This is a genomic window from Azospirillum sp. BE72, assembly GCF_031455875.1.
Classification (GTDB): domain Bacteria; phylum Pseudomonadota; class Alphaproteobacteria; order Azospirillales; family Azospirillaceae; genus Azospirillum.
This window is the reverse complement of record NZ_JAVDTO010000021.1, coordinates 1-57,671: the sequence shown is the minus strand read 5'-3', so window position 1 is coordinate 57,671 and position 57,671 is coordinate 1. Positions and strand designations below refer to the sequence as shown.

Annotated in this window: 37 protein-coding genes (1 of these 37 running past the window's edge); 15 read left to right on the top strand and 22 right to left on the bottom strand. The window is 66.6% G+C overall.

From position 1 onward, the window contains the following. The 11 genes from J2Y49_RS29200 to rfbH all read right to left on the bottom strand — a co-directional run. Positions 1 to 136 carry the 5' end (the start) of a class I SAM-dependent methyltransferase gene (locus J2Y49_RS29200; protein ID WP_310119038.1) on the bottom strand. The gene continues 704 nt to the left of window position 1, outside the view, so the window shows 136 of its 840 coding nt (coding positions 1-136); it begins with the start codon at positions 134 to 136; the stop codon falls past the left edge of the window. Positions 137 to 288: 152 nt separating this feature from the next. Continuing rightward, complete coding sequence (locus J2Y49_RS29195) at positions 289 to 1,263, bottom strand: NAD(P)-dependent oxidoreductase (RefSeq protein ID WP_310119037.1); 975 nt, start codon at positions 1,261 to 1,263, stop codon at positions 289 to 291. A 14-nt stretch (positions 1,264 to 1,277) separates the two neighbouring features. Then, positions 1,278 to 2,768, bottom strand: a complete 1,491-nt coding sequence (locus tag J2Y49_RS29190; protein WP_310119035.1) for a glycosyltransferase family 61 protein — start codon at positions 2,766 to 2,768, stop codon at positions 1,278 to 1,280. A gap of 320 nt (positions 2,769 to 3,088) precedes the next feature. Then, entirely contained in the window at positions 3,089 to 4,183 is a 1,095-nt protein-coding gene (gene rfbG / locus J2Y49_RS29185) for a CDP-glucose 4,6-dehydratase (protein ID WP_310119034.1), read from the bottom strand. Next, the gene (gene rfbF / locus J2Y49_RS29180) at positions 4,183 to 4,956 is read right to left on the bottom strand and encodes a glucose-1-phosphate cytidylyltransferase (protein WP_310119033.1); all 774 of its coding nucleotides are present in this window, start codon (positions 4,954 to 4,956) and stop codon (positions 4,183 to 4,185) included. The genes rfbG and rfbF overlap by 1 nt, the downstream gene beginning before the upstream one ends. A 149-nt stretch (positions 4,957 to 5,105) precedes the next feature. After that, complete coding sequence (locus tag J2Y49_RS29175; RefSeq protein ID WP_310119032.1) at positions 5,106 to 6,305, bottom strand: hypothetical protein; 1,200 nt, start codon at positions 6,303 to 6,305, stop codon at positions 5,106 to 5,108. A gap of 50 nt (positions 6,306 to 6,355) precedes the next feature. Beyond that, on the bottom strand, positions 6,356 to 8,656 hold the full coding sequence (locus J2Y49_RS29170; protein WP_310119031.1) for a glycosyltransferase family 2 protein: 2,301 nt from the start codon (positions 8,654 to 8,656) through the stop codon (positions 6,356 to 6,358). Between the two features lie 19 nt (positions 8,657 to 8,675). Beyond that, complete coding sequence (locus J2Y49_RS29165; protein WP_310119029.1) at positions 8,676 to 9,224, bottom strand: hypothetical protein; 549 nt, start codon at positions 9,222 to 9,224, stop codon at positions 8,676 to 8,678. Then, positions 9,221 to 10,225, bottom strand: a complete 1,005-nt coding sequence (locus tag J2Y49_RS29160) for an NAD-dependent epimerase/dehydratase family protein (protein ID WP_310119027.1) — start codon at positions 10,223 to 10,225, stop codon at positions 9,221 to 9,223. Before J2Y49_RS29160 ends, J2Y49_RS29165 begins: the two co-directional genes overlap by 4 nt. Then, entirely contained in the window at positions 10,222 to 12,807 is a 2,586-nt protein-coding gene (locus J2Y49_RS29155; protein WP_310119025.1) for a glycosyltransferase, read from the bottom strand. Before J2Y49_RS29155 ends, J2Y49_RS29160 begins: the two co-directional genes overlap by 4 nt. A gap of 16 nt (positions 12,808 to 12,823) precedes the next feature. Further along, positions 12,824 to 14,155 (bottom strand): lipopolysaccharide biosynthesis protein RfbH, encoded by a 1,332-nt coding sequence (gene rfbH, locus J2Y49_RS29150; protein WP_310119024.1) that lies wholly within the window; start codon positions 14,153 to 14,155, stop codon positions 12,824 to 12,826. An 859-nt stretch (positions 14,156 to 15,014) separates the two neighbouring features. On the opposite strand from rfbH, the gene J2Y49_RS29145 reads away from it, so the two are divergent. The 7 genes from J2Y49_RS29145 to J2Y49_RS29115 all read left to right on the top strand — a co-directional run bounded on the left by J2Y49_RS29145 (position 15,015) and on the right by J2Y49_RS29115 (position 21,359). Beyond that, a complete protein-coding gene (locus J2Y49_RS29145) occupies positions 15,015 to 15,815 on the top strand; it encodes an aldolase/citrate lyase family protein (RefSeq protein WP_310119023.1) in 801 nt (266 codons plus the stop codon). 39 nt (positions 15,816 to 15,854) lie between these two features. After that, positions 15,855 to 16,583, top strand: a complete 729-nt coding sequence (locus tag J2Y49_RS29140; protein WP_310119022.1) for an SDR family oxidoreductase — start codon at positions 15,855 to 15,857, stop codon at positions 16,581 to 16,583. Further along, positions 16,567 to 17,679, top strand: a complete 1,113-nt coding sequence (locus tag J2Y49_RS29135) for a 3-dehydroquinate synthase family protein (RefSeq protein WP_310119020.1) — start codon at positions 16,567 to 16,569, stop codon at positions 17,677 to 17,679. Before J2Y49_RS29140 ends, J2Y49_RS29135 begins: the two co-directional genes overlap by 17 nt. Further along, positions 17,676 to 19,484, top strand: a complete 1,809-nt coding sequence (locus J2Y49_RS29130) for a thiamine pyrophosphate-binding protein (protein WP_310119019.1) — start codon at positions 17,676 to 17,678, stop codon at positions 19,482 to 19,484. The genes J2Y49_RS29135 and J2Y49_RS29130 overlap by 4 nt, the downstream gene beginning before the upstream one ends. 321 nt (positions 19,485 to 19,805) lie before the next feature. Next, entirely contained in the window at positions 19,806 to 20,144 is a 339-nt protein-coding gene (locus J2Y49_RS29125) for a hypothetical protein (protein WP_310119018.1), read from the top strand. A gap of 4 nt (positions 20,145 to 20,148) precedes the next feature. Continuing rightward, complete coding sequence (locus tag J2Y49_RS29120) at positions 20,149 to 20,277, top strand: hypothetical protein (RefSeq protein WP_310119017.1); 129 nt, start codon at positions 20,149 to 20,151, stop codon at positions 20,275 to 20,277. Positions 20,278 to 20,282: 5 nt separating this feature from the next. After that, positions 20,283 to 21,359, top strand: coding sequence for a hypothetical protein (locus J2Y49_RS29115; RefSeq protein WP_310119016.1), 1,077 nt, complete (start codon positions 20,283 to 20,285; stop codon positions 21,357 to 21,359). A 25-nt stretch (positions 21,360 to 21,384) separates the two neighbouring features. Here J2Y49_RS29115 and J2Y49_RS29110 read toward each other — a convergent pair whose 3' ends face one another. The 3 genes from J2Y49_RS29110 to J2Y49_RS29100 all read right to left on the bottom strand — a co-directional run bounded on the left by J2Y49_RS29110 (position 21,385) and on the right by J2Y49_RS29100 (position 27,955). After that, positions 21,385 to 25,497, bottom strand: a complete 4,113-nt coding sequence (locus J2Y49_RS29110) for a glycosyltransferase (protein ID WP_310119015.1) — start codon at positions 25,495 to 25,497, stop codon at positions 21,385 to 21,387. Between the two features lie 164 nt (positions 25,498 to 25,661). Beyond that, the gene (locus J2Y49_RS29105; protein WP_310119014.1) at positions 25,662 to 27,359 is read right to left on the bottom strand and encodes a tetratricopeptide repeat protein; all 1,698 of its coding nucleotides are present in this window, start codon (positions 27,357 to 27,359) and stop codon (positions 25,662 to 25,664) included. A gap of 8 nt (positions 27,360 to 27,367) precedes the next feature. After that, a complete protein-coding gene (locus J2Y49_RS29100) occupies positions 27,368 to 27,955 on the bottom strand; it encodes an SIS domain-containing protein (protein ID WP_310119013.1) in 588 nt (195 codons plus the stop codon). A gap of 215 nt (positions 27,956 to 28,170) precedes the next feature. On the opposite strand from J2Y49_RS29100, the gene J2Y49_RS29095 reads away from it, so the two are divergent. Beyond that, positions 28,171 to 28,725: a hypothetical protein gene (locus J2Y49_RS29095; protein ID WP_310119012.1), complete on the top strand. Its 555-nt coding sequence runs from the start codon at positions 28,171 to 28,173 to the stop codon at positions 28,723 to 28,725. A 6-nt stretch (positions 28,726 to 28,731) separates the two neighbouring features. Here the strand turns inward: J2Y49_RS29095 and J2Y49_RS29090 are convergent, their stop codons facing one another. Then, the gene (locus J2Y49_RS29090) at positions 28,732 to 30,048 is read right to left on the bottom strand and encodes a tetratricopeptide repeat protein (RefSeq protein ID WP_310119011.1); all 1,317 of its coding nucleotides are present in this window, start codon (positions 30,046 to 30,048) and stop codon (positions 28,732 to 28,734) included. A gap of 217 nt (positions 30,049 to 30,265) precedes the next feature. Between J2Y49_RS29090 and J2Y49_RS29085 the strand changes: the two genes are divergently transcribed. From J2Y49_RS29085 to J2Y49_RS29065, 5 genes are all read left to right on the top strand, one after another. Then, positions 30,266 to 31,867 (top strand): tetratricopeptide repeat protein, encoded by a 1,602-nt coding sequence (locus tag J2Y49_RS29085; protein ID WP_310119010.1) that lies wholly within the window; start codon positions 30,266 to 30,268, stop codon positions 31,865 to 31,867. After that, positions 31,864 to 34,893, top strand: coding sequence for a glycosyltransferase (locus J2Y49_RS29080; protein WP_310119009.1), 3,030 nt, complete (start codon positions 31,864 to 31,866; stop codon positions 34,891 to 34,893). The genes J2Y49_RS29085 and J2Y49_RS29080 overlap by 4 nt, the downstream gene beginning before the upstream one ends. Next, the gene (locus tag J2Y49_RS29075) at positions 34,890 to 35,621 is read left to right on the top strand and encodes a hypothetical protein (protein ID WP_310119008.1); all 732 of its coding nucleotides are present in this window, start codon (positions 34,890 to 34,892) and stop codon (positions 35,619 to 35,621) included. The genes J2Y49_RS29080 and J2Y49_RS29075 overlap by 4 nt, the downstream gene beginning before the upstream one ends. A 146-nt stretch (positions 35,622 to 35,767) precedes the next feature. Next, positions 35,768 to 38,881: a M10 family metallopeptidase C-terminal domain-containing protein gene (locus tag J2Y49_RS29070; protein WP_310119007.1), complete on the top strand. Its 3,114-nt coding sequence runs from the start codon at positions 35,768 to 35,770 to the stop codon at positions 38,879 to 38,881. 197 nt (positions 38,882 to 39,078) lie between these two features. Next, complete coding sequence (locus J2Y49_RS29065; protein ID WP_310119006.1) at positions 39,079 to 39,966, top strand: sulfotransferase family 2 domain-containing protein; 888 nt, start codon at positions 39,079 to 39,081, stop codon at positions 39,964 to 39,966. Between the two features lie 274 nt (positions 39,967 to 40,240). On the opposite strand, the gene J2Y49_RS29060 is transcribed toward J2Y49_RS29065, so the two are convergent. The 3 genes from J2Y49_RS29060 to J2Y49_RS29050 form a co-directional block, all read right to left on the bottom strand. Then, positions 40,241 to 42,937: a glycosyltransferase family 2 protein gene (locus tag J2Y49_RS29060; RefSeq protein WP_310119005.1), complete on the bottom strand. Its 2,697-nt coding sequence runs from the start codon at positions 42,935 to 42,937 to the stop codon at positions 40,241 to 40,243. A gap of 20 nt (positions 42,938 to 42,957) precedes the next feature. Next, a complete protein-coding gene (locus J2Y49_RS29055; protein WP_310119004.1) occupies positions 42,958 to 44,325 on the bottom strand; it encodes a glycosyltransferase family 2 protein in 1,368 nt (455 codons plus the stop codon). Positions 44,326 to 44,698: 373 nt separating this feature from the next. After that, positions 44,699 to 46,942, bottom strand: coding sequence for a biotin/lipoyl-binding protein (locus tag J2Y49_RS29050; RefSeq protein WP_310119003.1), 2,244 nt, complete (start codon positions 46,940 to 46,942; stop codon positions 44,699 to 44,701). A 140-nt stretch (positions 46,943 to 47,082) separates the two neighbouring features. Here J2Y49_RS29050 and J2Y49_RS29045 point away from each other — a divergent pair, with 140 nt between their 5' ends. Together J2Y49_RS29045 and J2Y49_RS29040 are read left to right on the top strand one after the other, a co-directional pair. Continuing rightward, positions 47,083 to 47,310, top strand: coding sequence for an antitoxin MazE family protein (locus J2Y49_RS29045; RefSeq protein WP_310119002.1), 228 nt, complete (start codon positions 47,083 to 47,085; stop codon positions 47,308 to 47,310). Continuing rightward, positions 47,307 to 47,681, top strand: a complete 375-nt coding sequence (locus tag J2Y49_RS29040) for a type II toxin-antitoxin system PemK/MazF family toxin (RefSeq protein ID WP_310119001.1) — start codon at positions 47,307 to 47,309, stop codon at positions 47,679 to 47,681. The genes J2Y49_RS29045 and J2Y49_RS29040 overlap by 4 nt, the downstream gene beginning before the upstream one ends. Positions 47,682 to 47,718: 37 nt before the next feature. Here J2Y49_RS29040 and J2Y49_RS29035 read toward each other — a convergent pair whose 3' ends face one another. From J2Y49_RS29035 to J2Y49_RS29020, 4 genes are all read right to left on the bottom strand, one after another. After that, positions 47,719 to 49,185 (bottom strand): HlyD family efflux transporter periplasmic adaptor subunit, encoded by a 1,467-nt coding sequence (locus tag J2Y49_RS29035; protein WP_310119000.1) that lies wholly within the window; start codon positions 49,183 to 49,185, stop codon positions 47,719 to 47,721. Continuing rightward, a complete protein-coding gene (locus tag J2Y49_RS29030) occupies positions 49,182 to 50,045 on the bottom strand; it encodes an efflux RND transporter periplasmic adaptor subunit (protein WP_310118999.1) in 864 nt (287 codons plus the stop codon). Before J2Y49_RS29030 ends, J2Y49_RS29035 begins: the two co-directional genes overlap by 4 nt. Beyond that, positions 50,042 to 52,267, bottom strand: a complete 2,226-nt coding sequence (locus J2Y49_RS29025; RefSeq protein WP_310118997.1) for a TolC family protein — start codon at positions 52,265 to 52,267, stop codon at positions 50,042 to 50,044. The genes J2Y49_RS29030 and J2Y49_RS29025 overlap by 4 nt, the downstream gene beginning before the upstream one ends. Positions 52,268 to 52,352: 85 nt before the next feature. Then, positions 52,353 to 57,671, bottom strand: a 5,319-nt coding sequence (locus J2Y49_RS29020; RefSeq protein ID WP_310118995.1) for an Ig-like domain-containing protein, incomplete at its 5' end; no start/stop codon positions are given.

The window sequence follows — 57,671 nt, the reverse complement described above, 5'->3', positions numbered from 1 at the left end:
CCTCGTAGATGCCCTTCAGTTCGGCATAGCGCCCCCACTCGTAACCGAAGCGGTCAGCCGACCCGGTGTGGACGGCATCGTCCCCGGATGCCGTAACGGCAGGCGGGCGGGCGTCGGGAGACGGCGTTACGCTCATGGCAGACGTCCGGATGTAAGTGGGCGGGTCACTGGCCGGCCTTGGTATGGGCGGGGAATGGCCTTGTCAAGGCAAGCCGCTTTGCCAAGGCGTGGCAAGAGTGGGAACCGTGGCCCTCCGACGGCGCCGGTCACGGACCGGAGACGTCGGCCTCAGACGTTCCGGATGGACTCGATGGTCTTCTGGAGACCGACGTCCAGCTTGGTTCGCGGGCTCCATTCGAACAACCGTTCCATGGTCCGGATGTCTGCGACCATGCGAGGAGGATCGCCCAGCCGGGCCGGCATCTCGCCCCAGATGAAGAGATCGGACCGGACGTCCATGATGGCGCAGATCCGTTCGACGATGTAGCGCAGGCGGATCGGATAGCCCGACCCCAGATTGACCACCTCCGGCCAGTCGGTGTTCGAGTTGATGATCCGTGCGAAACCATCCACGACATCGTCGATATAGGTGTAGTCCCGGATCTTGCTGCCGTTGGAGCAGTTCATCGGCTTGCGGCTGAGGCAGGCGCGGATCACCGCGGGGATGAACTTGTTCTCGGCCTCCAGCGGACCGTAGATCCCGAAGGGACGCACGATCAGCAGACGCAGCCCGAGTTCCCGCGCCTTGACCCTCAGCAGAAGCGACGCCGACGCCTTCATCGTCCCGTAGAAGGATTCGGGGTTGATCGGCAGATATTCGTCGATGGGGGCGTTGGAGGCGGCGTATTCGTAGGCGCTTCCGATATGCACCACGTCGGCGTTCACGCCGGAGGCGCAGTCGACGATGTCGAGCGCGATCCGGATGTTGGTTTGAAAGCCGAGCTCAAGGTTGCGATGGGTCGGATCCAGGCCATAGCCGACGGCGTTGATGATGACCCGGGGCTTGATCTCGGCAAAGGTCGCCTTGAGATGGTCGGCGGAGTAATCGGTGCGGATGACGGTCCCCCGGAACGGGTTCCCGATGGCCGGCGTCAGCAGCCGCTCCAGGGCGCCGTTCGGACGCACGAGGGCGATGACTTGGTGCCCCATGGCGGCGAGGCCGCGGGCCAGATGGGAACCGACGAAGCCGTTGGCTCCGGCGATCACCACCGGCCTTGCGTTCTGTGGCAACGGCTGGTTGCCCGTCGAGCTTGTGTGGTCCATACGCTCCTGCCCGGTCACAGAATCTTGCTGAGCAATTCGTCGAGAATATCGGGGGGGAGATCCGTCGTCCTTTCCTGAAAGCCCCGGTCTTTCAGTTCGGGAGATACCGCCGTGATGATGTAGCAGTATCTGAGGTCGCTTGCGTTCGCGAGATAGTATTCCCAGAACGGATCATGGTGCATCTCGTCGAACACTTCGATGGTGACGCTGTCCTTCGGGCAGAATGAAATGTTGCACATGTTGCTGCCGTAGATGCCGAAGACGGCGTCCGCCATGGCATAGGTGGCCACCTGTTCCACAAAGGAGACGGTTCCACCGATCAGCGAGGAGAAGCCGTGCTTGTGCAGCACCGCTTCGATTTTGGCATCTTCCGTGAAGCTGCGGAGCTGACCGCGCCGCGACGCGTAGATGCGCCCCGGCTTCGGCGGCTCCTTGAGCATCCGCAGGGCGTTCTTCCCCATGACCTGGAACGGCTTGCCCATGCCGGACCAGTGATGGCTGTGTGACCGGTGGAAAGAGGGGACGATCAGCTTCTTGCAGTGGACGATGCCCTTGGGGATCGGCAGAACCGGGTTGTCGACCCCCAGCAGCTGCAGCGAGATGAGCCGGAAATCTTCGTTGGCGACGCCGCCGTTGATGCCGAGAGCCAGCTGGTCGGCGATCTCGGGTGCCGCCTCGCGGATCCAGTCCAGGAAGACCCAGTTGGTCACCGACTGGCCCAGCCAGTGGCCATAGCCCAGCTTCAGGGTGCTGAACAGGAAGACCGGCATCTCGAGCGTCGTGGTCGGACGATGGCTGGTGACCGACACCATCTGCTCGAGCGCGGTGATCTTGGAGCCGAGCAGGTGGTAGTCCGTGTCCCACAGCGGTTCCAGCCCTGGGAACTGGGTCGTCTCGTGCAGCACATGGCCGTCCCGCGTCACCACGATCATGCCGTCCACGATCCAGCAATCATTGAGCACGGTGAAGAATGCCGGAGTGGGCGGATAGCCGGTCGTCGAAGCCCGGCTGAGGCAGAGTTCGAACTTCGCGGCGTCGGGACTGGTGCCGAAATTGAGGCTTTCGGGAAGTGGCGGACGCGCCACGGACGGCTTGCCGTCGTGAAGGACGACCGAGAAATCCTGGGTGCCCCGATAGGCATCCGGGAACCCCTCGGGCGTCGTGACCGAGGCGGGCAGGGGACCGGCGTGGATGGGAAGCGGCGATTCCGTCATCGGGACGCCGGCCTGCGTCCCGCGGACCAGCCAGATCGGACTGTCGGAGAAGCCGAGCTGGGCGACCCTTCCCTTGAGGACGCCCGTGTGCAGGGTGGAGATGTCGAAGATCGACAGGATCGTCTGGCTTCTATCGATGAAAAGCAGATCGGTGCCGATCAGCTTCCACGATGCTTCCGCACCATGGAGGCTGCGTACCGAGAACACATCCGTCAGACCGACTTTGCGAACGGGTGTGTGGAGGCTTCCGACACAAACTGTCCAATCGCCGACTAAAGTGCTTGCTTCCATAAGAGACCACCTCGTATCCCAGCAGAAATCGTCTCGAATGGTGCTAATTCATAAGCGGAACAATCGCAAGGGCACAATCCTTCAGCCAGCGACCCGTAACGAAATTCATAATCACCGGCGTTCCAGCACATGAGATTTTGGTGTTCCGTGTTTGATCCAAACAGGCGTGCTGGTGAATTATTTGACAGCTTTACATGGCGGCGGATGAGCAGAGAGTTGGTGGAAGGAGAGGGGAGGCATCGGGGCGCCCTTTTCGCCCTCCGCCTCCCTGTATGCCCCTCCCACGGGTTCCCGTCCGGGATTCGCCGTCGGTGCGCTTTCTACCGGTCGCCTGCCTCGTAGCGGGCGATCTGGTCGAGCGTGATCTCGGCGGCACCTTCGCCGGCCTGCCTGCGCTGGAACCATTCGACCGTCCAGTCCAGGCAGCCGCTCAGATCCAGGCGCGGCTCCCATCCCAAGCGCATGCGCGACTTGGAGGAGTCCACCCGCAGGTAGCTGGCCTCGTGCGGGTGGTCGCCGCCGTCCAGCACCCAGGATGCGCCGTCACCCCAGCGTTCGACCACCCGCGACACCACCCAGGATACCGGGCGGGCGTCGCTGTCGGCCGGGCCAAAGTTCCAGCCCTCGGCGTGGGCCGCCGGGTCGGTGTCCAGCCGTTCCGCCAGCCGCAGATAGCCGCTCAGCGGTTCCAGCACATGCTGCCAGGGCCGGATGGCATGCGGGTTGCGCACGGCGACCGGACGGCCGTCCGACAGCGCACGCACGCAGTCGGGGATCAGCCGGTCGCCGGCCCAGTCGCCGCCGCCGATGACGTTGCCCGCGCGCACCGAAGCGAGCGCAGCCGTGCCCGGCCGGCTGAAATAGGATCGGCGCCAGGCCGATGCCACCAGTTCGGTGCAGCCCTTGCTGGCGCTGTACGGATCATGGCCGCCCATCGGCTCCGTCTCGCGATAGGGCCAGGGCCATTCCCGGTTCTCGTAGCATTTGTCGCTGGTCACGACGACGATGGACCGCAGGTTCGCGCTGCGCCGTGCCGCCTCCAGCACATGGATCGTCCCCATGACGTTGGTGGCGAACGTCCCCACCGGCTCGTCGTAGGACAGGCGCACCAGCGGCTGCGCGGCCATGTGGATGAGGATTTCCGGATCGGCCGCGCGGATGGCGGCGGACACGGTCTCGGGGTCGCGGATGTCGCCGATGCGCGAGACCATCCGCCGGTCCAGGCCGGCAAGCGCGAACAGGCTCGGCTCGGTCGGCGGATCGAGCGCGAGGCCCGACACCCGGGCACCCATCCGCAGCAGCCACAAGGACAGCCAGGCGCCCTTGAAGCCGGTGTGGCCGGTGACGAGCACGCGCTTTCCGGACCAGAAGGCCGGGTCGGGCATTCCGGTGCCGGACGTGACGATGTCGGTCATCACCACCTCTTCCACGGGGCTTCGCCGGTCGCCCACAGCTTTTCCAGATGCGTGCGGTCGCGGATGGTGTCCATCGGGTGCCAGAAGCCGTCGTGATGGAAGGCGGTGAGCTGCTGGTCGGCAGCCAGGTTGGTCAGCGGCTCGTTCTCCAGCGGGAGGTGGTCGGCCTCGATATAGTCGATGGCGCCCGGCTCCATGACGAAGAAGCCGCCATTGATCCAGCCGCCATCGCCCAGCGGCTTCTCGCGGAAGTTGGACACCCGGCTGTTCTCGATCTCCAGCGCACCGAAGCGGCCGGGCGGACGTACGGCGGTGACGGTGGCGAGCCGGCGGTTGGTGATGTGGTGCTCGATCAGGCGGCCGACATCCACATCGGCGACGCCGTCGCCATACGTCAGGCAGAACGGCTCGTTGCCGATATAGTCGCGCACCCGGCGCACCCGGCCGCCGGTCATCGTCTCCAGGCCGGTATCGACCAGGGTGACCTTCCAGCTCTCAGCGCGGCCGCGATGAACCTCCATGCTGTTGTCGGCAAGGTCGAAGGTAACATCAGCCATGTGAAGGTAGTAATTGGCGAAATATTCCTTGATGGCGTAGCCTTTGTATCCAAGGCAGATGATAAACTCGTTGATGCCGAAGCTGGAATATATCTTCATGATGTGCCACAGGATCGGACGGCCACCGATCTCCACCAGCGGCTTCGGCCGAAATTCCGTTTCTTCGGCAAGGCGGGTGCCCATGCCACCCGCGAGAATCACTGCTTTTCTGACCATAGCCCCCTCACCACATTCAATACTGCAACGTCGCCGCCAGCCCGGCGCGGCTTCCCTCGGCGCTCCCGGTCGGGAACCGCCGCCTCAAAATCCGGGTTGCGGAAACCCGCCCCGTGCCTTCTTCCCCAATCCTCTTCAGTGCTGCGGCCTCAGCCTGCCTCGCTCAGCATGCTGGAAAGATTGCCGCATTCGCCGAGAAGCCAGTCCCGCATCAGCGTTTCCAGGCCGGCCCGTTCCTCTGCCTTCAGCGCGCCCAAGGGCAGCAGGGGGTTTGGCCGCTCGATGTTGGAACGCGCCCGGTAGGCCATCGAGAAGTAGTCGGTGTAGTCTTCGATCAGCGGCAGCAGTCGCTCGAACTTCGCCAGCAGACCGAGATAGAGCGGCGGCAGGTCGGCATAGACGTCGGCCAAGGCCTTCAGGGCCGCAGCGTTCACGGCCTGCGTCGCGTCGCGGCTCTCGATCCAGTTCCGCAGCTGCTCGGCGAGCTTGTGCAGGATGTGGTCGGTCTGCTTGTAGCTGGTCTCCGGGAACTGTTCGGTCAGGCCGTTCAGATAGTCCTGCGGGACGGCGCCGCGGCGGATCAGCTCGCCGACCAGCAGAGGAATGCCGACCGCCCAATAGAACAGCTTGGGCTTGTCCAGTCGCTTCGCGATCAACTGCGGGCTGAGAACGCTGCTGTGGCGCATCGGGTTGTCGATCACCGAAACGGCGTTCCCGGCACGCAGCATCGCCGGCCGCGAACCCAGGGCCTCGACCAGGACCGCGGCGCGGAAATACACCTCCGACAGGCTGTAATAGCTCTGCCAGTCGACGCTCCGCACCGGCTCGGTCTTGAAGATCAGCGTGCTGATCTGGTGCACGAGGCCGGTGAAGCCCAAGCGGTGCACCAGTACGGCGCCGTTCGTCTCCATCTTCTCGGGAAGGGTGCCTGCGAAGCGCGACACCAGCGTCCGCCCTGTTTCGGTGACGATCGGGCAGTTGATGGCGATCAGGTCGTGCGTGTCGGCAAGCAGATGGCGGAGCACCGCCCCCAGGGCGAGCGGATCGATGACGTCGACCGGATGCAGCCCCATCGTGTAGAGGCCGCCGCAGGCCGGCAGCGCGGCGAACAGCATCTCGTCCAGGGTGAGATACGGGTTGTCGAGCCTGTGGATCCGAAGGCGCGGCAGCGTGTCCCCGAATGCCGCGATGGTCGTTTCGGGACTGTCGGATCCGGCCGGGACGATGACGACCAGTTCGATGACGTCGCCGTACAACTCGACCGTCTTCCTGATCTCCTGAAGGCGGCTGCGCAACATGGAGCCGACGTCCAGCGCGGGAATTTGAATGGACAGGAGAGGGGGCGTCATCGGTGTGGCCTGTCTGCTCGTGCGGCTTGATGGATCGCGACGTTGCACGCTCATGAAAGGTCCTGCCTGGCCGACGGCCTGCCTTCGGTCCGGCCGCAGACCAGCCAGTGATGGAAGCCGCTGCGGTAATGTCCGGCTGCGACCGCTTCGGCGACGTCCCCGTTGCGTGCCAGATAGCCCTGCTCGTTGAACAGCGGGCCGGGCGACAGCCCGCGCCGCTGGCCCACTGCCAGGTAATGGCGGAAGGGGTCGACGGGGGCGGCACCGTCGGCCAGGAGGCCGGCGTGTCTGGCGGCGTTCAAGTAGAAGACCGGGTCGAAGCTGTCGGCGGGCTGGCGCCCTTCGCGCCAGCCGGACTGCAGATAATGGTCGAACCCGCTGCGCAGCTCGCCGGAGGCAACCTGGGTGGCGACATCCGGGTGGCGGGCGCGGTACCAGGCCTCGTCGAAGAAGCAGGATGGCGGGAAGCCACAGCGCCGGCCGACATGGAGCCAGAAGACGAAGGACGATGCCCAGCCGCCGGCGGCGACCAGCTGGGACACCGCCGGGTAGAGGTGGCGGTACGAGGCCTCGTCGAAGAAGGGCGAGGGGTTGCAGCCCTTCATTACCCCTTCCTGCAGAAAGTGCGATAGCCCGTCCTTCCAGCGCTTTGCGGCGATACCGGCGCGGATGTCCGGGTAATGCTCCAGGTACCAGGCCTCGTCGAAATAGGAAGCGGCTTCGGCCGTCAGGGCGGCGGCGTCCACCGGCTTGCTGCGTTCCCGCTTCAGCGTCTCCGCGTCGATCGCGGCCAGCCGGTTCCGTTCGATGCTGCTGCCGATGCGGGCGCGCAGGGACTCCCGGTCGCCGGCGATGTAGAACAGCGGCGGGCATTCGATCGCCGGCAACGCCCTGGCGTCCAGCCCGTCCAGTCCCGCCTGCACGGCGACCCAGTCCGATGTCCGCTTCACCAGCCGGTATCCGTCATGCTCATCGCCGGCACCGGCGCCGGCCTGCTGCGGAAGGCGCAACTGAAGCTCGGCCAGGGACTTGGCGACTAGCAGATACGGAGCCGCTTCCCTAAGATCGACCGCGGTCAGGTTGATGCCGTCGAGCATGCGGTGGACGGCGACATGGCGGTTGACGACCCGATACAGCGTGTATTCGTCCTGCGTCCCCAGGCGCCGCACCACCTTGCGGGCGTCCAGCCACTGGCGGACCTCGGCGACGATCCGCTCGATCCCGGCCCGGATCTGGGCTCTGGCCCGTGCGGAGAGTTCGGGCGGCATCATGTCGAGAACGGCGCCGACCGTCGCCGCCCCGCCCGCCCCGCCCGCCTTGGCCGTCGACGGGGCGGCGGCGCTCCACAGCTGGACCGCGGCGCGGAGCTTGTACAGCGAGTCCAGCATCGGCTGCTCGCCGGTGCCGTACACGGCCATGTAGGCGGCGATGTCGTCGGTCGTCACCGCCTCGTAATCCCGGCCGCTCTCGATCCAGACCAGGATCTGGTCGGTCAGCTGCCACAGCACATACTCATTCAGCAGGAAACAGCCTTCGAGGTCGCGCTCCACCACGCCATGCAGGAAGTCGGGGGGCAGGGCTCCGCGTTCCTGGGCATGTCGGAGCAGCCGGACCAGGCCGACCGACCAGGGGAAGCGCAACGGTTTCTTCAGCAGGGCCGAGCGGGTCTTCCACGCGTCCTCCTCGGTGCCGGCGATGCGGTAGCGCAGCAGCGGCTTCGACAGGAACAGGCAGGACCGGTCCTTGAAGGCCTCGCAATACATGACGACGTGCGAGTAGATCGGCGACCGCTCCATGTAGGCGCGCCAGTCGACCGCCTCCAGGCAAGAGCGCCGGAACACCACCGCCGAAAAGCAGCAGGACAGGTTGATCATGCCCAGCTGCGAGATCAGATCGCGGATCGACAATTCCAGTTCCGGCCGGCTCATCGGGACGATGGATTCGGCCAGCGTCTCGCCGCTGGTGGACACCAGCCGCGGGTTCATCAGGATGAAGTCGTGGCGCTTGCGGTCCAGGACCTTCAGGATCTCGGCAACTGCGGTAATCTCCGGGATGTCGTCGTCCGAGAAGGTCCAGACGAACTCGCCCCGGCACTGCGGCAGTGCCGTGAAGATGTTCTCCTCACCCGAGGCGTAATGCTCGGGCTGGCGATAATAGCGGACGAAGTCGTGCCGGTCGACGAACCCGGCGACGATCTCCTGGGTACCGTCGGTGGATCGGTTGTCCGACACCAGGATCTCGACATCGTCCGCCTGGGCGTAGGCAACGCTCTCGATCAATCGATTGAGAACGAAGTTTACGAAGTACGCGCGTTGGAAGGTCGGTACCAGGATCGTCAGACGGGGAGCCATGATGGCTTGTTCCGGAAATTCAGGGGATGAAACGGAAAACCGGTCCGGGCGGAAGCTCGGAACCCGACAACCAAGGGTCATAGACTGTGTGTGCCGGATACAGCCGGTCCGGCACCCCCCGATGCCAGGCGAGGGCGCCGGGACGGGGAGGCGACTGATCAAGAAGAGCGGCGTTCCGGATCGGGCCGGTCAGCCGGCATAGGAAGAGAAGCGAAAAGAAATGGCCGCGGGCGGTGCGGAATTCCGTCATCGCCAGGGGGGGGCCGTCCGCCTCCACCGTCGCGGTCAGTTCAGCCTCGGCACAGGCGGCGATGCGCCGGGCCACCGGTTCGTTGACGCGGATGATGCTGCCGGGGATGTGCCATCCGCGGCCCCAGTCGTCCTCGCGCCAACTGAGCAGACTGCGGCCTTCACCGTCGCGAACGAGCAGATCGACGTTGACCATCGGCGTGATTTTCAGGGCGAAATCGAACACCGGTTCCGGCAGTCCCCGTTGCGGATCGGGGATGGCCTTCAGCACCTCGTTCAAAGGACCGGTCAGACGACCGGCGGTGCGGTCGTCGATCATGCTGCACGCCTTTCGTCGGGCGGCAGCGCCGCGACATAGGCGGCGGTGTCCAGGATCTGCGCATCCAGCGGACGCAGCGCGATCCCGTGCCGGTCGGCCAGCCGCCGCCATGGGGCCGGATCGCCCAGATAGCGGTCTTCCCGCCCAGGATCGTGGGGCGGTCGTTCGATCGGGATGTCCGCCCGGCCAAGCAGGGCGGCACAGCGCCGCGCCAACTCCCCGACCTCGACCGGTTCCAGCCCGGCCACGTCGAACAGGCTGGCCCCGGCACCCGGCTCCAGGGCCTCGGTGATCATCAGGTTCAGGGCGTCGCCGACATGGGTGTAGGCGCGGACGACGTGGTGGGGGGCCCGCAGGACCACCGGCCGGCCGTCGATCAGCGCAGCCAGGATCGACCCCAGCGCATAAAGGGACAGCTTGTTCATGAAGGGGCCGGACAGGTTGAACACCCGCCCGATCGCCACCCGGAATCCCCGGCGCGCCGCCAGGGCGGCGAAGCGCTCTTCATCCTTCAGCTTCAGCGCGCCGTAGGGGTTGGCGCCAGCCGCGTTCCCCATGGCTCCGTACACGGCGCCGGAGGAAGGCAGGACCAGACCGGCCGGATGCACCGTCTCCAGCCAGCCTGCGACCGCATCGGTGATGGCGGTATTGCCGCGCTCATAAGCGTCCGGCGACAGGCCGTCGACCTTGTCCTTGGTCAGAAAGGCGAGGTGGAACACCAGCGGCGCCTCCACCCGCAGGCCGCCGAGTTCGGACAGCGGGCGCACCGCGACGGACCGGCCGCCCGGGAGCGGCATCGTCCGCGCCGCCGACCCGAACACATGCACCCGCGACAGCAGATCGCCGCTCTCCGCGCTGCCGCCGATCATGTGCAGGACGGCCTGCCCCATCCATCCGCCGCCGCCGATGACGACGACCGGCCGCTCCTGTCCGGCAAGCGCGCCGGCGACCGACGGGTGCAGGGCGGGGATCGGGAAGGGGGAGGGGGTGGGAATGCTCATGTCCTGCCCGCTCCTGCTCCATGGGGACCAGGATCGGAACGGTTGCCCGACGGGTTCGTCGCGGCACGCCGGCGAAGCCGGGCCAGACGCGGCACCCGGCCACCGCGGCGGCCTTCCTGCCGGCCGAACTGCAGCCAATGCTGCAAGGCGCCGACGACGACGCCCCGGGCGATGGCCTCGGCCACATCTGGGTTCGTGGCGAGATAGAGGCCGTCGTCGAAATCGGGACCGACGCCATAGCCGGCGGCCCGGCCATGGCGCAGGAAATGCTCCAGCGGACTCTGCCCAAGCGCGACCGCCGCCGCCGCGTCCGGATAGGTTTCGACATACCAGCCGGGGTCGAACAGGTCGAAGGGCCGCCAGCCCCGCGCCGCACCGACCGTCCGGTAATGGTCGAGGGGGGAGGCAGCCTGCCCCGAAGACAGGGCGGTCATCACCTCCGGATGGGCGGCGCAATAGCCGTCGGCGTCGAACCACAGGATCGGGCTCAGTCCCAGCGCGCGCCCCAGACCCAGCCAGTGGTGCAGGCCGCTGTCCCAGGCCCCTTCGGCGATGCCGCGGGCCACCAGTGGATGCGCGGTGCGGTACCAGCTTTCGTCGAACCAGATGCCGGGGCTGAGACCAGAGGCGCTGCCCTCGACGCAGAAATGGGTCAGGGCGTCGCATCCCAGCTGCCGCATCCGCGGTTCGACGCCGGGGTTGGCGGCGCAATACCACTCGGCGTCGAAGACCCCCAGCAGTTCCTCCGGCCGGTAGGCGGCGGCGATGCGCGCGCGCGCGTCCTCCATGCTGGTGAAGGCGGGGTCGGCGGCCCGCCGCGCCGCCAGCACGGCGGCGCGCAGCCGCGTCCGGTCGCCGACGATGCTCAGCGAACCGTCATTTCCATCGCCGGCCGTACCGCGATCCACCGGAACGGCCACATGCCGGCCGCGCCAGAGCGACAGGCGGTAGCCGAGGAAGAGTTCCGCGTCCGGCGCATCGGCCGGTGCGGGCTGTTCCCCGATCTGCCTGTACAGGGCGGCTTCACCGTCGGCCACCAGGATGGCGGAACCGCAGCCGGCCGGATCGATGCAGTCCAAATCGTCGATGTCGGACGCCGTCAGGACATGGTCGCCCCGAATCCCCACCACCACGCCACCCAGCGGCAGGATCTCGTAGCCATCGCGGGTCGACCGGCCGTCGGCCTGCAACGCCGGATCGATGCGGGCCTCGATGCCTGCCGCCAGCCCTTCGGTGCGACGGCGTAGCGCCGCCGCAAGAGCGTCGGCGGCCATCGCGGCCACCGCCGGCGGCACCGTTGCCAGAAGTCCGGCAAGGGTCGAAGCTGTTTCGGCCTTGCCCGGCGCGGCGTTCCGCCCGTTGCCGCCCAGGATGTCGAGAAGACTGACTGCCGCCCGATAGTCCACAGTCCGGGTCAGCGACCGCGGGTCCTGCGCGGCCACTGCCGCAGCGATGCGGTCCCGCGCCCAGCCGGCCAGTGGTGCTTCGAACGCCGCCCGTTCGTCCGCCGTCAGCAACTCCAGCGCATGGGCGGCCGGGAGGCCGGGATGGACCGGCGACGGCAGGAGCGACGCGACGACCGAAGCGGTTTCGCACAGCCGCCGCCCGGTTTCCCGCTCCACCCCGATCCCCGAGGCCAGCACGGTGCCGAGCAGGTCGACATCCTCCGCGCTCAATGACTGGGAGGGCTGCCGGCCGTCCAGCCACAGGCACAGCTGCTCGCATGCCTTGATCAGGATGTAGGGCAGCAGGCGCACGCGCCTGTCGGCTTCCGGCTCGACCACCCGGCCGGGGAAGTCGGGCGGCACGATGCCGCGCACGGTCAGGGCGTGAAGATGGCGCAGCAGGCCGCCCACCCACGGGTGGAGCAGCGGCACCTCGGCCACCGCGGCGAAGCGCCGGAACTCCTCCATCCCGGTGCCGCCCTGGCGCGCCGACACCAGCGGTTCGTCCACCATCACGCAACGCCGGTCCCGGAAGGCGTCCAGGAACAGCGCGACGTGGGCGTAGATCGGCGAGCGTTTCAGGTGTCCGGCCCAATCGGCGGCGTCCAGCGGGGCGCGCGCCATCACCATGGCGGTGAAGCAGGCGGCAAGCCCCTTGAAGCCGATGGCGGCGACCAGCCTGTCGAAGGGCCAGTCCAGGACCGGCTGACGCATCTTCACCGCGCGGTCGCGGATCGGCGCGCCGTCCGCCGCGATCAGGCGCGGATTGAGGACGAGAACATCCGGCCGGTGTGCGGCGAGAAGATCGAGGACGCGCGCGATAGCCCCGTCCTCCGGCTCGTCGTCGTCGCCGAACGGCCAGACATGCTCCCCCCGGCAATAGGGCAGGGCGAAGGCCAGGTTCTCCTCCGCCGATGGGACGTGCCTGGGAGGAGAAACCACGCGCAGGAATGGGAAAGACCGCCCCGCCGCCGCCAGGACCATGGGGGTGTGGTCGGCGGAGTGGTTGTCGCTGACCAGCAGCTCGACCGTTCCGGCGGGAAGCCGGGCGATCTGCGTCCCCAACCGGGCCAGCAGACCGCGCAGGAACTCCGCGCGCCCATAGGTCGGAACGAGTATGGTCAGACGGGGCGGCATGATGGCGGTCGGCGCCTCAGCGGCTGACGAAGGCGGTGATGACGTCCAGCATGTAGGCGATGTGCGCCTCGCCCAGGCCAGGGAACAGGCCGATCCAGAAGGTGCCGTTCATCACCCGGTCGCTGTTCTCGGTAGACCCGAAGACCCGATAGTTGCGGCCCTTCATATAGGGCTGGCACAGCAGGTTGCCGCCGAACAGCAGGCGGGTGGCGATGCGGTTGCTCTCCAGATGGCGGACCAGTTCGTCGCGGGTGAAGGATGCGCCCTCGGCCACCGTGATGGGGAAGCCGAACCAGGACGGATCGGAATTGGGCGTCGCCTCAGGCAGGATCAGGCGGTCGGCCAGGGGAGCCAGACCTTCCTTCAGAAGCGCGAAGTTGCGCCTGCGGGCGGCGATGAAGTCTTCCAGCCGGTCCATCTGGGCCAGCCCGACGGCGGCCTGCATGTCCGTGATCTTCAGATTGTAGCCGAGATGGCTGTACGTATACTTGTGATCGTAGCCGCAGGGCAACGTCCCCAACTGGCGGTCGAACCGCTTGCCGCAGGTGTTGTCCTTGCCGGGCGGGCACCAGCAGTCGCGGCCCCAGTCGCGGAAGGATTCCAGCGCGCGCTTGATGGAGCTGCCCTGGGTGAAGACGGCGCCACCCTCGCCCATGGTGATGTGGTGGGCCGGATAGAAGCTGAGGGTGCCGACGTCGCCGAAGGTGCCGACGAGCTTGCCGTCGTAGCGTGCCCCCAGCGCGTCGCAGCAATCCTCCACCACAAGCAGGTTGTGGCGGCGGGCGACGTCCATGATGGTGCCGAGATCGAACGGATTGCCCAGCGTATGGGCGACGACGATGGCGCGGGTGCGCTCGCTCAGCGCCGCTTCGATCTGGTCGGCGCGGATGTTGTAGGTCGGGATGTCGACGTCCAGGAACACCGGCACCAGCCCGTTCTGGATCAGCGGGTTGACGGTGGTGGGGAAGCCGGTGGCGCAGGTGATGACCTCATCCCCCGGTTTCAGCGCGCGGTCGCGCAGCAGCGGCGAGGTCAGGGCGGTGACCGCCAGCAGGTTGGCCGACGATCCGGAATTGCAGGTCAGGGCATGGCGGACGCCGAGGAAGCGGGACAGCCGCTCCTCGAACTGGTCGTTGAAGCGGCCGGTGGTCAGCCAGAAATCCAGCGAGCTGTCGACGAGAAGCTGCATCTCGTGCGCGCCATAGACCTTGCCGGACACCGGTACCGGCGAGCTGCCCGGAACGAAACTTTTCGGTGCATGCGCAAGCTCCGCGTATCGCGCGACCAGATCAAGGATCTGTTGACGCAGCGTTTCTGCTTCGGAGCGCTCAAGATCGGCACTACCCATTTCCGGCATCCTCTTCCAGGCCTTTAGTAACTGCCATGCAAGATAAAACTTAAGATTGCATAAGCGACGATTATCTATTGATTATTGCTTGAAGAGCGGGAGGCTTTTGCTGGGAACAGCGGAACTGTGGTGTCCCTCGTGTTCTGCGCTTAAGTCTCCCCCTTTGAAAAATACAAGGGCAACATCATGAAGAGCAGGGAGGGTCACTTGGCCAACTCACTCGCCGTGCGTCCATATTATATGCCATATGGAACCGCTTGCTAGCATGTGCCTTATCAAACCGTCTAGTACAAAATTCTGAGTTGCGTGTATGGAAAATATTGCCAAGGCAATAAGAGATAGCGCAAAGATAATGCAATCTAAGCTGGCCAATAAGAGGGGTAAAACGTTGCCCAAGGGGGCAGAGGGCTGAAGAAACTCGTAAAGTCATGGCCTCTGCAGGCAGCCTGTCCGACTGCCGCTCTTGCCGCCAAAGCCGGAGCAGATAACCAAAGAAATTACGCGGACACATGTGGTCATTTTGACGCAGAGAAAGACCTTCATCGAATACATCAAAGTTCGCGCACCTTACAGTTCGAAGTCGATAAAGAGTTGAGTTACAAATTTTATATTTTATTGTCGCTTGACTGAAAAAAAGTCGCCCTATAACCTCCGGCGATAAGCGTTTGCGATATTCCACCTTGCGGAAAGGCGCGCGTCAGGGCACGCAAAGCGTTTTGCAGTCGTCGAATTTGGCGATAAGTAAACGGGCGCGCCCTGGAATGATGTCTTAGGCAAATAAAAATCTAATTTATTTGCTTGACGACATGAATATGTATGTTTTTTTCTCGGGTAGTTTGCGTTTCTTCTGGAGATGGTGATGAATAAGCGTGAACGTGAGATGCTTGATATCCTCAAGCGTGGCCGTGACAATTTTGGATATTGCGGTGTCAAGGCTGAGTTCGAGGCGGAAGGCACACGCACGGATGAACTGCTTCGCCTTGTGGAGATCACCCGCAAGGCTGGGTTGAAGCTCGCCCTGAAAATCGGAGGTTGCGAAGCTATCCGCGATCTTCTCGAAGCCCGTCAGTTCGGCGTCGAGTACATCATTGCGCCGATGGTGGAGTCCGCCTACGCCCTGAGCAAGTTCATCGATGCGAAGAACCTCGTCTTCCGCAGCGATGAGCAGGAAGATACCGATTTTCTCATCAACATCGAGACGATCAACGCCTTCGAAGTTCTGCCCCGCATGATCGAGGTGGCCAACCGCCCCGGCGGCATCGACGGCCTCGTCTTCGGCCGCGTCGATTTCGCGCAGTCCATGGGGCTGAGCCGCGACGCCATCAACACCGACCAGGTCACCCAGTACGCGCTGGAAACCGGCCGGGCCTGCAAGGCCGCCAATCTCGACGTGGTGGTGGGCGGCGGCGTGTCGATGGACAGCCTGGGCATCCTGACCCGGATCCAGAGCGAACACCTGACCCGCTTCGAAACCCGGAAGATCATCTTCCGCGGCGACGCCGTCAACGAGCGCGGCGTCAAGGACGGCCTGCTGCAGGCGGTGAAGTTCGAGCTGCTGTGGCTGCTCAACAAGCGCGAATATTACGGCGCCATCTATGAAGAGGATGCCCGCCGCATCAACATGCTGGAAAGCCGCTGGAAGGTGCTGAGTGGGGAGTGAGCACAACCCGGCCTGCCGGAGAGCGGGAGGCCTGTGGCGATGAGCGGTCCTTCCGTTCTGGTGTTCGGCGGCAGCGGCGTCATCGGCGCCGCTGCCGCGTCCTATTTCCGCCAACGCGGTTGGACGGTGACGGCAACGGGACGCCGGACGACGCCGCGGTCTCCCGCGGTTCCGTCTCCAGATGCCGTGCCGGTCACGGCCTTCGATCCGTTCGGACCCGATCCGGATTACGCGTCCCTGGCGGCCAAAGCCCCCTACGACGCCGTGGTGTGGGCGCAGGGCGCCAACGTCAACGACAGCCTCTACACGCTCGACATCGACCGCCATGTCGAATTGCTGATGGCCAACTGCGTGTTCATCACCAAGACCATGAACGCGCTGCTGACCCGCAAGATGGTGGTCGAACGCGGCGCGCGCTTCTGCGTGGTCAGTTCCATCTGGCAGTCCATCGCGCGTCAGAACAAGTACAGCTACACCGTCTCCAAGGCCGCCGTGCAGGGGATCGTCCACGCCGCGTCGGTCGATCTGGGACAGGACGGCCATCTGGTCAACGCGGTGCTGCCGGGCGTGGTGGACACGCCGATGACCCGCGCCAACCTGTCGCCCGAACAGATCGATGCGGTGTCGTCGGCCACCCTGTTCAACCGCCTGGTCGGGCTGGAGGATGTGTGCAGCACCATCCACTGGCTCTGCTCGTCCGACAATCATGGGGTGACCGGCCAGTCGGTCGCCGTCGATCTTGGGTTCCGTCATGGCCGTATTCTCTGAGTCCGATCGTTTCACGATCACCTCGTCCCGCGGCGACTACGAGGTCGTGATCGAAGCGGGAAGCTTCGACCGCCATATGGCGGACACGGGTGCGGCGGAGGGCGGGGCTCCGCTGATCTGCGACGCGCGTTTCGCCGAACGCTTCGCCCCGCTGGCCGGCGACCGCCTGCTGCCGGTCGAGGCGACGGAGCACAACAAGACCATCGAGACCTGCGCCGGGCTGATTGCGGAACTGCGCCGCATGGGCGTCAGCCGGAAGGATGTGGCGACCGCCGTCGGCGGCGGCATCGTGCAGGACCTGACGACCTTCACCACCTCGGTCTACATGCGGGGGATCGACTGGGTCTATTTCCCGACGACCCTGCTTGGCATGGTGGATTCCTGCATCGGCGGCAAGTCGGCCATCAATGTGGCCGGGTACAAGAACCTCGCCGGCAACTTCCACCCCCCCAAGCGCATCCACATCGACCCGACCTTCGTCGCCTCGCTGGCACCCGACCAGCGCGCCGGCGGCCTGCTGGAAGCGGCCAAGATCTGCTTCGCCCGCGGTGACGAGGCGCTCGACGCCTTCCTCGACGCAGCCGCACGGGCCGAGACGGACTCCGCCGCCCTGACCGCGGCGATCCGCACCAGCCTTCTGTCGAAGAAATGGTTCATCGAGGTGGACGAGTTCGACCGGAACGAACGGCTGCTCCTGAATTTCGGCCACACCTTCGGCCATGCGCTGGAATCGGCCGTCGATTTCCGGATCAATCACGGGGTCGCCGTCGGCGTCGGCATGATGGCGGCCTTCGCCTTCGCCCGCTCGCAGGGGCTGACCGGCCCGGCAGGCGAGGCCCGGATCGCCCGCCTGAGCGACTACACGACCGCCCTGCTCCTGACCGTCGACGGCCTGGAGGAGACGCTGCGCGGCGCGTCGGCCGAACGCTTCCTGGCGGCCTTCGCCTCGGACAAGAAGCATCTGCGCGACGCCTACGTCATGGTCCTGCCCAACGCCGAGGGGCGCCTGAGCCGGCCCCAGTTTCCGCGAAATGCGGCGATCGACGCCGCGATCATCGCCGCCAACGACAGTGTCATCCGGGAGATTTTCCGTTGAAGTACAGTGACCTGATTGCCGACTGGCTGGTCGATCTCGGCTATACGCACTGCTTCTTCGTTGCCGGTGGCAACATCATGCACCTGGTGGAAAGCCTGAGCCGCCGGATGCGGTGCGTCGCCACCGTGCACGAGGTGGCGGCCGGAGTCGCCGCCGAGTATTTCAATGAAAGCCGGACGGAGACGGGGGAGAAGGCCCTGGCCCTGGTGACGGCCGGACCCGGCCTGACCAACATCCTGACGGCCTTCGGCGGCGCCTATCTGGAAAGCCGCGAACTGCTGGTGCTGGGCGGTCAGGTGAAGACCACCGACCTCGCCACCGGCGGCCTGCGCCAGCGGGGCATCCAGGAGATCGACGGCGTGGCGCTCGCCAAGCCGGTATCGGTGCTTTCGGAGCGGGTCGAGGACGTGTGGGACCGGGCGCGCTTCGAAGCCAGCATCGGCACGGGAGCGGATGGCCGCAAGGGTCCGGTGTTCCTGGAATTCTGCCTGGACGTCCAGGGCCGCTCCCTGTCCGATGCCGAGGCCGAGGTTCTATCGCGCCGCACTCCCGCCGGCGAGCCGCAGACGGTACCGGCGACCGATCTCGCTCCCGCCATCGCCGAGATCGCGGCGCTGTTGCGGCAGGCCGAACGGCCGGTCCTACTGATCGGCGGCGGCGTGTCGCGCACGGCGATGGAGCGCTGCCTGCCGGCGCTCGGCCGGCTGGGCGTGCCGCTGCTGACCACCTGGAACGGCATGGACCGCGTCCCGGCCGACCACCCGCTCTATTTCGGCCGTCCCAACACCTGGGGGCAGCGCCCGGCCAACATCCTGCAGCAGCAGTCCGACCTGGTGATCGCGCTGGGGACGCGGCTGGGCATGCAGCAGACCGGCTTCAACTGGCAGTCCTTCGCGCCGCTGGCCCGCGTGGTCCATGTGGACATCGATCCGGCCGAGTTGACCAAGGGCCATCCGCGTGTCGACCTGCCGGTTGCCGGGGATGCCGATGCCGTCCTGGATGGCCTGTCGGCTCTGGACGGGCTGCCGTCCTTCGGCCCGTGGCAGGAGTTCTGCCGTGAGGTGACGGAGACCCTGCCGCTGAACGAGGTCTGCAACACCACGGCGCCTGGCTTCCTGTCGCCCTATGATTTCTGCGAAAGGCTGTCGGCTCTGTGCCGTGGCACCGACGTGGTCATTCCCTGCAGCAGCGGTGGCGCCTTCACCGTCATGATGCAGATCTTCGCGCAGAAGAAGGGCCAGATCATCATCACCAACAAGGGCCTTGCGTCTATGGGCTATGGGTTGAGCGGCGCCATCGGCACCGCACTGGCCCACCCGGATCGGCGGGTCGTTCTGGTCGAAGGTGACGGCGGCTTTGCCCAGAACCTGCAGGAACTGGGGACGGTCGCGGTCAACGCGCTGAACCTGAAGGTCTTCATCTTCGCCAACGAGGGCTATGCCTCGATCCGCATGACCCAGCGCAACTATTTTGGCGGGCGTTATGTGGGCTGCGACAGCAAGACCGGACTCGGCCTGCCGAACTGGTCCGTGCTGAGCCAGGCCTACGGCATTCCGTGCCTGGAACTGCCGGCCGGCTTCACCGGGAAGGAAGCGGCCTTCACCGAACTGTTCGAAGCCGCCGGTCCCGCGGTCTTCGTCGTTCCGGTCGACCTGGAGCAGACCTATTTCCCCAAGATCACCAGCCGGGTGACCGCCAGCGGGTTGATGGAATCGAACCCGCTGCACCTGATGTCGCCTGACCTGCCCGAGGGTGTCGCCGCCCGTGTGCTTCGCCACATGCCGACGGCCGAAACGGTGAGCTGAAGGCGGTAACCGCCGCGTTCATTGGCAATGGCTACCGACATCCACGCTGGCTGACACAGCGGCCGATGCCGCCGGACTTTCCAGTCCCGACAGGTCGGGACCGGAAGCCATCCGCATGGATTGACAACGATGCACGCTCCGGGGGCCGCCCCCGGAGCGTGCATCGTCGTGTCCTCTTTCCGCATCCGGCCACCGCCCTGTCCGTTATGAGAAGCGGAAACTTGACCATACCCTATTGATGGAATATAAGCCTAATAATAAGCTTTTGATCCTTCGCGGTTCGAGGGCAATCCTTCAATCCTTTCCTTCCCGAGGTGCATCATGCCGCTTTCCACCCAGATGCCCCGTGACGACGATGGCGCTCCGGTTCCCGTGCTCGGGTTCCGGTCGGGCGGCGCCTTTCACCTGCCGGTCACCACCACATCCACGCGGATCGGTCCCTTTTCGCCAGGAACCTGCATCGTCAGCTTGGTGTCCGACGGCCCGCTCCATTTCTCCATCGGGGGGCCCGAGGTGACGGCGACCACTGCCGATCACTATCTGCCGGCCGGCCTTTACCTCGACTTGAGCCTCGGTGGCGGCAAACGGGGGCTCCGCACCCATCTGGCGGCGGTCCATGCGGTCGAAAACTGCACCCTCCATGTGTCCGAGCGGGAGTAGGCGCATGTCCCTCTTCCGGCGGCTCGCCCTCAGGGGCGGCGCCCTACGCGCGGTCGGCATTCCCGCCTACCTGTCCACCGAAGACCGTACCGTTCTGATGAGCGAGGACGGCCGGGCCCTGCAAGCGGAGTAAGAACCATGACGGTGCCGATTTCCAAACTGCCAGCCGCTCCGGTGGTCAATGGCGCGGATATCGTTCCTATCGTGCAGTCCGGCCAGACGCGGCGGACGACCGTGGACGGCCTGCGGGCCGGCCTGGCACGCCTGGACATCACCAACAGCTTCTCGGCCATGGCGCAGTGGAGCGTGACCTACAACTGGAACTTCGCCCCCATCGTCCTGAAGCGGGCGCTGTCGAACGCCTCGTCCGCCAAACAGGTCGCCTTCCTGCTGGACGGCGACAGCTCGGCCGCCACGGGGGCGGAGTCCTGGGCGATCTATCTGCGCCACGATGCGGCAATCCGGAGCGGAACGACGTCGTCCGCCAACACCGACCTTGAAGTCATCGGCCCTGGCCGTCTGACGATCAATGGCCTCAGCCTGTCGGCGACGGGCATCCAGCCGGCCGCGGACGGTACCGGCGGTCTCGGCACCGCGTCCCGCCGATGGGGAGACGTATGGGCGGCGAACGGGACCATCCAGACCTCCGACGCCCGGGACAAGCGGGACGTGGGCACATTGCCCGACGCTTTGGGTCTGGGCTTCATCGAAGCGCTGAAGCCGGTCGTTTTCCGTTTTCTCGACGAACGGCGTCCGGCCGTGACGGAAACCCGGCCGGTGAAGCGGCCGCGGACGGTGCGGGTGACGGTCGAACGGGAGACGGTGGCCAACATCGACGGGCTTTGGCGTGTCGTCCGCGAGACGGTCGAGGAGGACCGGCCGGAAACGGAAACCGCGGTCCTGCACGATGCCGAAGGACGGCCGCTCGTCGATGCAGCGGGGCAGCCCCTCACCGCGGAGGTTCCGCTGTTCGACGAGGCGGAGGAAACCATCGTCCTGACCCCTGCCGTCGAGCGGGTGCACAGGCGCCTGCATGCCGGCTTGCTCGCCCAGGACGTGAAGGCCGCCCTCGACGCGGCCGGGGTCGATTTGGGGTTGTTCATCGAGGATACCGACACCGGCCGCCTCGGCCTGCGCCATGACGAACTGCTGGCTCCGCTGATCCGGGCCGTGCAGGAACTGGCCGGGCGGGTGCGGACGCTGGAAGCGGCCTGAGAGCCTGCGCCGGGGATTCCGCCGGTCACCTGATGCCGGCGTGCCCGTCCGCCTTCTCTTCCAGGGCGGGCACGCCGCGGTAATACAGCGCCATCGCGTCCGGCTCCGCCGATGCCATGGCGCGCTCGCCCGGCAGGGGAAGCTCGCTGAGCAGGACGGTGTTCAGGAAGGCCGGGTCCGTCCGCCGGCCGAGCGCGACCAGACGCCCCCATCCCGACGCCCGGATCCGTTCGGCGACGGCGCCCAGGTCGAAGGCGATGGGGAACAGCCCGTTCCGCAGCGCGATGGACAGCGTGTAGGAATAGGTCTCCGGCCAGACCGCCGGGAACCATGCCACGTCGCAGTCATGCGCCTGCAGGAGGGCGTCGATCTCCTCCTCCCGGTAGGTGCCGTTGATCCGGGTGTTGCCGCAGGCGTTCAGGGCGCCGTCGCAGGCGGTATGGCCGAAGACGACGAACTCCAGCGGCAGGGCGCGGTCGGCCGCGTCCCTGGCGCAGGCCAGCAGGACATCCGCTCCCTTGTGGCGCCCGACGGCGCCGATCACCGCGACCCGCCGGCGGAACGCCGCCCGATCCTGCGGCCGCCTTGGTTCGGCCGACAGCCGGAGATGCTCGGGATGTGGGACGACATGGACATGCAGGCCGGGGACATGGCGGGCGATCCGGGTGGCGGTATCGCGGCTCGGGGCAAAAACACGACGGGCGCCGCTGAGGAAACGGGCATGACGGCTGCGCCAGTTCATGATCCCGGAGGGATCGGAATCTGGGATCCCGGAGGGATCGGAATCTGGGATCCCGGAGGGATCGGATTTTGGGATCCCGGAGGGATCGGATTTTGGGATCCCGGAGGGATCGGGGCTTGCGGTCCCGCTTCCCGTCTGCCGGCCCTGTGACAAGCAAAGCGCGCAAACCTCCGGTCCCGGTTCGCCGCAATAGGCGCCGGACGCGTCGACTAGGTTGATGCGCGGGCAGATCGCCATGTAGTCGTGGACCGTCACATCGTAGGTGAGACCGCGGTCGAGCGACGCCTTGCGGATAGCGTCCATCAAAGGATCGGCGAAGCCGGCGAGATGATGCACATGGATGTGGCGGATGCCGAGGCCGGCGGCGAAGTCCGCCAGATCGCCCGACGGTCCGCGGACGTCGAAGCGCGGCAGGTTCGGGGCGGAATCCAGGAAGGGCGCCTCCAGGGTCAGCAGCTCGCCGTCCCGGCCGCCGGGCCGGCCGATCAGGACGCCGATCCCCTGCCGGTCCAGCAGCACCGACAGCTCGGCGACGTGGCGTTCCGTACCGCCGCCCAGATTGTGGGTAACCAGCAGAACCGCCCGGTCCGGCCAGCGGCGGCGGAAGCGGGCGGCGTCGATGCGTTCCCGCAGCGGGCGCGGCGGATCGGTGTCGGCGAAGTCCTGGACCAGCTGCGGATAGTGGGGGTAGAGCTGCCGAATGGTTTCCAGCGCGGCGGCGATCCGACGGCCCCGCTCCGCTCCAAACGACACGCCGCCGCTGTGGCGCACCCAGGCATCTCCCGCCAGCAGGTGCCGCCAGCCGCGCCGCGAGGCCCGCAGGCAGAAATCATTCTCCTCACCATAGCCGCGCCCGAAACGGTCGGCATCGAACAGCCCGACGTCGTCCAGGCAAGCGCGTTTAACGTAGAAGCAGAAGCCGACGCCGGTCGGCAGGGGAACGACCATGCCGTCGTTGACCTCGGCGGCGAGGCCGGCCAACTCGCGGTCGCCGATTTCCAGCGCGGCGGTATTGTCGGCCCGAAAGCGTGGATAGCTGCAAATCTCGCCGTTGTTGGTCAGCGGCGTCACCGTGGCGATGTCCGGAGCGAGACGGGCGGCGCGGTGCAGCCGGTCCAGCCAGCCGTCGAACACCTCGGTGTCGGAATTGAGCAGCACGACGTCCCGGTCGGGGTGGAGGGCCATGCCCCGGTTGACCGACTGCACGAAGCCGAGGTTGCGCTCGTTGCGGACCAGTTCGATCAGGCCCAGTCCGGCGATGAAGTCCATGGCGCGTGCCAGATCCGGTTCCGGGCTGGCGTCGTCGACGACGACGAGGCGGTAGGGTGTCCGGACCGTGGAGGTCAGGACACTGTGCAGGCACAGGAGCGTGTCGTCGTGGTGTCCATAGACCGGAACGACGACGTCGACCGGCCTGCAGGTCTGCTCACCGGACGCGGCCTGAGCCTTGCGGCGGGCCAGCGTCTCCCAAAGCCCGACCTCCCGGGTGCTGCACCCGGAGGTGACGGGGGGGCGAGGGGCGGGCACTTCCCTGCGAGGCCAAGTGGAGGGAACCGGCGCGCGATGTTCCCGCCGGCCCCGCCACAGGTAATGGACCAGCGGGTTGATGCCCGCCGCCGCCACGTCGCGGTGGCGCTCCAGATAGAAAGCGACGTCGAACCCTGGTCCTGGAGCGCGCCCCTCTGCCGCACCATGCAGGAGGTAATGGACCAGCGGGTCGATGCCCGCCGCCGCCACGTCGGGGTAGCGCCGCAGATAGAAGGCGGTGTCGAACAGCGGGTTAGGGTCGTGCCCAGGGACCGTCGCATGCCGCAGGTAATGGATCAGCGGATTGATGCCCGCCGCCGCCACGTCGGGGTGGCGCTGCAGATAGAAGGCGGTGTCAAACAGCGGTCCCGGATCGTGGCCGGGTGTGGTCGCGTACCGCAGGTAATGGGCCAGCGGATTGGCCTTCGGCGGCATCGCGTCGGGATGATGCTCCAGGTAGAAAGCCGTATTGAACAGCGGGTGGGGGTCGTGGCCGGACGCCGCGCCGCAATGCAGGTAATGAACCAGCGGGTTCAGCCCCGTCGCAACGGCGTCGGGATAACGCCCGGTGTAGAAGGCGATGCTGAACAGCGGGTTGGGGTCGCGGCCCGCCGCCGCGCCGTGTCGCAGGTAATGGACCAGCGGGTTGATGCCCGCCGCCGCCACGTCGGGGTGGCGCTCCAGATAGAAGGCGGTGTCGAACAGCGGGTGGGGATCGTGGCCCGGGACCGTGGCATGCCGCAGGTAATGGACCAGCGGGTTGATGCCCGCCGCCGCCGCGTCGGGGTGGCGCTCCAGATAGAAGGCGGTGTCGAACAGCGGGTTGGGGTCGTGGCCCGGGACCGTGGCATGCCGCAGGTAATGGGCGAGCGGGGTATCCCCCGCCCGGACGCTGTCCGGATGGCTGGTGACGTAGAACACGGTATCGAACAGCGGGTGGGGATCGTACCCCTGCGCGACGCCGTACCACATGTAATGGATCAGGGGGTTCAGGCCCGACGCCGCGATGTCGGGATGCGTCGCCTGATAGAAGGCCGTGTCGAACAGCGGGTGCGGTTCGTATCCCCGCAACGCGCCGTGGTGCAGGAAATGGCTGAGCGGATCGGGCTCCATGGCCGCAGGTTCGCCCGCCGATCCGCCGGCCGTCACCGATGCGGCATAGTGCGCCGTATCGAACAGCGGATGGGGATCGAGAGCGGCAGCGGCGCCGGCACGCAGATAATGCAGGAGCGGATTGCCCCCCGTCTCTTGAAGATCGGGGCATCCCGAGGCCCGCTGGCGGGCGCGGTAATGGGCGGTGTCGAACAGCGGGTGCGGATCGATCCCCGCGGCAACCCCCTCCGTCAGGTAATGGATGAGGGGGTTCAAGCCCGACGCCGCCACGTCGGGACAGCGGGCGGCGTAATAGGCGGGGTCGAACAGCGCCGAGGCCGCAATGAGGGAGAAGGAGGCGGACAGGTCGGCGGACTGGTGCGGCGATTGTCCGGAACCGACTGCGTTTCCACCCCCGGCGAGCGCATCGCACAGGCTGCGGAACCGGGCCTCCTGGCTGGCGAGGCGGTGGTGCAACCGCTGTTCGACGATCCGCAACAGGGTCTGGTCGCGGGTTAGTGTCGCGATGGCCGCATCCTTCAGCGCGGCAGCGTGATCAGCCTGTTCCTTCTCCCGCAACAGCGCGTCGATCCTAGCCCGCAGCGCGGCGACCGTCTCCGCCCGCTCTGCCAACCCGTCGATCAGGTGCGCGATCGGCGGATGCGGGACCGGGAAGCCCTCCGATGAGGGATCGGTTGCCGGCTTACCGCCATTCGGCGCCGGGTCGTCCGGAGCATGGCCGGGGGGGTCGGTCCGGGTACGGATAGGGTCACGCATCGGAACGGAACGACATCGTCGGGCCTTTGTCGGAAGGCGGGAAGCGGTTGAGACAGCCGGTGGAAGGCTCCTTGATCATACCGGTCCCGCCCTGGAAGAGCCACGGCGCGGATCGCCGGCGGACAGGGAGGCAGGGCGGGGAGGTGGGGCGGGGACGCGGCCGGTCAGGCCGCCCCGGCATCGTCGCACCAGCGTCGCCACATCAACCGGTAGGCGGTCTCCAGATTGCGCATGAAGCGCGTCTCGTCGCACAGCGCCGATCTCCGCACCCGCTCGCGCATGCCCAGGCGCAGGCGCATCAGCCGGGTCAGGTCGCCGGCCAGGGCGGCGGCGATGTCGGCATAGCGGTCGGGGGTGGCGGCGACCAGCTCGGGCAGGCCGATGGCGGTCATCAGGCTCGCGCCGACGCGGGCGGCATGGCGCCCGCCCGCCAGCGTCACCAGCGGCGCCCCCATCCACAGCGTGTCGCAGGTGGTGATGGTGCCGTTGTAGGGATGCGGGTCCAGCGCGATGTCGATGCGGTTGTAGGCGGCGAGATGCCCGGCGGCATCCTTGATGAAGCCGACGAGGTCGAGCCGGGCCGGATCGACGCCGGCGGCGGCGAAGCGCGCCCGGATCATGTCCGCGGTGCCGGGGTCGGACAGCGGCCGGTCCTTCAGCAGAAGGCGGGCGTCCGGCACGCGGCGCAGCACCTCGGCCCACAGGGCAACGGTGCCGTCGGTGATCTTCGACAGCTTGTTGAAGGATCCGAAGGTCACGGCCCCGGTGGCGCCAGCCGGCAGCGGCACCACCGGCGGGGCGGAGGCCGGCGGGCGGAAGCACAGGAAGGGGGCGGGCAGCCGGACCAGGGTTTCCGCCGCATGGGCGTCGGTCGGGCCGAGCGGATCGCTGACCGGATCGACGATCCGGTAGCCGACCGCCTCCATGCCGGTGCCGTTGGGATAGCCGAGCCAGGTTACTTGCACCGGCGCGGGGCGCCGCGCCAGCATCGGCAGCCGGTTCAGGCCGGAATGGCCGGCGAGATCGACCAGGATGTCGATGCCGTCGGCGCGGATCTGCGCCGCCAACGCCTCGTCGTCCAGATGGCCGATGTTGCGCCAGCCGTCGGCCTGCGCCTTGAAGCGCGCGGTGTAGGCGTCGGCATGGGTGTCCGGCAGGATCGAATAGCAGATGATCTCGAACCGGCTGCGGTCGGCCATCTCGAACAGGGGTGGCAGGAAATAGGCGCCCAGATGCTCGCGGAATTCGACCGACAGATAGCCGATGCGGAGCCGCTTCGCCGGGTCGGGACGGTTCGCGTGCGGGGCGGCGGGCGGGCGGGCGGCACCGGGCTTGTCGCCGAACCGTTCGTCGAAGCGCCGGTGTTCGGCCAGCAGGCGCTCGCCGGACAGCTCGAGATAGTTCAGGCACAGCAGCCGCTGGCTGGCGACGCGCGGGTTGTCGGGCATCAGCGCTTCGGCCCGGTCGAAGGCGGCGGCGGCCTCCACCGCCTCGCCGCGCATCTGCCGGGTCACGCCCAGGTTGAACCACAGTCCGGCGCCCTGCTGCGGCTCCAACCGGATCGCCCGGGTCCAGCAGCGCACCGCCTCGTCCAGCCGCTCGGTGCCGAAGGCTTCGCTCCCCAACCCGACCCACGGCTTGTCATAATCCGGCCGCAGCACCAGCGCGGTGCGCAACGCCGCCGCCGCCTCGCCGGGGCGCTTGAGCTCGGACAGGATGACGCCCAGATTATTCCACAGGTCGGCGGCCGTGCCGTCCTGCGCAAGCAGTTCCCGGTAGAGAACCGCGGCCTCCTCCAGCTGTCCGGCGCTGAAAGCCTCCAGCGCGCGGCGCTTCAGCGCTTCCTGGGTGGACGGGGCCATGGACGGGCTCAGGCCAGCCGGGCTTCGACCTGCTCGCACAGGTAATGGTAGAGGCAGATGTGGACCTGCTGGATCAGCGGGGTGGAGCGCGACGGCACGTCCAGCAGGATGTCGCTCAGCCCCGCCATCTTGCCGCCGCCCTCGCCGGTCATGGCGATGGTGGTCATGCCCAGCCGCTTGGCCACTTCGAAGGCGGCGATCACGTTGCGCGAGTTGCCGCTGGTGGAAATGCCCAGCAGGACGCCGCCCGGCTCGCCATAAGCCTCGGTCTGGCGGGCGAACACGCTGTCGTAGGAGTAATCGTTGCTCCAGGCGGTCAGCACGGCCGCGTTGGAGCTGAGGCAGATGGCCTTCAGCCCACGGCGCTCCTTCAGGAAGCGGCCGACCAGTTCGCCGGTGATGTGCTGGGCGTCGGACGCCGAGCCGCCGTTGCCGCAGACCAGCAGCGCCCTGTTGGCGCCGAGCGCCGCGGTGACCGCCGCGACCGCCGCCTCGACCCGCGCGGGGTCCAGGCTGTCCATGGTGCGCCGCAGGACGTCGATGGCAGCGGTGAGACAACCGTTCAGCGAGGAGGCGGAGGTGTCCTGGGAGTCCATGGGCAAGATACCTTGTGCGTGACCGATGGTGCGTGTCTGCGCTGACGGGCGAAGAGCGGAAAGGGCAGGGACCTGTGCGCAGCGGCCAGTGCATCCTATGGATCGCGGAGCCTGTCAACTCCAAGCCGCACAATGACGGCTTTTCCACACCACGTGAAAAGCTTACCTTCCGTCCCATGCCCAGGCGACCGGGGCGTGGATATCAAGGGTGATGAATGACGACGCGGACGGTCCGGCTGGGCCCCCTCAGCGTGAAGATGTATTGTGCGATCGGCATGATCGCCGTGTCCTGGGCCCAGCTCGAGGACATGGTGTCGCTGTGCATCTCCCGCCTGCTCGGCGCCGACCACACCGAATTCCTGCCCATCGCCTCCAACATGCAGGTCAAGGCCCGCTTCGATGCGCTGAAGGCCATCGCCGGCCTGCGCCTTCCCCCCGACGAGGCCAAGGCCCTGATCGCCCGCTGCGACGAGGCTCTGGAGCTGGGGCGGGAGCGCAACAAGATCCTGCACGGCTCCTGGATCCAGGGCGAGACCGACGACGTCGCCATCCGCCTGAACTACCGTGCCCACGGCCGTATCTCTGCCGACGCTCCGGTCATCTCCGCCCGCGAGATCGCCGAGATCAGCGACCGCATCACCATGTTGACGGAAGGCTTCGCCCAAACCTTGCAGCGCCTGGGCCTGTTCGACCCCAAGAACCCGATGCGCAACCCGGCGCGCGGGCCGGTGGCCGAGACCGCCAAACCGCCGGAAACGGCGGCGGACTGACCCTGCCTACCGCCAAACCTCGAAGGGCTGCAGCCCGCGGTTGCCTTCCGCAGGGTGGAGCAGCAGGCGGGGAGAGGGGTTCAACGCGGCGGCGGTGGCGGCGAAGAACCCGGTGCTGATCGCCAGAATGTCGGCCCGCGTCATCACGTGGAAATCCTGCAGATACTCCAGCCCCTCCCAACGGACCGGGAAGTCGGCCGGTGTGGTCGGGTTGAAGCGGGCGAATTCGGGAACCACGCTCGGCTCGTCGGTGGCGACGAACAGGACCGGGTCCTCCAGCGTCGGCCACAGCCCGTCCAGCCAGTCCAGATAGAGCGACAGCGGCGTGTAGTCCTGGTTCCACCAGTCGGTCTGGCGGATGTGCACGGCGACCAGCGTGCGGCCGCGGCGGCGCAGGGCCTCCACCGGCGGTTCCAGGAAGCGGTCCCAGCAGGGGCGCGGGGTCAGCCAGGACAGGATGTCGGCCCGCCGCTCCTTCAGCATCGCGTTGACCGGCGAGCCGCCCAGGAACAGGTCGCGGTCGCGGAAGGGATCCTCCACCCGCTCGTCGAAGCCGCGAGTGAAGTCCTTGCGCTGCTGCAGCCAGCCCTGGAATTCCGGCAGCACCCCCGGATCCAGCCGGGGATCGTCGAGGGAGAAGAAGGCATGTCCGACCCAGTCGGGGGTCAGGAACTCCATGCCGTATTTCTCGGCATAGAGGCGGACGGCGACATACTCGTTCACCGTCTGGGCGAAGCGCCCATAGGAGCCGAGCGAGGCCATGGTCAGGCAGGGGCGGTCGCGCCGCGCCTCCCGCCGCCGGTTCCATCCTCCCTCCTCCGGCGGCAGCGAGCGGTCGAAGCGCATCAGCGAATAGGTGATGTAGGAGGGCGAATAATTGCCCTTCAGCGCGACGGACCGCTGCAGCAGCTCGTAGGCGCCGTCGTCATCGCCCTTGGCCCGGCGCACTTCGGCCAGCCCGGCCATCGCCTCGGCATAATCGGACCGTGCCTGCATCGCGCAGGTGAAGCCCAGTTCCGCCCGGTCGAGCTGGCCGCACATCAGCAGCGCCAGCCCCAGATGGTACATGGCATCCGACGAGGTCGTATCGCGGCGCAGCGCCTCCGACAGGATCGGCACGGCACGGGCGGGCTCGCGGTTCTTATAGGCGGTGATGCCCAGAACAAGCAGCGCGTGGGCGTTGCCGGGATCGGCGGCCAGGATGCGGGCGCAGATGTCGGCGCTGATGTCGAGCCAGCCTGAATTGCAGTAGTCGAGCGCCTGCTTGACGGCATCGGGGACGGACATCCGCTGTCCGGGCAGGGTTTCGATCTCGATGGACATGACGGTTCCGGTGGAGGCGGCCAGGAGACGGTGCCCGCGGAAGGAGCGGGATGGTCCCTCCGACTTGCACCCGCATCGCCCGCAGGGTCAAGCTGCCTTGTTGCAAGCCTTCGGAATTTCACCGATCTTCCTGCCCTTTCCGGCTCCTCCGATCCGGATGCCGACTCCGCTTCCTTGCCCAACTCCCTTGCCCCGGTTCCGGAACAGCGCCCGCGCCATGACTTCGATCCAAGATATCCTGACCCGGGCCGTCGGCCTGCATCGGGCCGGTGAGACCGACCGGGCCATGACGCTCTACCGCAGCATCCTGGCGGTGGACCCGGCTCATCCGGATGCGCTCCATCTGCTTGGTCTGCTGAGCCGCCGTCCCGATCCACGGCACGGGGTGGCACTGGTGGACCGCGCCCTGCGGCTGGTGCCGGCCCATCCCGGCGCCCTGTTCAACCAGGCCGGCATGCTGCTGCAGATGGGCCGGCTGGACTCGGCCATGGCGCATTTCCGTCGCAAGCTGGAGGTGGATCCGGCCTGTGCCATGACGCTGTCGCGCCTGGGAACGGAGGCGCTCGCCTGCGGACGGATCGACGAGGCGGAACGGCTGCTGCGCCGCGCGGCCGCGACGGAATCCGGCGGCGGCGCCCCCGTCCCCCGGCTGCGCTGCGCCCTGGAACGCTGCGCCACCGCCCGCTCGATCCGCGACGATGCCGCCGACCCGTCGCTGCCGCCTGGACTGGTGGTGCGCGGCGTGTTCCGCGACAGCAGCGGCTATGCCTACGTCGTCCGCCGCTTCGTCCAGGAACTGGCGGCGGCAGGGATCCGCGTCCGGTTGGTCGACCTGAGTTATGGCGACGCAGACAACCTGCCGGACAGCCAGATCGACCCGCTCCTGCTCTCGCTCGACCGGCCGGTGCGGGCCAAGGCGGTTCTGACCATCACCACCCCGCCGGCGGTGGAGAGCATTCCCGGGCTGAAGACCATCAACTTCAGCATGTTCGAGGCGGTCGACATCCCGCCGCTGTGGGCGGGCCTCAGCCGGCGCCACGACCATGTCGTCGTCGCCACCGAATCCTCCCGCACGGCTTGGCTGCGCGCCGGCCATCCGCAGGACCGCATCCATATCTGCCCCGCCGGGGTGGAGACGGTGGACGCCGCAGGCGTCGCTCCCGCCGTCATCGTCGACAGCATTGGCCGCCGGCTTGCCGATTACCCGGTGCGCGTCCTGAACGTTTCCGACTTCAACGACCGCAAGAACCTGGACGGGCTCCTGCGGGTCTGGCTGCACACGACGAGGAGGGAGGATCCGGCGGCCTTGCTGCTGAAGGTCGGCAAGGGCGGCGGAGTTTCCGGCGGCATGCGCGACCTGCTGGCCCGGGTGTCGGCGCAGACCGGCCGGACGCTGGAGCGGGCGGCACCGGTCTTCCTGGTGGAAGGCAAGCTGTCGGACGTGGAGATGATGTCGCTCCACGCCGCTTCCACCCATTACTGGAGCATGTCGCACGGCGAGGGCTGGGACCTGCCGATGGCCCAGGCCGGAGCCATGGGGCTGACCCTGCTGGCACCCGATCACAGCGCCTACCACGCCTATCTGGACGGCCGGGTGGCGCACATGATGCCCTGCGCCGTCACTCCCGGCATCGGCGCCTATGCCGGCCAGGACTGGTGGAGTCCCGACGAGGGCGAGGCCGCCCGGTTGCTGCGGGCGGTCATCGATGACCCCGCCGGCACCCGCCGGTCGGCACAGGCCCACCTGCTGGAGCATTTCAGCTGGCAGGCCGCCACCCGCCGGCTGATCGCCCTGCTGCGGGGGCTGGACGCGCTGTGACCGGCCCGCTTCCGCCCGTCTCCGGCCTGCCCGATCCCGTCACGCTCTTCTGCTGCCTGGCTCCGCCCGGCTATTACCGCCGGCCGCTGTTTTCGGAACGGGAGGTGTTCTGCGGTCCCGACTGCCCGACGGTGGAGACCGGCGACGGCTTCGCCTCGCTCAACACCCCGCCCGGCGAATACGACCTGCCTTCCATTGTCACCCGCCTGCCGGCGCACCAGCGGCCGGACCTGATCGTGGTGAAGGCGGACGCCACCCGGCGCAATCTTCCCCGCGGGCTGGACCGGCTGCCGGGCACCAAGGTGCTGCTGGTCGGCGACACCCACCATTTCGCCGCCCCCCTGCGCACGCTGCTGGCCTATGGCGCGATGGAGAGCTTCGACGTGGTGATGCTCGACCATACCCGCCAGCACGCCCATGCCTTCCTGGAGGCGGGCTTCGAACGGGTCTACTGGGTCCCCGCAGTCGACTATGCGCTGCGCCGGCGCGACATCCCGGCGGACGCCCGGTTCCCCCTCACCTTCGTCGGGCAGATCGGCGCCTTCCATCCCTGGCGGCGCCATGTGCTGGACCGGCTGGTCGCCGCCGGGCTGCCGCTGCTGGGCATGCGTGGCGAACCGGAGAGGGCGGCCGACATCTATGCCGCCTCGCGGGTCACGCTGAACGTCTCGCTGAACGGCGACCTCAACCTGCGCGTCTTCGAAGCGCTGGGCGCCGGCGGCTTCCTGCTGACCGACGCCCTGTCGGAGGACGCCGGGCTGGAGCGCTGCTTCACCCCAGGCCGCCATCTCGTCACGTACCGTTCCCCGGACGAGCTGGTGGAGCTGACGCGCCATTACCTCGACCACCCCGAGGAGGCGATGGCGATCCGCCGGGCCGGACAGGCCCATCTGCTGGAATTCCATAGCCCTCAGGTCAAGCGCGCCCAGTTTTTCGCCGCCGTCTTCGACGACCGCGTCGACCCGGCGCTGGAGGTCCGCGGGGAGCGGCGCGGGCTGTCGCCCCTGCCCGTGCATGGCACCGGCTTCCGACGCCGTCTCGCCGCCTACGAGGCGCTGCAACGGCTGCAATTGACGGCGTCGCGGCTGACCGTCCATGCCGGCGGGGAGGGGGGCGGTTTCGCGTCCGACCTGCGCCTCATGGCCCGCGACTTGGCGCGGGTGGCGTTCGCGGCCCCCGGCCGGACGCCCGAATCGGCCACCCTGCCGCTGCCGCCATCCACCGACCGGGTGCGGGATGACGCGGTCACTCTGCTGCCCTGGCCGGACAGGGCGGAGACCGACCGGCGGATGGTCCAGCTGCCCGGTTCGTCCGTTCTCTGCCCCACCTCTTCGTCGCGCGACCATGCCGCGGCGGCGGCCCATCTGGCCGGCTGGGGCTTCGTGCCGACCGAACCCGGCGGCATCCTGTTCCAGTGCGCCGACGCCCTGCGCTATGCCGCCCGCTCGCTGTCCGACCCGGCCCTGGCGGCGGGGCTGGCGCCGGAGCTGCGGGATGCCCGCCTCGCGGCGCTGGAACCGATGCTGCGGACCGCGGAGCAGATGATCGGCGTTGCCCGGCTGGCCCTCCGCTTCGGCGGGAACGTCCTGGCGGAGCGGCTCCTGCTGAACGCAGTCGGGCTGGACCGCCAGCAGCCGGACGCGCTCGCCGGGCTGGCCCGCTTGTGCGCGGCGGCCGGACGCCCGGTGGAGGCTGCGATCTATCTGGCCGAGGCCCGGCGCGCCGCCCGGCTTGCCGGCACGGCGGATCCCGCTCCCGATCTCGATACCGACACGCTTGCCGCTCCGGCCGGCGAGCATCCGGCTCTGGAGCGCTACCGCGCGCTGTTCCGGCAGGCGACGGATCCTTCGACCGGGCGGCCCCGGCGCATCCTGGTGGTCACCAACCTGTTCCCGCCGCAGGAGTTCGGCGGCTACGGCCGCAAGCTGTGGGAGTTCTCGGCCGAGCTGATCCGCCGCGGCCACACGGTGAAGGTGCTGACCGCCAACGTTCCCGACCTCGCCCGGCCGGGCATCGCCGGGACCGAGGACATCGAGCGGCATGTCGACCGCTCGCTCACCCTCTACGGATACTGGAAGGGTGGACGCGCCTTCACCCAGGACGATCCGGCCCGTTGCGCCGCGCTGATCCGCGACAACATCCGCCGCGTGCTGGAGACCGCCCGTGATTTCCGCGCCGAGGCTTGTCTGGTCGGCAACCTCGACATGCTGGCGACCGAGTTCCTCGATCCGCTGACCAGGCAGATGGGCGTGCCGGTGCTGCATTGCCTGGGCAACCAGCATCCCGGCTATGGACCGGAGGCGGCTCCGCGCTCTCTCCTCTACCGTGCCGGACCGGCCAGCGGCTGGGTGGCGGAACGGCTGGCTGCCGGCGGCTACGGCCTGCCGGCCACCGTCATCCATCCCGGCGCCCGCGTCGATTACTTCCACCGTGCGGCGATGCCGGCGACCGACCGGCTGCGCATCGCCTTCGCCAGCCTGTTCGTGAACTACAAGGGGCCGCAGACGCTGGTCAACGCGCTTGCGATCCTGCACCGCGAAGGCATCGACTTCGACTGCACCTTCGCCGGGGAGGCGCCGGATGCCGATCTGGCCGGCCGCTGCCGGGATTTCGTGGAGCGCCACGGCATGGCCGGCAAGGTGCGCTTCACCGGCTTCCTCGACCGCCGCGGCCTGTCCGCCCTGTTCGCCCGCTGCAACGTCCTGGTCTTCCCCAGCGTCTTCGAGGAGCCCTTCGGCATTTCGCAGGTGGAGGCGATGGCCGCCGGTCTGACCGTGATCGGCAGCGGCACCGGCGGCAGCGGCGAAGTGCTGCGTCACGGCATCGACGGCCTGCTGTTCAAGGCGGAAGACCACGAGGCGCTTGCCGACCGCCTGCGCAGTCTGGCTAAGGACCGCTCCGCCTGGCAGCGCATGGCCCTGTCGGGCCGCGACCGCGCCCGCGACTTCACCGTCGCCCGCTCCGTCGACCGCATCGAGGCGGTGTTCGAGGAACTGATCGCATTGAAGACCGGAGGATCCCCATGACCCGCCATGTTCTGTTCCAGCCCTGGGGTGGGTTGGGCGACAACCTGCAATTCTCGACCTTGCCGGAGCGCTTCGCCGAACGTGGGGATAGTTTTCTGATCCACGACCGCAACGCGGTGCGCAATCCGGAGATCCATGAGCTGGTCTGGGGCTGCAATCCATTCGTCTCCGGCCTTTCATCGGAGGAGCCCAATGCCGGAATGCCGCGGCTGGACCGGCTGAACAGCTTTTCCTGGCGCAACAGCTTCATCGAGCGGATCGAGATGGCGCATGGCCTGGAACCGCGCCATTGCCATCCGCGCATCCACTATCAGCCGCAGCGTGACCCCTCGCTGGCCGAAGCGGTGCTGATCGATGTCGGATCGACCACCACGACCTATGCCGCCAACGTCGTGCACGATTACGTGTCCCGCATGCTTCAGCGCTATGGCCACCGGCTGGAGGACGTGCGGCAGGTCGTTTTCGCCGGTCCGGTGCGCCAGCACGATGCTTCCCGGTACAACGTCGCTCCGCTCGAAATCTCATCGATCTTCCGCTATTGCGACGTGCTTGCCTCCTGCAAGGCCTTCGTCACCGTCTGGTCCGGGGCCCATGCGCTTGCGGCGGCTGTCCGCGGTGCCGGGGAAAAGGCCGGACGGGAGCTGGACATCCATTGCCTCATCACTGCCAATGGCTTCAACAGCCGCATCCATCATTTTCCCGGGGTCGACTATCACATCGGCAGCTGACTTCTTCATAAGGCGCGCTTCGCGCTCCGGCCAGTCGCTTCATTGCGTGAGAAAAAGAGATCCGGGTTCTCCACCTCTTTCGACAGGGGAATGGAAGGTTGTAAAGTGCCGGAGCCGCAATCCGCGGTGCGGATTCCCTCCCGGCCATGACGACCACCCTCTCCGACCTGTACGACGCTTCGGCCGATCCGATGCGCGCCTGTTCCTGCCTCCTGTGCAGCGCCGCCGGCTGGAGCGCCGCTCCCATCGCCGCAGGGCCGGACCCGCAGGGGGGGGTGCAGCCGCAGGGCACCCTCACCGCCACCGTCTCGACCTTGCTGGCGCCGGGAACGCCGCGCTGGGGCGGCGGCGCCGTCGGCAACGGGGCGACGGTCAGCTACAGCTTCATGGAACAGGCGCCGTCCTACGCCTCCACCTCGGACAGGAGCGGCTTCGCGCCGTTGTCCGGCGGGCAGCGCGACGCGGTGCGGCAGGCCTTCGCCGCCTGGAGCGCCGTCGCCAACATCTTCTTCGTCGAGACCTCCGACAGCGCCAACAGCGGGCAGGGCGGGTCGATCCGCATCGGCACCAACCGGCAAGGCTCCAGCGCCGCCTACGCCTATTATCCCACCGGCTCGCTCTATGACGGCGGCGGCGACATCTATCTTTCCAACAGCAGCACGACCAATGCCAGCCCGACGCAGGGCAGCTACGGCTACCTGACCATCCTGCACGAGATCGGGCACGCCATCGGGCTGAAGCATCCCGGCAACTACAACGCCACCGGCAGCGGGGGCGAGCCGCCCTACCTGTCCACGGCCGAGGACAATTACCGCTACACGCTGATGTCCTACAACCGGCACCCCAGCCTGGGCCTGAACGGGCTGGCGACGGGGCCGGCGCTGTACGACATCGCGGCGGTCCAGTACCTGTACGGCGCCAACACCGCCACCCGCATCGGCGACGACCGCTATGCCTTCGCCAGCAACACCGTCGCGGTCTCCCAAGCCATCTGGGATGCCGGCGGCACCGACACCATCGACGCCGGCGGGCAGGCGTCGGCCGTCACCATCGACCTGACGCCCGGCGCCTTCAGCTCCATCGGTCCCAACGGGTCGGGCGGGGTGGCGGTCGGCAATGTGGCGATCGCCGCGGGCGTCACCATCGAGACCGCCATCGGCGGCGGCGGCAGCGACATCCTGATCGGCAATTCCGCCAACAATCTGCTGACCGGCGGAGCGGGCGACGACACGCTGACCGGCGGGGCGGGCGACGATACGCTGCAGGGCGGCGGCGGCACCGACACCGCGGTCTACAACGGCAGCCGCGCCTCCTACACCGTCACCGTCACCGCCGACGGCGCCACCATCTCCGGCGGCGGCGAGGGCATCGACACGCTGACGGACGTCGAATACGCCCTGTTCGCCGACACCCGCATCAGCCTGATGCCTCCGGCGGTCACCGCACGGGCCGGCCGGGTTTCCATCGGCTCCTCGATCACGCTGGCCAGCCTGATCACGGCGACCGATCCGGCCGGCGGCCTCGTCACCCGGTATGAACTGGTCGACAACACCAACGGCGCCGGTTCCCTGGTGGTCGGCGGGACGGCGCAGGCGACCGGCGCCGTGGTTTCGCTGACCGCGGCGGCCTTCGCCGGCGTCACCTTCGCCGCCTCCAGCCTGACCAGCCTCGACGAGCTGTCGGTGCGCGCCTACAACGGCGTGGGTTGGAGCCGCTGGATCGGCTTCACCATCGCCTCGCGCCCGGCCAACCGGCCGCCGGCCGTCCAGGGCGACAAGACCCTGACCGTCCTGGAAGGCGGGCCAGCCATCGCGCTCGGCATCGACCGGCCGAGCGACCCGGACGAAGGCGACGGCATGACGGTGACGCTGGCCTGGCTGCCGGCCGCCGGCACGCTCCGGCTGGCCAACGGCACCGCCGTCACCGCTGGGATGACGCTCGGCACGGCCGATCTGGCCGGCCTGAGCTATCACGCCCCGATCGGCACCCCGGCATCGCCGGGCTCCTTCGCCTACACCGTCACCGACAGCCAGGGCGCGGTCAGCGGCCAGACAGTGACCTTGCGGGTGACCCCGCTGGCCGAGACGATGGCCGGCTTCGACCCGCTGGCCTATCTCGCCTCCAACCCCGATCTGGCCGCCGCCTTCGGCACCGACGCGACCGCGGCGCGCGAGCATTACCTGCGCTTCGGCCTGGGGGAGGGGCGGGCGACCCGCTCCTTCGATCCCCTTTCCTATCTCGCCGCCAACCCGGACCTGGCGGCGGCCTTCGGTACCGACCCTGCGGCGGCGAGCCGGCATTATCTGGTGTTGGGTCGGCGGGAGGGCCGGTCGGCCGGAAGCTTCGATCCGCTGGCCTATCTGGCCGCCAACCCCGACCTGGCCGCCGTCTTCGGCACTGACAGCGTCGCCGCCACCCGTCATTACCTGTCCAGCGGCCAGCGGGAGGGGCGCGGCACCCGGTTCGACGGTTACGGCTATCTGGTGTCGAACCCGGATCTGGCGGCGGCCTTCGGACTGGATCCGGTGGCGGCGGCCCGCCATTACGTGACCTCCGGCCGGACTGAGGGGCGCGGCATCACCTTCGACCCGCTGGCCTATCTGGCCGCCAACCCCGACCTTGCCGCCGCCTTCGGCACCGACACCGCCCGGGCGGCCGGCCATTACCTGTCCAGCGGCCGGCGGGAGGGGCGCAGCACCAGCTTCGACGCGCTCTCCTATCTGGCGGCGAACCGCGACCTCGCCGCCTCCATCGGCAACGACCCGGTGCGGGCGCAGGAGCATTACATCCGCTACGGCCGGCTGGAGAACCGCGCCACCAGCTTCAACGCCCACGACCATCTGCTGGCCAACCCCGACCTGCTGAGCGTCTTCTCGGGCAGCGAGCAGCAGGTGAAGCTCTATGTCGTCCTCTACGGCAATACGCCGCGGCGCGATGCCGCCGGCTTCGACGCGCTGAGCTATCTGGCCGCCAACCCGGACCTGGCCGCGCGTTTCGGCACCGATACCGCGGCCGCAACCACCCATTACCAGTCCACCGGGCAGGCGGACGGGCGTCCGACCAGGTTCAACGCGCTCGCCTATCTGACGGCCAACCCCGACCTCCAGCGTGCCTTCGGCAGCGACCAGCAGCAGGCGCTGGTCCATTTCATCCAGTATGGCCGCAATGAACCGCGCCCCAACCCGATCGGCTATGTCCGTCCGGCCTCAAGCGGTTTCGCGACGGCGGATGCCGGGCTGCTTGCCGTCGGCATGGTATAGGCGCACTGAAGTGCATCGGCTGGTACATACCGGGTGCTGGTATAGAAATCCGACAACCCCAGAAAACTTGAGGCGCCAATCAGGAACCTGCAAGCTGCCATTGTCTGGCAGCACCACCTTTTGATAGTTTTGATGTAGAGGGCATTCTGCATGGTTACCGATGCCGTAGCCCATCAGGTATGAAGCGGAGAGAAGTAGTGGCACCGGAAAGCAAGACAAAAATTCAATATGGTGCATCAGATCTTTTAGAGATCATGAATAATAATGATATATTTAGAAAAAAGCATTTAGAATTTAGCCGCAATGAGAATGTTCTATTTTGGCATGTTCCGAGAACTGCTGGGAGCAGCTTCTGGTCATTCTGTAGAACGCGCCTGAATGAGGTGTTGTTTGGGTTGGATATATTTTCTGGGTCAATGGCTGTAACACAAGACATTTACACTTGTCTGCCAATGTTGGAAGCTGGATTGTCTGCCCGCAAGCATTATGCACGCCAGTCTCCAGAAATATCAAGAAACGTCATACATCATCACACTTTGTTTCCGATTGTCGATCAAATAAAATGCACCAAAATAGTTTTATTGAGAGATCCAATAGAGAGAGTGGTAAGCTATTGGAAGCATACAGGATCTAATCTTTCTATAGATCAATTCGTTGAGGAAAATCCGTGGGTTTGCTGGAAGTACAGTCAATGTATTTATAACACTATTATTTCTGGAAATGATGAGTTTCTTCTTGCTCATCCAAGCAACTTTATGACAAAGCAGCAGCTTACTGACAGAAAATATCAAATAATTGAGCGTTTTGATGCCCTTGTCGAATCCGATGAATGGTTTTTTGGCATCAGCGAGAGGTTACAGGACACGGTTTTTGTTGTTTGTCTGTTCTTTGACGTTGTGTCGGACATAGAGGTTCCTTTCATAAACAAGTCTTTTGTGAATAAGCAAGAATTTTCGCAATCCACTGTTGACATGCTCAATGAGTATTGTTCGGTAGATATGGAAATTTATAGGAAGGCATCTAAATACATTTCACCTGTTCTGGATATTGGAGAAAAATGCCGTTCTTTGTTCGGTGCGAACTAGAGTACGATCGTTTCAGATGGAATCGTCTGAAGTGTGAGTCGCACGGAAAAGCAAATGTCTTGAGTCCATCAGATGCTTCAGTAAGCATCTGATGGACTCAAGAATAGGAATCATAGTTAATTGACGAAGATCGGTACGCGCAAACTTACCGGGGATGCGACCGAAGCGATTCAAACTTCAAGCGGCTCTCAAAAGATTTACCAAAGCTGCTTGATGAGGTTGGATCATATCAGCCCTAACCGCCATCAACTGAAACTGGCAGATATCAGCAGTATTACACGAACTCCTTCGATGCTTCCGTGCCGATTGCAGGAATGAAGGCAGATTCCACATACGTGTCAGCGTCATCCCAAATAGAGGCATCGAAAAGCTGCATAGGGTGGCCATCCTGAGCAGCGGAGGGGCCGAAACGCAGTTGCGTTGCGGTGGATGCATCAGTCATGAGAACTGCGGCAAATGAACCACATGTGCTGCCCAATTCAACACGATCTTTGCCAAGACACAACAGGACGGAAGTTCTCTTTTCCAGTGGAAGCGTACCTACAACTTTGCCTTTACGACCGGTCGCATCCATCAAAAGCAGGCGACCGTCGCCATCCACCCCGGCCGTAGCACATTCCAGACCGGCAGCATCAAGGATACCCAGCCAGACGGATTGCTTGAAGGACGTTTGGGAAAAGGAGACATCAAACATTACGCTCCGACCGGAGCCCTGCTTCCAAACAGGCAGATCGAGCACAGCTACTGCATTCCCTTGCTCGATCACCTGTTCAGAAGTAGCCATGTACCCAACATCGTCTATCCCCTTCGCCAGCTGGGGAGCCGCAATCGAAAGTGCCACTCTCCCTTCTCCGGTGAAGAGTGCATTGTTCTGATCGTTGAGCGCAAATACCGCGACCATCACATTCTGTATCTCTTGACCGACCAAACCAGACAACGTCAATTGATACCAACCATTGGCTGCTGGCTTGATGGTGGTACGCAGAGGTCCTCCAGTGTTGTCGTTGCCGGTGTCGACGACGATACCCTGATCGAGGTCAAATACGGCACCAAAGCTGATTCCCGCGTTACTGGAGCAGAAGATCCAACATTTGCGTCGCGCTTCCGGCCGTACGAACACTGAAACAGTCAGGCCATCTTTTGTGGAAATATCTGCATTCTGGTACAGGAAATGCTCGCCAGCCTCAGCATCTTCTAGAATGGCGACAGCTTGATGTTGTTCCAGGGGGGCATGCTGGACCCTCACCAAATGTCCGCCCTTGCCTGCCCATGGGTGACGGGCAGGATCGGTAGACCACAGGAACCGGTTCTCAAGTTTGCAGCCGACCATAACGCCCATCTCCGGCTGGGACTGGCGCGCTCCTCTCTGACCCGATGTCCTGAACATATCTGCCGATACGAAAGCGCCCATCGTCCTGCCTTCAGAAGCCCCTTCGACGAGCTGAGCAACTGCCATAGCCGTGGAGGCTTCGAAACGGAAGTCCGTACGATCTGCGTCGCCTACGAGGCAGCCGCTTCCATTCGGAATAAGGACATGAGCCAGAAAAGGAATTTCGAGTGCTGATGTCATTCCGCGCTTGAAGGCGCGGTGGAAAATCAGATATCGCACCCCTTCCAGAGTTCCTGAGGAGAGTAGCGAAGGGCTTCGCGAGAGAAGTGCCCAGTAGACCTGCCCTGTTGCAGCAAGGCGCTTGGCTTGGTCGGACGGAAGGGCAACGAACCGATTTGCAATACGAAGCACATCAAAGCCGAGGAAGCTTGCTTTTGCTTCCAAAGAAATTCCAGGATTCATCTGAGCACGCAAAGCACCCAACTTCTGCCGAACCTCTTCCAACCATTCCTGCTCCAGGCTGGTGGAAACTTGAGGGGGCAAAGCATCAAGCATCGTTCGGGGGGTCACTGGTCGATTCGAACTGCGTAGCACCGCATTCGTGGTGTCCGGCCAAAGCTGGTTTAGGAAAATTACAATCTTCTGGACATCATACAGCCAGTTCAGCGTTTCTTGCGGTCCTGCCGCATACTCAGTCATTATTTCGCTGAACTCTTTCTGAGTCAGCCTTTCCCTTTCGTTCTTCGTGTTGACCCAGCGCATCACCTGATCGATCAAGGTTTGAAGCACAGACCTTGAAAGGTGAAACTGACCAGTCACACCATTTTCCAGAATGGAGTGGTAAAAGTCAGCATCAATGAATTTGAGGCGCCGCAAGTTCGCGAAATGCCGCATCAACCCGATCGTCCACGGGAAGTAAAACTGCTGGGCTCTTTGTCTCCCAACCTCACCCCAAGCGGAAACTGGAGTCCCTTCAAATCGATACCGTACAAGCGGCTCATGAATGAAGATGGATTTTCTATTTTTAAAAGCCGCTATGTAGAGCGGAACGTGGCAATAGATTGGCGATATCGCGCAGAATTCGCGCCAATCCAATCCTTCGATCAAGCTTTTCCTAAATATGACAGCGGAGAAGCAGCAAACTGTGGTTACGAAGCCAAAATTCTTTACCAGCTCCAATACCGAAATATCGGATGGAACGTTTTGATTCTTAACAAGTCGGTCGTGCAGTGTTTCTCCAGACAAAGAAACTATACGAATATTGGAAAGATGGAAGTCAGCCCCACTTTCCTTGATAATATTTAGGATTTTCTCCAGAGATCCTTGTTCCGGCTCATCATCGTCGGACATGGGCCAAACATATTCGCCGCGGCACTGTGCCAGTGCGTGCAAAAGATTTTCTTCTCCTGTCGGGAGATGCTGCTCCTGGCAGAAGTAGCGGACTGCCTGGTGGTCTCGGGCGATCTCCTGAACAACCGACGCCGTATCGTCCGGAGACTGATTATCTGAAACCAGAAACTCCACCTCGCCCGACTTTGACGCCGGCTGCTCCAAAAAACGGTGTAACACATGCGCAACAAACCAAGCCCGATTATAAGTTGGAATGAGGACGGTCAGAAGAGGCTTGTTCTGGAAGGGCATTATATTCTCCGAAACCAAATTCACACGTTCTCGACAAGTGCACTGATATCATCAATCCTTTTCATTGCGTTCTCGACGCTCTGACAGATCAGACGATAGGGAAAGTGCTCATATATATTGTTATATGGAACAGTGGGTTCATGACCCCTTGAATAAGCAACCAATATATCGTTTATTATTTGAATCTTGTATCCTTTATAGTTAAGAGTCTCATTCACAGGAGCTGGGTTGGCGACAAGCGCTCCCTTAACTTCACTTGATATGGACCTTATCGTTTCAAATAGAACATCCTTGAATTTTGCCGATGCTTGATCTGATAGTGTGCTCATCCCCTTGAAAAAGGAAGCTGAGCTGGATTCAGTTGGCATGGCGTACGGCCGAGCAAGGAAGATGGCCTTCTCTAAGCGCTGAAGAAGGAATAAGTGGCGGGGAGAGGCCGTCGCGAACGCGCGGGCGATCACGCTGAAATCTTCAGCCGTCAAGGCTTCGCTTGGCTGCTGCGTCGTCAGCCAATAATCAAGCTGATCGCATACCATGCTGATGATCAGATCAGCGAGATAGGCGCGCCCGTGGGGGCCGGCCTCCTGCACGCGCTCGACGCAAATGCCAAGACGCTCAATGAGTTTGCACGCACCAACAGTCCACGAGTAAAAGCGCTTTGTTTTCGTTCTTGCCGACACGAAAGCGATTTTTTCCAGCGCAAGCCCCTCATCGTCGAAGACCATGACAAGTGGCTTGTCAATATATATTGATGGGCGATGTTTGAATGCATCAATATATATTGCAGCATGAGAATATATCGGAGAAAGTGCAAGATACTCCTCGATATTCGAGTTCTTTACCGGATCCCTACGGAAAACCGCAGAGGATATGCTTGTGATGAGGCCGAGAAAGCCAAATGCCTCAATGATATCAAGGAGATTATAAGATGGGCGCGAAAGAAGAGGCTTTGCAGATTCATGGGGAATATACGAGAAGACGCGGAGATTACCATTTGTGCTGTAGTGTGAAACATTGATGAGCATAAAGTCGTACAAATCTTTTTTACACACGTTATAGATGTATTCGACGGCGCCATCAACAAGCTTGTCATCATCGGAAACAGTCCAAACGTACTGCCCGGAGCACAAATGTATGGCATAGAAGATATTCTCTTCCCCGGAGTGATAATGTTTTTCATGCTTATGATACTTCAGAAAAGAATATTTCTCAGAAATTTCCGCAATAATACTTTCAGTATCATCATTAGAATTATTATCAGAAACAAATATCTCAACAGAACCGCTTGGCAGGGCATGAACTGCTTTAACCAAGTCTAAAATCATAGATCTCAAAAATACAGATCTATTGTAAGTAGGGACGAGAATAGTAAGAACGGGCTCTGACATTTTACGACCTTCTTCAGATTTCATCATAATATTTTGAGATAATCATGAAAGCACTAGCTCTTTCCTGGCGCTCTTTTTGCCTCCAATGTTCCGCTTACAACATAAGGCGTATGTAGTGAATTAAATCATATATAGAAGCGCTTAGCGGGTCTATAAAAAACGAGGAATTTCACATTATGTGCGATTCTGAACAATCCGCGTGGATCAGCATTGAAGTGCTCAACCCTTGGTTCGTGTAAGAGTGCAGATCAGAACCGGTCTGGGGTTGAGGACAATCAATGCCTTCAGCGCATCATACCGGGGTTTTGATAGACACTCTTAGTCCGTCATCCAATCCCACGTTCCGGTGAGCCGTGCTCACCGGAAGCTGGCGTCAAAATCCCGTTTCGCGGATCAGCACCGACGCGGCGATGCGCCAGAAGCGCTCCGCGATGCTGCGGGCCTCGCCCGCCACGCGGACGATGCCGCGGGTCACGCGCTCCGGCCCCTCCTGCGCGTTGCCTGCAGCTCCGGGCGCGATGTCGGCCTGCTCGACGTCCAGGGTGATGCGGTAGACCGCCTCCACCGGGGCGAGCGCACTGCGGCCGGCACCGCCATGCGGCTGGCCGGGCTGCGGTCCGGCCTGTCCCTCCACCGCCACCGGGCCGCCATTGACCGAGGCGAGCGCCGGCACGTCCAGAACCGATACGGCGACCGGATCGACCGCGCGCACCCGCGCCGCGCGCCGGGGAGCGAGAGGGTCGTCCGGATGGAACTCCGCCCCGGCACCCGGGCTCAGCCGGTCGAAATCGCCCTCGCCGACATAGCCGACCAGTTCGCCGCTGCCCGGCGCCACCACCATCGCCAGCGGCAGCTTCGGCCCGATCCAGCGGCCGGGGGCCAGCGCATCCTCCATGTCGCGCACGGTGCCCGACAGGGGAGCGCGCACCACCAGCCGGTCGCGGCTGTCGAGCAGCCCCTGCCGCTCGGCCAGGGCGGCGGCCAGATCCTCCTCCATCGCCCGCACGCGGTCGAGCTGCTCGCGGCTGGCGGTCATGCGGGCGATCTGTTCCTGCATCCACTCGATGCGCAGCTCCGCTTGGCGCAGCTTGCCCTCCAGGTCGGGGGCGGTCAGGCGGAACAGCGGCTCGCCCTCCACCACGCTTTGGCCGCGGGCGACCAGCGTCTCCTCCAGCCGGGCGGGGAAGGGGGCGTATACGGTGGCGAAGCCGGACGCCCGCCAGACCACCGGCACCGACACGGTGGTGGTCACCGGCAGCAGGGTCAGCCCGCCCCCCGCCGCCAGCCCGGCCAGCGTCAGCCCGGTGCGCAGGTTGACCCGGAAACGGTCGCGCAAGGACCACCAGACCTTCGCCTCGTGCAGGAGGGGCCGGGCGATGAACCAGCCGATCTCGATGACGAACAACAGGATCCCCAATACCTTGATGGCGACGTGGTAGACCAGCAGCGCGATGCCGAGGAACAGCACCAGCCGGTAGACCCAGGTGACGTAGGAATAGACCAGCAGGATGCGGCGCCGCCCCGCCGGCATCTCCTCCGGCGGGGCCATGCCCAGGCCGAATAGCCATTCCCGCAGCTTCCAGCGCGCCATGGCGAAGCCGCGCTCCTGCAGGTTGGGCACGTCCAGCGCGTCGGACAGCAGGTAATAGCCGTCGAAGCGCATGAAGGGGCTGAGGTTGATCGCCAGCGTGGTGATCCAGCTCACCGTCGCCAGGAAATAGGCGGCGCTGCGCAGCGGCCCGTCGGGCAGGAAGCTCCAGGCCAGGGTGGCGAAGACGGCGATCGTCAGCTCGGTCAGCATGCCGGCCGCCCCCACCGCCAGCCGCTGCCGGCGCGAGACCAGCCTCCAGGCGTCGGTGGTGTCGGTGTAGAGCACCGGCCACATCACCAGGAAGGCCAGCCCCATGGTCGGCACCCGGCAGCCGTAGCGCTTGGCGGTGTAGGCATGGCCCAGCTCGTGGCAGATCTTGGTGCCCAGCAGCGTGACGCCGTAGAGCGCCAGCCCTTCGGGCGAGAAGAAATGTTGGAAGGTGTGCAGGAAGGCGTCCCATTGCCGCGCCACCAGCAGCCCGGCCAGGACCGCGGTCAGCAGCACCAGGACCAGCCAGGCCCGGCTGTAGAAGGGCGCCACCAGCCCCACCGTCGCCGACAGGAAACGGTCGGGCCGCACCAGCGGGATGCGGAAGAACAGGTAGTTGTGGACCAGCCACCAGAACCAGCCGGTCTTCCGCGCCGCCGCCTGACGGGCCAGAAAGGCGGTGTCGACGGTGACGGTCAGGTTGTTGGCCGCCAGGAACTGGTAGAAGCCCATGACGTCGTCGACCGTCGGCTCGAACAGGCTCTCCTCCGCCACCGCCGCGGCGATGGCGGCCGGGTTGGCGTGGTGCCAGTGCGCGATCAGCGCGAAGGCCTCCGGCCCGATGCGGAAATAGCGGTTGCGCACCGGATCGTGGATGGTCCAGCCCGGCGCCCCGTCCTGCCCCGCCGGCGCCGGCAACAGCGCCAGATCGTCGCGCAGGCCCGGCAGCCGCATGGCGGCCCGCGGGTCGGCGGGGGCGGAACCGGCGGCGCGGAGGCTGGCAGAGGGACCGGCGGGGGGCGTGAGGGCGATGGACACGGGAGGACGGCGTCCTTTTCGGGAAAGCGGGTCAGAAATGACGTGGAGCTGTGGAGCGGAGGCGGCGCCTAGCCTGCATCGCCGTTGACGGTGTGGACGAACGGGCCCAAGTTACATGTAACCGATGATGGGAGCCCGCCATGCCCGCAATCCGCCAGAGCTCGCGCGAAAAGGTGAAGGCGCATCGTGCGCGGCTTCGGGCGCAGGGGCTGCGTCCGGTGCAGATTTGGGTCCCCGATGTCCGCAGCCCGGCCTTCGTCGCCGAAGCCCGGCGCCAGTCCCTGGCCGTTGCCCGCAGCCCGCAGGAGGCCGACGACCAGGGCTTCGTCGATGCCGCGGGCTGGGGATCGCTGGATGACGGTGAATGAAGCGGGGCGAGGTGTGGACGGTGGCCGGCGGGGCTGACTATGCGGGAAAGCCGCGTCCTGTCGTCATCCTGCAGGACGACCGCTTTTCCGGCACCGCCTCGGTCACCGTCTGTCCGTTCACGACCGATCCGACCGACGCGCCGCTGTTCCGCCGGCTGGTCCAGCCGACCGGCGGCAATGGCCTGAGCCAGTCCTCCCGCATCATGGCGGACAAGATCATGACGGTTCCGCGGGCCAAGGTCGGGAATCGGATCGGCGTGCTCGAAGCCGCCCATCTGGCCTGGATCGGCAAGGCCGTCCTCGTGTTCCTCGGTCTGGCCGGAGGCGGCTTTGCCGAGGAGGAGGCATCCGCTCAGGTCCTTGCCGAGTGATGGAGGGGGCAGGCTTTCCATCCCCGGTTCCTTCCCCTCAAATTCCCAGCGACTGGCGCAGCAGGGCCAGCGGGCGGCGGAACAGGTAGAGCGCCAGCGGCACGCGGTCGCCCAGGATCTTGGCGGTGCCGCGCAGGCCGATGCGCGGCGGGACGTCCCCCGGAGTCTGGCTCGGTTCCAGCGCCGCCTTGACACGGTAGGACAGCACGCCGGACGCCGACAGGCCGGCTTCGTAGCTGGCATGGGTCAGGCGGGCCCGGAGGGGGTGGAGCGGATCGACGTTCAGGAACAGCTCCACCGGCGAACCCGGCTCCAGAACCAGGGCGTCGCCGACCGGCACCATGATGTCGATCTCCGGCGCCTGCGGGTCGGCCAGCGTCAGCACGCGCTCGCCCACCGACAACGGCTTGCCCAGCCAGTCGTTAACGTCGGTGAAGACGGCGATGCCGGCGCGCTCGGCCTTCACCGTGACCCGGTCCAGCAGGTCGCGGGCGAGCGCCAACTCGGCCCGGCGCAGCTCCACCTGGGCGCGGAGCTGGGCGACGCGAGCCTTGGTCTGCGGATCGGCGAAGGCGGCCTGGGAGGCGGTCAGCAGTTCGGCCTCCGCCTGGGTCAGGCCCTTGCGCGCCACCTCGAAGCGGCTGCGCAGCACGGTGGAATCGAAGCTGAACAAGGGCTGTCCGGCAGCCACCGCCTGGTTCGGCTGCACATGGAAGCGCTCGATCACGCCGTCCAGCGGGGCGGCGACGATCACCGGGTTGCTGGTCTGGATCTCGGCCGGGGCCAGGGTCGACATCGGCACCGGGATGGCGAGCGCGCCGGCGGCGGCCAGCAGGACCAGCAGGGGCAGCAGGGCACGGCGCAGCCCGCGCCGCTTGGCGCGCTTGCCCGACAGCGCCCACCAGGCATGGCCGTAGCCCTCCGCCAGATGGCTCAGCAGCAGGATTTCGCCGTCGGTCCAGGGCTCGTCGCGGCCCAGCCACAGGCCGGCCAGGGGCGGAGCGGCCTTGTCCCGGTTCTCTGCTTGGGCGCCGGGCAGTGCTTCCCGGGGGGCCTCCCGCTGGGGTTCCGGCTTGCGCAGCGGGCACCACAGGACCTGTGCCGGCCCCCACTCGCCCCAGGCGCCGCGGACGTCGGCGGGCAGGGCGGCGGGGTCGACGACATGGACCGTATCGGCCTGCGCCCCGGCGGCGACGGCGCGCACCGCCTGCTCCAGCCATTGGGCGAAGGGGGCGTTCGGTTCCAGCACCGCGATGTTGGACACCGCCTCCAGCGTCGGCCGGCCCCGGTCCGCCAGGGTCAGGAAGGCGGCCTGCCGGTAGGCGATCAGCCGGCGGGTCTGGTTGACGATGTGATAGCGCAGTTCCGGCGCCGTCGCCTGCCGCCACGCCTGCCGCTGCAGTTCCAGCAGCATCAGCAGGCCGTTGACCGGCTGCGGTGCCGCTTGGGTCGTCGCTTGCGGCGCCGCCTGCTGGGGCGGGGTCTGGGCCATCACGGCGCTCATGGCTTCGCGGTTCCGGGTTTGGGAGTTCCCTGGGGAGCGCCCTGAGTCCCGGCCGGCAGCGCCGACAGCGCCGGTTCGGGGAAGATGGCGGTGCCGCTCATGCCGGCGACAAGCGCCTGGGACGGAGCATCGCCTGTCAGCTTCGCCGTCACCTTCACCGATTGGCTGGCCGGATCGACCTTGGCGCCGGGCAGCACCACCTCGCCCGGCAGGGTGACCCCGGTCTCGTCGACCCGCAGGTCGAAGCGCTGCCCCGGCCTCAGCCACACCAGCCAGGAGGAGGGGACGATCAGCTCCACCTTCAGGTCGCGGTCGGACAGGATCTCCAGCAGCGGCGCGCCGGCGGCGACCGACTCATGCTCCTGGATCCGGCGTTCGACCGCGCGGCCGTCGAAGGGCGCCTTGATCTCGCAGCGCCGGGCCTGCACCTCCGCCTTGCGGACGTCGGCGCGGGCGACCTGGGCCTTCGCCTCGGCCAGCTGCACCTCCGCCTCGCCGATGGAGCGCAGGCTGTTCAGGCGCCGGTTGACCCGCGCCGTCACGTCCGCGGCGTTCAGCTGGGCGCGGGCGGCGTCCAGCTCCGCCTGATAGCTGGCGCAGTCGAAGGCAACCAGCAGGTCGCCGGCCTTGAAGCTCTGGCCGGCATCGACGCTCATGCGGGCGATGCGGCCGGGGATCTCGGAGGACAGGACCGCATGCCGCCGGGCCTCGATCAGCGCGCGGACCTGCCCCTGGGATGAGTCCTGGGCCAAGGCCGGGGCGGAGGCGAGGCCCCCGCCCAGCAGGACGGCGCCCAGCAGGACGGCCACGAATGCGGCGGCTTGGGCGGTGGCTTTGGCCGCAGCACCAGGACGGATCACAGCGACGCGACCCTGCCCATCGGCAGGCCGTCGAACTGGATGTCCTGAGCCGAGAGGGTACGAACGGTGCATTCCCGCTGCTTGTCCTTCACACGATGACAGAACCGCTCGGCCGCGGCGCGGTCGGCGAAACCGCCTGCGCGCAGTTGGACGATCGGCTTGCCGTCCTCGCTGCGCCGGGTGGTGACGTACAGGGCGCCGGCCCCTTCCGTTCCCGTTCCCAGGCGTTTGGCGATCATACCCCATTCCTGTTCGGCAAGCCTGTGGCTTGCGTAAGCCCCAAGCTCGGCCTGTATAACGGGAGAGAAGGACGCCGTCGCAACCGGAGCGGCGACGGAAGGCGATTGTTTCGCTGCCGTAACGGGGGCGGGGGCAGGGGAGGGGGGCGCAATCGGAGCCGGAACCGGAACCGGGGCCGGGGCCTGTTCGGGTTCCGGGGCAGGCTTTGCGGAAGACGCCAGAACGAAAGGCGTGGAGGCCGGAGCCGGTTCGGCCGCCGCGGCCTTCGGCGCTTCCGCAGCCGGAGCGGGGGGCGCAACGGAGGCCGCAACAGGGGCCGGGGCCGGCGCGGCCGGCGCGGCCGCCATGGGCACCGCCGCCTTGGCGGGCTCCGGCTTCACCGGTTCGGCCTTCGCCGGCTCCGGCTTTTCGGCCTTGGCCGCGTCCTTCGCCACCAACTCTTTCACGCGGAGCATGCTGTTGGCGCGCTCCTGCCAGGAGGACAGGCCCTTGCCCACCGCCTGGGTCAGGCTGGGCAGGTCGTCGGCGGCCATCGTCTCGGGCAGCGGATCGACGCCGGCCGACACCATGACGCGGGCATAGGCGTTGTGCAGGTCGGCCAGCACCAGGTCGCGGCGCAGATCGGACAGCAGCGCCGTTACCTCCGACTGGATCACGCCCAGCTCGCCCACCTGGCCGGCCTCGCCGACGTTGGTGTATTGCGAGCGGATGCGGGTGTCGAGGTCGGCCTGCTCGGCGGTCAGGGCGAATTCCTGCTTCAGTTCGCGGAACTGCAGCACCGCCACATGCACCTGGCTCAGCACCGCCATGCTCAGCGCCTGACGGCGGAAGGCGACCAGCTCCTCCTGCGCCTCGGCGTAGGACTTGGTGGCGGGGGCGGAGACCAGGTTGATCAGGTTCCAGCTGATCCGCGCGCCGTAATCGGCCCAGCGCTGGTTCAGCAGGAAGCTGTTGCTGTCGTAGCGCAGGGCGGTATTGACGTCGATGCCCGGCAGCAGCTTCAGCAGCGACCGCCAGGTCTCGTCGGCGGAGATGCGCTGGTTGTAGCTCTCCTCCAGCAGCTCCGGCCGGTTCAGCAGGGCGTAGGTCTCCAGCGCCTCCACCGCGACATCCAGCTTGGGCGGCGCCTTCATGACGCTGGCCGGCGGCAGCTCGATCTCGAACGGCTCGCCCGGCGGCAGCCCCATCAGCGCGCCCAGCTGCGACTTCGCCGCCACCAGCTCGCGCCGCAGCGACTGCAGCTGGCGCAGGGTCTCCACCAGGGTACGGGTGTAGGTCAGCGCCTGCAGCGGGGCCTGGACGCGCAGCGCCTCCAGCGTGCGGGCGTCGCGGCGCGCACCCTCCACCCGCTTCTCCACCGGCTCCAGCCGCTTCAGCAGCCGTTCGGCGGCCACGGCGCGCCAATAGGCGGTGCGCACGTCCTGCATGATGCCCTGGACGACGCGGCGGCGGCGCTCGTCGGCGATCAGCACCAGATTGGCGTTCTGCCGCGCCCGCAGATAGCTGACGCCGAAATCCAGCACGTTCCAGGTGAAGGCGAGATCGCCGGTGCGGCGGTGCTTGTCGGTGGCGGTGGTGCTCTCGCCCGTGCGCCGGCCGGTGGCGAGGTTCAGGCTTTCCGACCCGGCGTCGTTGTTGCGCCCGACATAGCCGGCGCCGGCCACCACGCGCGGCAGCATGTCGTAGCGCGACAGGTCCAGCTGGTCGGTGGCGACCGCCACCTCCATCAGCTTCACGCGTTCGTCGAGGTTGTACTTGATGGCGCGCGCCATCGCCTCGTCCATCGAGACCGCCTTGGTCAGCGGCTCCTGCGGGGCCATCACGACCCCCAGATCCTTGCGCACGCGCGCCAGATTCTCCTCGGCCGTCAGCGGCTCGGGTTTGACCGCGCAGCCCGCGGCCAGCAGGGATGCCGTCAGGACGGCGACGGGAACCACCGAAGAAAGCAAGCGGCGGCGGAGTTGAGCGGTCGAAGTCTTCATGGCGGGAGCAATTCCGTTCGGCGGAAAAGGATTGGACGAGGAAACGATGCTGGAAGGAAGGGGTACTGAAAGGGGTGGGCCGCCGTCAGGCGGCCCGGCTGTCGGGCAGGATGTGGCTGGCGAGTGCCGCCAGCAGGTCGGCGGCGCCGGCCGGACCGCCATGGGCGCGGGCGACCTGACGGGCGAAGCCGGGGGAGGCCGGCATGATCTCGGCACGGTCGTCCGCACCACGCTCCGCCGGCTGTCCGGCCCCGTCCGCCGGGGTGCCGCCGCCATCCTGGGGGGCGTCCTGGTTCTGGGGCTGGTTCTGGTTTTGCGGCTGGCCCTGCGGCTGGTCCTGTCCTTGGCCTTGCTGGCCCTGACCCTGACCCTGCTGGCCCTGCAGACCCTGGGTCCCCGGCTGTCCGGCCGCCGGGCCGCGGCCCTGTCCGGTGCCGAGGCCGTTGCCCCGCTCCTGGCCCAAGCCTTGTCCCTGTCCTTGGCCCTGGCCCTGACCGTTGTTCAGGCCGTTGCCCTGCGTGCCGGTCTGGCCGGGAGTGCTTTGGCCAGGAGTGCTTTGGCCGGGAGTGCCCTGGCCGCCGGTATTGGTGCCGGTGCCGAGGCCCGTGCCCGTTCCGGTCCCCCCGGGCGTGCCGCCGGTGCCGAGGCCGCTGCCCAATCCATTGCCGCCCAGGCCATTGCCGCCCAAACCGCTGCCGCCGAGGCCGCCGCCGTTCAGGCCGCCGCCAAGGCTGCCGCCCAGACCGCTGCCCAAACCACCGCCCAAACCACCGCCCAAACCACCGCCCAAACCACCGCCGAGCCCGCTTCCCCCCAGCCCGCTGCCGGAGCCGCTGCTGGAGTTGGACGAGCCGCCGCCGATGCTGTTCAGCGTCACCGACCGGCCGGCATCCGTGCTGGACGAACCGCCGCTGATGTTGCCCAGCGTCACCGACCGGCCGGCGTCCGTGCTGGACGAACCGCCGCTGATGTTGCCCAGCGTCACCGACCGGCCGGCATCCGTGCTGGACGAACCGCCGGGGGTTCCGCCACTGGTGCCGCTGGCGCCGCCGCCCGGCAGCGTCGGTCCGGCCCCGGTGTTGCCGGTGCCGCCCAATGCGCTGTTGGAGGAGCTGTTGGAGGACGGGCCGTTGGACGAGGAGCCGGTCGTCGAGCTGCCGGACTGCGACGGGCCGTTGCCGCTGACGGTGACGGGCGTGGTCGTCGCCGGGGTCGTGTTGGTGGTGGTCGTGCTGGCGCGGGCCACCGTGACCGTGACCGTCGCCGCGGCCGAGCTGTTGCCGGCAAGGTCGCGGGCCTGGATGCTGATCGACCGGCTGGCCGCCGTCCCGGCGAAGCTCGGGTCGCCGGCGCTCGACCGCAGCCCGATCGCCCGCACCGCCGCCTGATAGTCGGCGGCCGACGCCGCGCCGGTCAGCACGATGCTGTTGCCGTCACGGGTCGCGGTGATGCCGGCCGGCAGGGCGCCGATCACCAGCTCGTCGCCGCTGCGGGCGTCGGTCAGGGTGACCGTCACCCGGTTCAGCGAACTGGCGTCCGACAGCGAGACGGCGGAGCCCAGCGTCGCCGTGCCGCCGGCGCTCAGCGTCGGGGCGGTCCCGCCGGCGGAGACCGTCGGGGCCTGGGTGTCCACCGTCAGGCTCAGCGTTCCCGACCGGCCGATGTTGCCGGCGCGGTCGGTGGCGGTGGTCGTCACGCTGTGCGGGCCGTCGGCCAGCGGGGCGACGACGGCGAAGCTCCAGGACCCGTCGCTGCCGGCGGTGGCCGTGCCGACGGTGACGCCGTCGATGATGACGGTGACCGTGCTGTTCGGATCGGCGGTGCCGGTCAGGATCGGGCGGTTGACCGGGGTGACGTTGGCCGCGTTGTCGATACCGCCGGAGATGGCGGGGGTCGACAGCACCGGCGGCGTGGCGTCGACGGTCAGGGTCAGCGCCGCCGAGGTGCCGCTGCCGTTGCCGGCCGGGTCGGTCGCCCGGCTGGTGATGGCATGGGTGCCGTCGGGCAGCGGGGTGGTCAGCGTGTAGCTCCAGCTGCCGTCGGTTCCGGCGGTGGTGGTGCCGACCGCCACGCCGTCGACCAGGACGGTGACTGTGGAGCCGGCTTCCGCCGTGCCGCCGACGGTCGGACGGTTGATGTTGGTCAGCCCGTCGGTGGTGGAGACGCCGGTGTCCTGTCCGGGCGCCAGCACCGGGACCGAGGGGGTGGCCGGGGCGACGGTGTCGACCAGGACGTTCTGCAGGCCCGGCATGCCGGTCAGCGTCGAGGGCAGCGGGATGCGGGCACGGTCGGTGATGCTGCCGCCGTTGTAGTTCAGTCCGGTGACGGCGATGCCGTCGGCGTCGGCGTCACCCGCCTGCACCACATAGTCGAAGCGCAGGACCGTCCCGCTGCTGGCCGCCGGGTTGTAGACCGCCTGACGGGTCTGGCCGCCGACGTCCAGCGTGATCGTCGGGACACCGTTGACGATCACCACCTCGCTGGTCTGGACATAGAAGCTCATCGTCCGGCCGACGCCGTAGGTGCCGTCGGTGGGCGCGACGATGTTGCGGATCGTCGGCGCCGTGGTGTCGATGGCTATGTCCTTGTTCAGGCCCAGCGACCGCACGTCACCCGGCATGGTCAGGGTCAGGACCCCGGCGTTGCCGGCGGTGTCCGTGATCGACCCGGTCAGCGCCGAGCTGCTGACGGCGTCCAGATCGGCGGCGGTGTCGCCGGCCTGCACCGTGTAGGTGAAGGTCAGCGTGTTGGTGCCGGCCCCGCTGCTGTAGGTGGCGGTGCGGCCGGTGTTCAGCGCCAGCGTCGGGGTGCCGTTGACGGTCACCGCCTCACTGAAGGTCACCTGGATCGAGATGGTCTCGCCGGTGGTGTAGGTGCCGTTCTCGGTGCCGGCGGTGACGTTGGTGACGGTGGGATGGACGCTGTCGATGCGCACGGCCCCCATGCCGGCGACGCCGTTCAGCGTGCGGATCGCGCTGTTGCCGACCAGATCGGCGATGCTGCCGCCGCTGATCGAGCCGCCGATGCCGATGCCGTCGGCATCGACCAGGTTGGTGCCCACGGTGTAGCGGAAGGTCAGCGCGGTGCCGCCCGACCCCGACAGGTAGGTCGCCTGCACTACTGTGCCGTTGTCCAGCGTGATGCCGAAGGTCGGCGTGCCGGTGACGGTGACCGCCTCGTTGAAGGTGACGGTGACGTCGATGGTCTCGCCGGCCCGGTAGGTGCCGTTCACCGCCGAGACGGAGCTGACCGTCGGGGCCGCGGTGTCGATGACGATCGCCTTGTTGGCGCCCAGCGAACTGGCGCCCCCCGGCGCCGCCAGCGTCAGGATCGCGTCCAGGCTGGTGGAGCTGTCGGCGATGCCGCCGCCGTTCAGCGTCAGCGCAGCCGTCGAGGCGTAGTCGAGGTCGGTCGCGTTGTCGCCGTCCTGCACCGTGTAGGTGAAGGTCAGCGTGGTCGTCCCCGACCCGCCGCTGTAGGTGGCGTTGCGGCCGATGTTCAGCGCCAGCGTCGGCGTGCCGGTGACCGTCACCGCCCGGTTGAAGGTGACGGTGACGGTGACGGTGCTGCCGGCCTTGTAGGTGCCGTCGGCGGTGGTGGCGGTGACCGACGAGACGGTCGGGTTGACGATGGCGTTCAGCACCAGGTCGTTGCCGGTGCCGCCGACATAGTCGACGGTGTAGAGGTCGCCGTTGCTGGTCATGGTGGCGCCCTGCGCCAGCCCGGACAGCGTGTTGGACACCGCCCCGACCCCGGTCTGGTCGATGACCGTATAGCTGGAGTTGGTGGCGGCGAAGCCGTTGACACGGGTCACGGTGACGGCGCTGGAGCCGCCGGACAGCGTGACGCCGCCGCTGACGATCACCTGGTCGTAGTTGGTGCCGGGGGAGCCGGTGCCGGCGATCTCGACCGCCAGGGTGCCGCTCATCGACAGGTTGCCGTTGACGGTCAGCGTGCCGATGCCGTTGCTGATGCCGGCGACGCCGGGCGCCAGCGTGGCGCCGGAGGCCACCGTCAGCGTGCTGGACGAGCCGGCGGCGAAGATGCTGCCGGTGCCGCCCAGCGTGGCACCGGAGGCCACCGTCATTCCGGAGGTGCCGTTCAGCGCGCCCGTCACCAACAGGGTGCCCGCGGACACCGTGGTCGGGCCGGCATAGGTGCTGGTGCCCGACAGGGTCAGCGTGCCTGTGCCGGTCTTGGTCAGCGCGTCGTTGCCGCCGATGGCGCCGGACAGCGTCACGGCGACGCCGGTGTCGATGGTGGCGCCGTTGACCCCGGTGTCGAAGGCGTTGTCGATGGTGCCCGCCCCGGTGACGCTCAGCGTGCCGCCGTTCAGCGTCACGGTGCCGCCGCCCAGGTTGGCGTCGCCGGCCACGCTCAGCGTGCCGCCGCCCCGCACCGTCGTGGTGCCGGTGAAGCCGCCGCTGTTGGTGCCCGACAGGGTCAGGGTGCCGGTGCCCAGCTTGGTCAGGCCGCCGGTGCCGGTCAGGATGCCGGAGAAGGTCGTGCTGCCGTTGTCGCCGCCGGCGCTCAGGGTGTTGGCGCCGAGCGCCACGGTGCCGGCCCCGGCGAGCGAGCCCACGGTCTCGCTGGCCGACAGGGTCAGGGTGGTGTCGGTGCCGACCGACACCGCACTGCTGTCGCTGATCGCCGAGCCGCCGGACACCGTCAGCCCGCCGCCCGACAGGGTGGTGGTGCCGGTGTAGGTGTTGGCGCCCGACAGGGTCAGCGTGCCGGTGCCGGTCTTGGTCAGGCCGCCGGTGCCGCCGATCGCGCCGGAGAAGCTGGTGCTGCTGTTGTCGGCACCGGCCGTCAAGGTGTAGCTGCCCAGCGTCACCGAACCGGATCCTGCCAGCGAACCGATGGTCTCTGCCGCCCCCAGGCTCAGGAAGGCGCCGAAGCTGACCGTCACCGCGCCCGCATCGGCGATGGCGCTGCCACCGTTCAGCGTCAGCGTGCCGGCCGACACGGCGGTGGCGCCGGTGTGGCTGTTGGCCCCCGACAGGGTCAGGCTGCCGGAACCGCTCTTGGTGAAGCTGCCGGTGCCGCTGATGACGCCCGACAGGGTGGCGCTGTTGGTGGTGCTGACCGTGGCGCCGTTGCTGCCGGCGGTGACGGCGTTGGAGACGGTGGCGCCGGTGCCGGTGATCGCCAGCGTGCCGCCGTTGAGCGTCACGCTGCCGCTGCCCAGGTTGCTGCCGCCGGTCACCGACAGAGTGCCGGCGGTGACGCCGGTGGTGCCGGTGTAAGTGTTGGTGCCGGACAGGGTCAGCGTGCCGGTGCCGGTCTTTGCCAGGTTGCCGGTGCCGGACAGCACGCCGGAGAAGGTCGTGCTGCTGTTGTCGCCGCCGGCCGTCAGGGTGTAGCTGCCCAGCGTCACCGAACCGGCACCGGCGAGCGAGCC

Bases quoted from the DNA above. Each gene is read 5' to 3' on its own strand.
- J2Y49_RS29195 (WP_310119037.1), bottom strand. From the start codon at position 1,263: ATGGACCACACAAGCTCGACGGGCAACCAGCCGTTGCCACAGAACGCA.
- J2Y49_RS29190 (WP_310119035.1), bottom strand. From the start codon at position 2,768: ATGGAAGCAAGCACTTTAGTCGGCGATTGGACAGTTTGTGTCGGAAGC.
- rfbG (WP_310119034.1), bottom strand. From the start codon at position 4,183: ATGACCGACATCGTCACGTCCGGCACCGGAATGCCCGACCCGGCCTTC.
- rfbF (WP_310119033.1), bottom strand. From the start codon at position 4,956: ATGGTCAGAAAAGCAGTGATTCTCGCGGGTGGCATGGGCACCCGCCTT.
- J2Y49_RS29175 (WP_310119032.1), bottom strand. From the start codon at position 6,305: ATGACGCCCCCTCTCCTGTCCATTCAAATTCCCGCGCTGGACGTCGGC.
- J2Y49_RS29170 (WP_310119031.1), bottom strand. From the start codon at position 8,656: ATGGCTCCCCGTCTGACGATCCTGGTACCGACCTTCCAACGCGCGTAC.
- J2Y49_RS29165 (WP_310119029.1), bottom strand. From the start codon at position 9,224: ATGATCGACGACCGCACCGCCGGTCGTCTGACCGGTCCTTTGAACGAG.
- J2Y49_RS29160 (WP_310119027.1), bottom strand. From the start codon at position 10,225: ATGAGCATTCCCACCCCCTCCCCCTTCCCGATCCCCGCCCTGCACCCG.
- J2Y49_RS29155 (WP_310119025.1), bottom strand. From the start codon at position 12,807: ATGCCGCCCCGTCTGACCATACTCGTTCCGACCTATGGGCGCGCGGAG.
- rfbH (WP_310119024.1), bottom strand. From the start codon at position 14,155: ATGGGTAGTGCCGATCTTGAGCGCTCCGAAGCAGAAACGCTGCGTCAA.
- J2Y49_RS29145 (WP_310119023.1), top strand. From the start codon at position 15,015: ATGAATAAGCGTGAACGTGAGATGCTTGATATCCTCAAGCGTGGCCGT.
- J2Y49_RS29140 (WP_310119022.1), top strand. From the start codon at position 15,855: ATGAGCGGTCCTTCCGTTCTGGTGTTCGGCGGCAGCGGCGTCATCGGC.
- J2Y49_RS29135 (WP_310119020.1), top strand. From the start codon at position 16,567: ATGGCCGTATTCTCTGAGTCCGATCGTTTCACGATCACCTCGTCCCGC.
- J2Y49_RS29125 (WP_310119018.1), top strand. From the start codon at position 19,806: ATGCCGCTTTCCACCCAGATGCCCCGTGACGACGATGGCGCTCCGGTT.
- J2Y49_RS29120 (WP_310119017.1), top strand. From the start codon at position 20,149: ATGTCCCTCTTCCGGCGGCTCGCCCTCAGGGGCGGCGCCCTACGCGCG.
- J2Y49_RS29115 (WP_310119016.1), top strand. From the start codon at position 20,283: ATGACGGTGCCGATTTCCAAACTGCCAGCCGCTCCGGTGGTCAATGGC.
- J2Y49_RS29110 (WP_310119015.1), bottom strand. From the start codon at position 25,497: ATGCGTGACCCTATCCGTACCCGGACCGACCCCCCCGGCCATGCTCCG.
- J2Y49_RS29105 (WP_310119014.1), bottom strand. From the start codon at position 27,359: ATGGCCCCGTCCACCCAGGAAGCGCTGAAGCGCCGCGCGCTGGAGGCT.
- J2Y49_RS29100 (WP_310119013.1), bottom strand. From the start codon at position 27,955: ATGGACTCCCAGGACACCTCCGCCTCCTCGCTGAACGGTTGTCTCACC.
- J2Y49_RS29095 (WP_310119012.1), top strand. From the start codon at position 28,171: ATGACGACGCGGACGGTCCGGCTGGGCCCCCTCAGCGTGAAGATGTAT.
- J2Y49_RS29090 (WP_310119011.1), bottom strand. From the start codon at position 30,048: ATGTCCATCGAGATCGAAACCCTGCCCGGACAGCGGATGTCCGTCCCC.
- J2Y49_RS29085 (WP_310119010.1), top strand. From the start codon at position 30,266: ATGACTTCGATCCAAGATATCCTGACCCGGGCCGTCGGCCTGCATCGG.
- J2Y49_RS29075 (WP_310119008.1), top strand. From the start codon at position 34,890: ATGACCCGCCATGTTCTGTTCCAGCCCTGGGGTGGGTTGGGCGACAAC.
- J2Y49_RS29070 (WP_310119007.1), top strand. From the start codon at position 35,768: ATGACGACCACCCTCTCCGACCTGTACGACGCTTCGGCCGATCCGATG.
- J2Y49_RS29060 (WP_310119005.1), bottom strand. From the start codon at position 42,937: ATGCCCTTCCAGAACAAGCCTCTTCTGACCGTCCTCATTCCAACTTAT.
- J2Y49_RS29055 (WP_310119004.1), bottom strand. From the start codon at position 44,325: ATGTCAGAGCCCGTTCTTACTATTCTCGTCCCTACTTACAATAGATCT.
- J2Y49_RS29045 (WP_310119002.1), top strand. From the start codon at position 47,083: ATGCCCGCAATCCGCCAGAGCTCGCGCGAAAAGGTGAAGGCGCATCGT.
- J2Y49_RS29040 (WP_310119001.1), top strand. From the start codon at position 47,307: ATGAAGCGGGGCGAGGTGTGGACGGTGGCCGGCGGGGCTGACTATGCG.
- J2Y49_RS29035 (WP_310119000.1), bottom strand. From the start codon at position 49,185: ATGAGCGCCGTGATGGCCCAGACCCCGCCCCAGCAGGCGGCGCCGCAA.
- J2Y49_RS29025 (WP_310118997.1), bottom strand. From the start codon at position 52,267: ATGAAGACTTCGACCGCTCAACTCCGCCGCCGCTTGCTTTCTTCGGTG.